This window comes from Chitinophaga filiformis (assembly GCF_900102545.1).
GTDB classification, from domain to species: Bacteria; Bacteroidota; Bacteroidia; order Chitinophagales; family Chitinophagaceae; genus Chitinophaga; species Chitinophaga filiformis.
Genome location: NZ_FNBN01000002.1, coordinates 630,293 through 687,963 on the forward strand (window position 1 = coordinate 630,293; position 57,671 = coordinate 687,963).

At 43.4% G+C, this 57,671-nt stretch carries 45 protein-coding genes and 1 tRNA gene (2 of these 46 running past the window's edge); 17 read left to right on the forward strand and 29 right to left on the reverse strand.

The window, feature by feature from the left end:
* The 4 genes from BLR32_RS09055 to BLR32_RS09070 all read right to left on the reverse strand — a co-directional run.
* Positions 1-626, reverse strand: the 5' end (the start) of a protein-coding gene (locus BLR32_RS09055; protein WP_089830822.1) for a RagB/SusD family nutrient uptake outer membrane protein. The gene continues 754 nt to the left of window position 1, outside the view; the window shows 626 of its 1,380 coding nt (coding positions 1-626); its start codon is at positions 624-626; the stop codon falls past the left edge of the window.
* A 19-nt stretch (positions 627-645) separates the two neighbouring features.
* Complete coding sequence (locus tag BLR32_RS09060; RefSeq protein ID WP_089830825.1) at positions 646-4,155, reverse strand: SusC/RagA family TonB-linked outer membrane protein; 3,510 nt, start codon at positions 4,153-4,155, stop codon at positions 646-648.
* Positions 4,156-4,286: 131 nt separating this feature from the next.
* On the reverse strand, positions 4,287-5,459 hold the full coding sequence (locus tag BLR32_RS09065) for a FecR family protein (RefSeq protein WP_089830827.1): 1,173 nt from the start codon (positions 5,457-5,459) through the stop codon (positions 4,287-4,289).
* 104 nt (positions 5,460-5,563) lie between these two features.
* On the reverse strand, positions 5,564-6,163 hold the full coding sequence (locus tag BLR32_RS09070) for an RNA polymerase sigma factor (protein ID WP_089830829.1): 600 nt from the start codon (positions 6,161-6,163) through the stop codon (positions 5,564-5,566).
* A gap of 360 nt (positions 6,164-6,523) precedes the next feature.
* On the opposite strand from BLR32_RS09070, the gene BLR32_RS09075 reads away from it, so the two are divergent.
* Both BLR32_RS09075 and BLR32_RS09080 read left to right on the forward strand, forming a co-directional pair.
* Positions 6,524-7,285 carry a LytR/AlgR family response regulator transcription factor gene (locus tag BLR32_RS09075; RefSeq protein WP_089830831.1) on the forward strand — a complete coding sequence of 254 codons (762 nt, stop codon included), beginning with the start codon at positions 6,524-6,526 and terminating at the stop codon, positions 7,283-7,285.
* 207 nt (positions 7,286-7,492) lie between these two features.
* On the forward strand, positions 7,493-8,563 hold the full coding sequence (locus tag BLR32_RS09080; RefSeq protein ID WP_089830833.1) for a histidine kinase: 1,071 nt from the start codon (positions 7,493-7,495) through the stop codon (positions 8,561-8,563).
* A 34-nt stretch (positions 8,564-8,597) separates the two neighbouring features.
* On the opposite strand, the gene BLR32_RS09085 is transcribed toward BLR32_RS09080, so the two are convergent.
* On the reverse strand, positions 8,598-8,909 hold the full coding sequence (locus BLR32_RS09085; RefSeq protein WP_089830835.1) for a DUF3892 domain-containing protein: 312 nt from the start codon (positions 8,907-8,909) through the stop codon (positions 8,598-8,600).
* Positions 8,910-9,139: 230 nt separating this feature from the next.
* A complete protein-coding gene (locus tag BLR32_RS09090) occupies positions 9,140-9,580 on the reverse strand; it encodes a hypothetical protein (RefSeq protein WP_089830837.1) in 441 nt (146 codons plus the stop codon).
* 459 nt (positions 9,581-10,039) lie between these two features.
* Here BLR32_RS09090 and BLR32_RS09095 point away from each other — a divergent pair, with 459 nt between their 5' ends.
* From BLR32_RS09095 to BLR32_RS09105, 3 genes are read left to right on the forward strand one after another with little or no spacing between them, the layout of a single operon-like run.
* Complete coding sequence (locus BLR32_RS09095) at positions 10,040-10,903, forward strand: hypothetical protein (RefSeq protein ID WP_089830839.1); 864 nt, start codon at positions 10,040-10,042, stop codon at positions 10,901-10,903.
* Positions 10,904-10,951: 48 nt separating this feature from the next.
* Positions 10,952-11,767 carry a competence protein CoiA gene (locus BLR32_RS09100; protein ID WP_089830841.1) on the forward strand — a complete coding sequence of 272 codons (816 nt, stop codon included), beginning with the start codon at positions 10,952-10,954 and terminating at the stop codon, positions 11,765-11,767.
* Positions 11,768-11,780: 13 nt separating this feature from the next.
* On the forward strand, positions 11,781-12,197 hold the full coding sequence (locus BLR32_RS09105) for a hypothetical protein (RefSeq protein WP_089830843.1): 417 nt from the start codon (positions 11,781-11,783) through the stop codon (positions 12,195-12,197).
* Between the two features lie 29 nt (positions 12,198-12,226).
* Here the strand turns inward: BLR32_RS09105 and BLR32_RS09110 are convergent, their stop codons facing one another.
* From BLR32_RS09110 to BLR32_RS09120, 3 genes are all read right to left on the reverse strand, one after another.
* Entirely contained in the window at positions 12,227-13,222 is a 996-nt protein-coding gene (locus tag BLR32_RS09110) for a hypothetical protein (RefSeq protein WP_089830845.1), read from the reverse strand.
* A gap of 49 nt (positions 13,223-13,271) precedes the next feature.
* A complete protein-coding gene (locus BLR32_RS09115; protein WP_176842215.1) occupies positions 13,272-13,595 on the reverse strand; it encodes a helix-turn-helix domain-containing protein in 324 nt (107 codons plus the stop codon).
* 145 nt (positions 13,596-13,740) lie between these two features.
* Positions 13,741-14,679: a hypothetical protein gene (locus BLR32_RS09120; RefSeq protein WP_143011410.1), complete on the reverse strand. Its 939-nt coding sequence runs from the start codon at positions 14,677-14,679 to the stop codon at positions 13,741-13,743.
* 681 nt (positions 14,680-15,360) lie between these two features.
* Between BLR32_RS09120 and BLR32_RS09125 the strand changes: the two genes are divergently transcribed.
* Positions 15,361-16,008 carry a zinc metalloprotease gene (locus BLR32_RS09125; protein WP_143011411.1) on the forward strand — a complete coding sequence of 216 codons (648 nt, stop codon included), beginning with the start codon at positions 15,361-15,363 and terminating at the stop codon, positions 16,006-16,008.
* Positions 16,009-16,020: 12 nt separating this feature from the next.
* Complete coding sequence (locus BLR32_RS09130) at positions 16,021-17,571, forward strand: hypothetical protein (RefSeq protein ID WP_089830854.1); 1,551 nt, start codon at positions 16,021-16,023, stop codon at positions 17,569-17,571.
* 61 nt (positions 17,572-17,632) lie between these two features.
* Here BLR32_RS09130 and BLR32_RS09135 read toward each other — a convergent pair whose 3' ends face one another.
* A complete protein-coding gene (locus BLR32_RS09135) occupies positions 17,633-18,421 on the reverse strand; it encodes a competence protein CoiA (protein WP_089830856.1) in 789 nt (262 codons plus the stop codon).
* A gap of 360 nt (positions 18,422-18,781) precedes the next feature.
* Between BLR32_RS09135 and BLR32_RS33990 the strand changes: the two genes are divergently transcribed.
* The gene (locus BLR32_RS33990; protein WP_089830858.1) at positions 18,782-19,975 is read left to right on the forward strand and encodes a hypothetical protein; all 1,194 of its coding nucleotides are present in this window, start codon (positions 18,782-18,784) and stop codon (positions 19,973-19,975) included.
* A 94-nt stretch (positions 19,976-20,069) separates the two neighbouring features.
* On the opposite strand, the gene BLR32_RS09145 is transcribed toward BLR32_RS33990, so the two are convergent.
* Positions 20,070-21,470: a site-specific integrase gene (locus tag BLR32_RS09145; RefSeq protein ID WP_089830860.1), complete on the reverse strand. Its 1,401-nt coding sequence runs from the start codon at positions 21,468-21,470 to the stop codon at positions 20,070-20,072.
* Between the two features lie 254 nt (positions 21,471-21,724).
* A tRNA-Lys gene (locus BLR32_RS09150) sits at positions 21,725-21,797 on the reverse strand.
* A gap of 158 nt (positions 21,798-21,955) precedes the next feature.
* Here BLR32_RS09150 and BLR32_RS09155 point away from each other — a divergent pair.
* From BLR32_RS09155 to BLR32_RS09165, 3 genes are all read left to right on the forward strand, one after another.
* Positions 21,956-22,756 carry an SDR family oxidoreductase gene (locus BLR32_RS09155; protein ID WP_176842216.1) on the forward strand — a complete coding sequence of 267 codons (801 nt, stop codon included), beginning with the start codon at positions 21,956-21,958 and terminating at the stop codon, positions 22,754-22,756.
* Between the two features lie 266 nt (positions 22,757-23,022).
* Complete coding sequence (locus tag BLR32_RS09160) at positions 23,023-23,844, forward strand: SAM hydrolase/SAM-dependent halogenase family protein (protein WP_089830864.1); 822 nt, start codon at positions 23,023-23,025, stop codon at positions 23,842-23,844.
* 187 nt (positions 23,845-24,031) lie between these two features.
* Complete coding sequence (locus tag BLR32_RS09165; protein WP_089830866.1) at positions 24,032-27,259, forward strand: glycosyltransferase family 117 protein; 3,228 nt, start codon at positions 24,032-24,034, stop codon at positions 27,257-27,259.
* 351 nt (positions 27,260-27,610) lie between these two features.
* Here BLR32_RS09165 and BLR32_RS09170 read toward each other — a convergent pair whose 3' ends face one another.
* A complete protein-coding gene (locus BLR32_RS09170; RefSeq protein WP_089830868.1) occupies positions 27,611-28,366 on the reverse strand; it encodes a DUF2310 family Zn-ribbon-containing protein in 756 nt (251 codons plus the stop codon).
* A gap of 520 nt (positions 28,367-28,886) precedes the next feature.
* Positions 28,887-29,738, reverse strand: coding sequence for a sugar phosphate isomerase/epimerase family protein (locus BLR32_RS09175; RefSeq protein WP_089830870.1), 852 nt, complete (start codon positions 29,736-29,738; stop codon positions 28,887-28,889).
* 297 nt (positions 29,739-30,035) lie between these two features.
* Here BLR32_RS09175 and BLR32_RS09180 point away from each other — a divergent pair, with 297 nt between their 5' ends.
* The 3 genes from BLR32_RS09180 to BLR32_RS09190 all read left to right on the forward strand — a co-directional run bounded on the left by BLR32_RS09180 (position 30,036) and on the right by BLR32_RS09190 (position 34,131).
* Positions 30,036-31,136 carry a vWA domain-containing protein gene (locus BLR32_RS09180; protein ID WP_089830872.1) on the forward strand — a complete coding sequence of 367 codons (1,101 nt, stop codon included), beginning with the start codon at positions 30,036-30,038 and terminating at the stop codon, positions 31,134-31,136.
* A 40-nt stretch (positions 31,137-31,176) separates the two neighbouring features.
* Positions 31,177-32,676, forward strand: coding sequence for a MoxR family ATPase (locus tag BLR32_RS09185; RefSeq protein ID WP_089830874.1), 1,500 nt, complete (start codon positions 31,177-31,179; stop codon positions 32,674-32,676).
* Between the two features lie 153 nt (positions 32,677-32,829).
* The gene (locus tag BLR32_RS09190; RefSeq protein WP_089830876.1) at positions 32,830-34,131 is read left to right on the forward strand and encodes a Gfo/Idh/MocA family protein; all 1,302 of its coding nucleotides are present in this window, start codon (positions 32,830-32,832) and stop codon (positions 34,129-34,131) included.
* 90 nt (positions 34,132-34,221) lie between these two features.
* Here the strand turns inward: BLR32_RS09190 and BLR32_RS09195 are convergent, their stop codons facing one another.
* The 10 genes from BLR32_RS09195 to BLR32_RS09240 form a co-directional block, all read right to left on the reverse strand.
* Complete coding sequence (locus BLR32_RS09195) at positions 34,222-34,710, reverse strand: ankyrin repeat domain-containing protein (protein ID WP_089830878.1); 489 nt, start codon at positions 34,708-34,710, stop codon at positions 34,222-34,224.
* A 158-nt stretch (positions 34,711-34,868) separates the two neighbouring features.
* The gene (locus BLR32_RS09200) at positions 34,869-35,786 is read right to left on the reverse strand and encodes a metallophosphoesterase family protein (RefSeq protein ID WP_089832107.1); all 918 of its coding nucleotides are present in this window, start codon (positions 35,784-35,786) and stop codon (positions 34,869-34,871) included.
* A gap of 146 nt (positions 35,787-35,932) precedes the next feature.
* Complete coding sequence (locus tag BLR32_RS09205) at positions 35,933-37,693, reverse strand: RagB/SusD family nutrient uptake outer membrane protein (protein ID WP_089830880.1); 1,761 nt, start codon at positions 37,691-37,693, stop codon at positions 35,933-35,935.
* A 20-nt stretch (positions 37,694-37,713) separates the two neighbouring features.
* Positions 37,714-40,971 carry a SusC/RagA family TonB-linked outer membrane protein gene (locus tag BLR32_RS09210; protein WP_089830882.1) on the reverse strand — a complete coding sequence of 1,086 codons (3,258 nt, stop codon included), beginning with the start codon at positions 40,969-40,971 and terminating at the stop codon, positions 37,714-37,716.
* 115 nt (positions 40,972-41,086) lie between these two features.
* Positions 41,087-42,130: a FecR family protein gene (locus BLR32_RS09215; RefSeq protein ID WP_089830883.1), complete on the reverse strand. Its 1,044-nt coding sequence runs from the start codon at positions 42,128-42,130 to the stop codon at positions 41,087-41,089.
* An 89-nt stretch (positions 42,131-42,219) separates the two neighbouring features.
* Positions 42,220-42,786, reverse strand: coding sequence for an RNA polymerase sigma factor (locus BLR32_RS09220; protein ID WP_089830885.1), 567 nt, complete (start codon positions 42,784-42,786; stop codon positions 42,220-42,222).
* A 385-nt stretch (positions 42,787-43,171) separates the two neighbouring features.
* On the reverse strand, positions 43,172-43,678 hold the full coding sequence (locus BLR32_RS09225) for a GNAT family N-acetyltransferase (RefSeq protein ID WP_089830887.1): 507 nt from the start codon (positions 43,676-43,678) through the stop codon (positions 43,172-43,174).
* Positions 43,679-43,949: 271 nt separating this feature from the next.
* A complete protein-coding gene (locus BLR32_RS09230; protein WP_089830889.1) occupies positions 43,950-44,384 on the reverse strand; it encodes an ester cyclase in 435 nt (144 codons plus the stop codon).
* 48 nt (positions 44,385-44,432) lie between these two features.
* Complete coding sequence (locus BLR32_RS09235; RefSeq protein WP_143011412.1) at positions 44,433-45,335, reverse strand: helix-turn-helix transcriptional regulator; 903 nt, start codon at positions 45,333-45,335, stop codon at positions 44,433-44,435.
* 25 nt (positions 45,336-45,360) lie between these two features.
* Positions 45,361-46,419 carry an SDR family oxidoreductase gene (locus tag BLR32_RS09240; RefSeq protein WP_089830893.1) on the reverse strand — a complete coding sequence of 353 codons (1,059 nt, stop codon included), beginning with the start codon at positions 46,417-46,419 and terminating at the stop codon, positions 45,361-45,363.
* Positions 46,420-46,504: 85 nt separating this feature from the next.
* On the opposite strand from BLR32_RS09240, the gene BLR32_RS09245 reads away from it, so the two are divergent.
* From BLR32_RS09245 to BLR32_RS09255, 3 genes are all read left to right on the forward strand, one after another.
* Positions 46,505-47,338: an AraC family transcriptional regulator gene (locus BLR32_RS09245; protein WP_089830895.1), complete on the forward strand. Its 834-nt coding sequence runs from the start codon at positions 46,505-46,507 to the stop codon at positions 47,336-47,338.
* Between the two features lie 103 nt (positions 47,339-47,441).
* Entirely contained in the window at positions 47,442-48,122 is a 681-nt protein-coding gene (locus BLR32_RS09250) for an enhanced serine sensitivity protein SseB C-terminal domain-containing protein (protein WP_089830897.1), read from the forward strand.
* An 83-nt stretch (positions 48,123-48,205) separates the two neighbouring features.
* The gene (locus BLR32_RS09255) at positions 48,206-48,814 is read left to right on the forward strand and encodes a DUF416 family protein (protein ID WP_089830899.1); all 609 of its coding nucleotides are present in this window, start codon (positions 48,206-48,208) and stop codon (positions 48,812-48,814) included.
* 137 nt (positions 48,815-48,951) lie between these two features.
* On the opposite strand, the gene BLR32_RS09260 is transcribed toward BLR32_RS09255, so the two are convergent.
* The 5 genes from BLR32_RS09260 to BLR32_RS09280 all read right to left on the reverse strand — a co-directional run.
* Complete coding sequence (locus BLR32_RS09260; RefSeq protein ID WP_089830901.1) at positions 48,952-49,830, reverse strand: SDR family NAD(P)-dependent oxidoreductase; 879 nt, start codon at positions 49,828-49,830, stop codon at positions 48,952-48,954.
* Positions 49,831-49,982: 152 nt separating this feature from the next.
* Complete coding sequence (locus BLR32_RS09265) at positions 49,983-50,552, reverse strand: TetR/AcrR family transcriptional regulator (protein WP_089830903.1); 570 nt, start codon at positions 50,550-50,552, stop codon at positions 49,983-49,985.
* A gap of 312 nt (positions 50,553-50,864) precedes the next feature.
* Entirely contained in the window at positions 50,865-51,386 is a 522-nt protein-coding gene (locus BLR32_RS09270; protein WP_089830905.1) for a hypothetical protein, read from the reverse strand.
* Between the two features lie 6 nt (positions 51,387-51,392).
* Complete coding sequence (locus tag BLR32_RS09275) at positions 51,393-55,838, reverse strand: DUF6443 domain-containing protein (protein WP_089830907.1); 4,446 nt, start codon at positions 55,836-55,838, stop codon at positions 51,393-51,395.
* A gap of 10 nt (positions 55,839-55,848) precedes the next feature.
* Positions 55,849-57,671 carry the 3' portion of an RHS repeat domain-containing protein gene (locus tag BLR32_RS09280; RefSeq protein ID WP_176842217.1) on the reverse strand. Its footprint extends 1,576 nt past the window's final position, so only the last 1,823 of its 3,399 coding nucleotides appear in the window; its start codon lies beyond the right edge, outside the window; the stop codon is at positions 55,849-55,851.

The following is a 57,671-nucleotide window of genomic DNA, read 5'->3' on the forward strand; positions in this document are numbered from 1 at the left end:
GCTGTATAGGAGTCCATTACAACAGGAACCAAGTTCCTAGCATTTTTCAGATCTGCCAGGATCTGATCATAGGTCTGCTGTAATGTAGCGCGTCTGGAAATATCTTCCAGGTTGGGGCTAAGCCGTAAGGGTATTCCTAAATCCGCACCTGCCGTTTGTGAGTAGGGCTTACCAAAGAGCTCGACCAGATTATAAAAGGCATGCGCACGAAAAAATAGTGCTGCGCCCTTGATGTTGTTCCATTCTGACTGGTTGGTTGCTGTTCTATCGATTTTTTCAAGGCCTTCCAATACACAATTTGCATAGAAGACCTGGTTGTAGCCCCTGGTCCAGTCGTTTCCGGGATCAGCGGTGTCGTAGATTTCTCGGTTCCAGGTATATATATTCCGCGTAGATTGTGGTTGGGTCTGGAAGTAAGTATAGGGAAGATACTGATCATCACTGGAGAGCTGGCTCATAGTTGTAGTCCTGTTCATGATTTCCCTGTTGTCCAATAAGGTCCAGTAGTCGGCCAGTGTTGAAGGTGTGACCAAACTTCTATCAGGTTTTTTCTCCAAAAATTCTTTTGTGCATGAGGCCATTGCGATTAGCAAAATAGCCAGCATGAAGTGAATAAGGTTTTTCATCTTAATATCATAAACTGTTCTACATTCCTATTTTTAATCCGAAAGCGTAACTGCGGGGTTTAGGCAAGCCACTGGCATCGGGATCAATTCCATATTTGTTTGCTTTCCAGAGCAGGGCTACATTATTCATGTACCCATAAATTTCAATGCTGCTTACCGGTAATTTCCTAAGCACATCTTTACCGATGCGGTAATTTAGCTGCAGGTCTTGAAACCGAATGTGATCCCCTTTTTCTACAACGATCTCTGTATTTTGGTAAAAATCATCTCGGGTTTGGTTGGTTGGATAAAGAAGTGCGGGTACATTTGTACTCTTTTCATCTCCGGGTTTCTGCCACCGTTGTGTATATTCAATATCTCCCAAAGAGAACAACCCGTTAATCAGTGCATAACTATTAAGGGAAGGCCGTTTGAAATAATAGCCGAATTTGTAAATCAGATTGAAAGATAGGGAAAGTTGCTTCCAGCTAATCGTATTCATCAGGCTGCCAAATGTAGTTGGGTTTGCTGGGCCATGGTAAACCATATTGTCTAAATTGGTTGAATTGGCAATATTGCTGTAAGCTGTACTAGTAATACCATCCAGATAGCCTTGTGGTTCACCCGTGTTGCTCAATCCAGCCCATCGGTAACTGTAAACAGCAAAAAGTGGCCTGCCCTCTATAGGGTTTCTTATTCCGCCTGTAACATAATCACTTACTACAGTTATCTTTTTTAGGTATTTTGAAACAGAGGTTTTTGCATTGCTGAATAACAACATGGTACCCCATTTCACTATTCCGGTTGTGTTTAGGCTGTTCAATGTTATATCCCAACCATTTCCTTTGATATTGGCCGTATTCCCCCGAAAGGTTGGTAACCCCGCAGATGGCGCCAGACTGGCATCACCCATAATGTCTGTTCCTTTTTTGTTGTAAAATTCAATACTGGTGCTCACCCTTTCCTTTAACAAGGCGAAGTCAATTCCAAGGTTCATTACTCTTATTTTCTCCCAACGCAGATTAATATTTGGAGGGTTTGTAATGGTGGTGTAAGGCTTTCCCATTCCATTGTCTGGCAAGGAAGAACCGGTAAGATATGCGGTTACGCTCTGGTCAACGTTGCCATTATATCCATAAGTAACTCGTAATTGCAGCTGCGACATCCATGGGGCTTCAAAGAATTTTTCCTTTTTTATATCCCATTTCAACCCAGTTGACCATAGCGGCACGCCTTTTTGATTGGTGTTCACTCCAAAGAGGTTACTTTCGTCTTTACGCGCGCTTGCACTCAGCGTATATTTCTGAAGATAGCTATAGGAGGCATTGGCATAATAGGAAATATTTCGGTTGGATGCAGCTGACAAAAACCTGTTAGCAGGTATTCTCCTGGTTGTAGTCCCATAAATGGTTGGAAAGAAGGTCAGATAGTCTACATCTGTTTGAGTGGCAAATTCGTCGTTATATCCGTAAAAGCGATTGTAATTACGATCTGTTGCATAATCACGGATTTCATAACCTGCTATTGCGTTTAACTCGTGTCGGTTTGCCCAGTTGTTAACATAGTCTGCCTGGAATCTGATATTGTTAGTAGTTGCGGTTGCATTGCTCAGATCAAGAATACTGCCCAAGGGTACCCTTCGGGTAACTGCACCTGTTGCCTGGTTGATCGTGCTGAATGAATTGATCAGGTCACGAGTAAAGTAGGTCTCTTGACTGCGCAGATTTCTATCCAGGATGACAGTTCTGCCATACTGGTATTTAACCTCAGCCGAAAGGCCTTTCAAGATTTTATAACGTGCATCGATGTTCAGCAAATAGTTGGTTTGATTTGAAGTATTATCTGCCAGTCTAATCTCATCTATAGGCCGGTATAACCAATCCAGAAGCCGTCCTTTGCCTACTGTGTCGGTAAATAAGGTTCTAAGTTTGGGGATTGGCAAAGCATTTCCTTGTTCGTCTGCAAGTCGTGCGTATGGATATAAAATTTGCTTATCTGAAAAATAAACATAGGCATTGCCATCTGCTGTGTTTTTTGTACCGGTGTATATAACTGAAGTAGTCAAACTAAGCCGGTCTTTGAGAAAGTTATAGGTGTTGCTGGCATTAAGGGTTATGCGTTCATATTTGTCACCTTTCAGGTTAGAGATGTTGCGGTCATAGCCACCAGAAACAAAATAACGCTGCTGGTTGGTACCACCACTTAGGTTCAAGGCGTACTGTTGATTAACATTATTCTGGTATATGTATTTCAACATGTCGTTTCTTACATCATGGACTTTCAAAGCATCAAGCTGCGTTTCCAGGTCGGCATTAGAAAGCTTCCCTGATCGGTTTAACAACATCAGCTCCACGGCAGGTGTAAGTGCAGGCATTTGAGCATTGCTTAACGAACTATCGTAATAATTTTTGGAAAATAGAAAGCGTTCAAGTTCGATGTAGTCCGCCGGGCCTAGCCCTCGGGAATAAAAAAGATCTGGTTTTTCACCTATAGTTACGTTGGCATTTGCATTGAAGGTAGGAGCGGTACGGAGCGTGCCTTTTTTTGTGGTGATAACAATAACCCCGTTACCCGACCTGGCCCCCCAGATGGAAGCTGCGGCTGCATCTTTAAGTACGGTAATGCTTTCAATATCATTGGGGTTGATGTTGTTGATGTCTCCATTGTACTCAAAGTTATCCAGCACAATCAGCGGCTTGTCATTTGCAAAGATAGTACTGGTCCCTCTTATGGAGATGTTAGAGCGTGTACCATTTCCTCCAACCGGATTGCCATTAAACAGCATTCCTGTTGTGATGCCTTCTAATCGTTCTATGATGCTGGTTGAGACTCTTCTGTTTAACTGTCGGTTGTCTATCAGGGCGAAGGAACCGGTCGCCCTTTCTTTAGGAATCTTTTGATATCCGGTACTTACATTGATGTTTACTTCTGCAAGTGTTTCAGTTCGCTGATGAAGTGCTACTATCATTTCATTGGAAGTTGCTGGTGCCTCTGAGAAACCATAGCCTACAAGGCTGAACTGAAGTCGAGCGCCTTCAGCAACATCTGAAAAAGAAAATGCGCCTTGTTTGTCTGTTGATGTTTGCTGGTTTGTTCCTTTTATGTGCACCGAAACATTCTGAATTGGTTTGCCCAGGGAATCCACTACATAACCTTTTATAGGATGCTGTTTGTCTTTTGCCCTGTCTTTTTTGGCCATTACTGAGATTACTTTTCCGTTCATTTTATATTCCAGTGGCTGGTCCTTGAAAAGCACGGGAAGCACTTCTGTGATATCTTTCTGGTTTACATTAAGGGTAACCGGATGTGCCTTTGACATTACGTCGGTGTCATAAATAAAGGCATAACCCGCCTGTTTACGAATCTCACGCAAAACATTGGTTATTGGTTCAGCCTTTGCTGCAATCGTAATTTTTTGAGCACTTGCAGAAAGGGTCGAACAGAAGGTAAGCAGCAGCGCAACCAGGATACAGGAGAACGTTCTATTACCAGCGCTGCAGTTCCTCTGAAATAATTGGAACGGGATGCCGGTATGAACTTTAGAATTCATATTTTTGTTGGGTTAGGTGGTTTAAATAAATATGCTTTGATCGTTTATTATTGATAAGCCTAGCTATTGCCGGAAGTGTTGCCACGCCTCCGGCTTTTTATTTTTTGCCAAAGCCAAGACTTTCAAATGGATTATTTTTTTACCATTATCCTCCTTCCTTCTATCCGGAATGTGATGCCGGTATGTGTGCTTAATGCCGCCAAAAGCTCAGTAAGGCGTGTATTGATAGGGAGTTCTCCTGATAGTTGCACTTTTGATAGTCCAGGTTCAATTACAAACTGGACATCATACCAACGTTCAATTTGCGGAATGGCCACATCTAACGTAGCATCGTTTAATACAATGATGCCATCCCTCCAGCTGCTAAAAGCTAATGCATCAACTTTTACTGATTCCAGTTTACCCTGACCTGATACGGCCTGTTGTCCTGGTGCTATTTTGAGGGATGTTTGGGTTTGTATATTGGTTACTAGTAAGCTTCCTTCCTGAAGTGTGGTAAAGGTAAAAGGGGAATCCATATAGGTATTGAGGTTGAATTGCGTGCCCAGTACTTTTACTTCCTGCCCATTGCTTTTTACAATAAAGGGCTTGGCTTTATTGGGAGAAACCTGGAAAAAGGCTTCACCAGTTAATTCTACAGTCCGGGTTTCTGTATTGAACTGCTGGGGGTATTTGAGTGTTGAGGCTGCATTGAGCCAAACCCGAGTCCCATCGGGAAGGATGACCTGAAATCGCCCTCCATTAGGGGTATGGATGCTGTTGAAGGCCAGTTCGTTGTTGACTGACTTGGAATCACCCCTTACATATTTGATGGTTCCTGTCTGCTCTTTTTCGATGTGTACATCTTGATCCTGAAAGAGCGTTCCGTGCTTAACTTTTGCCAGGTCAATTACAACGCCATTGGCCAGAGTAAGGGTAGCCTTGTTGCCACCGGGCATAATATCTGTAGCCGTAGTTTCAGGGCGTGGTATGTTTACAGTTGGAGTTCTTGTGAGGTAAACCAAGGTGGTTACTGCCAGTAATATTGATGCAGCGATAGCTGCAGGGTACCATTTGAGTAGCTTTCTTCTTGGCGGAAGTATTTGATAGCGCAGGTTAAGTTTGACCTGGTGTAGCAGTTTGTCCATGTCTGGGTCTGCTTCATTTGAATGTTCATCGTTGAGAACTTCCCGGATCAGCCGCCTGGGAATAGACTGATTTTCTTTTGTATCGAAATAAGAAAGCAGTTCATCCAGTTCATCCTGGCGGATGCTTCCGGCGCTGAACTTTTGAAAAAGTGTTTTGAGGTATGGGTATGATTTCACGGTCCTTTTTAACTGCAATACGTGCTAAGCGGAGAAACCAATAGCTGTAGCTGAAGAAAAAAAGACGTGATTCTGTTAAGTGATTGATATTTAGGTTTATAAAATTAAATTGCTTGCAGCATAAAACCTAAAATGAGGGGGACGGCGAGGTTAGGATATGCTGCCAGGTATCTTTTGAGGAATGCATTGGCCTTTGTGATATGATCGTTTACTGCTGCTATAGAGATACCCAGGGATTCACTGATTTCCCGATAGCTTTTTTCTTCCAGCTTGCAAAGCATAAAAACCTTTTTCCGTTGTGGGGGGAGCTGATCAATGATGCGGTATAAAAGATCCCTGCTTTCTTTTTCATACAATAGTTTTTCTATGCTATCGTAGGCACTACCTGCACGGCGCAACAGTTGCGTTTTCATTTTGCTGTCATTTGCCGCCTTACGGAAAAAGTCGTAAACCATGTTCTCAGCAATGCGGAAGAGGTAACCTTTAATGGGCCTTTGTGGATCAATGCTCGATCTGTTTTCCCATAGCCGCAAAAACAGTTCCTGCATCGTTTCCGCTACTTGTTCCTTTGATTTTAACAATTTAAGCAGTCTGGCAGCAAGTGGCCGTTTATAAAGATCATAAATTGCCTCGAATGCCGGATAGTCACCGTCACGTAGACTTTGTGAGAGCGCTTGTTCATCGGGGTGGATCGGGCGCTGCATATATATGAATTGTATCAACAAATCTCTGTATTAATTCAGGCATGTGCAAATCCAAATGGACTAAAAAATAGTGAACAGTTTGTTACTATTTAAAAAATAGCCATATCTTTATTTTGCCAAAGCTTCAGACAAAGAACCACATGCATCTGATTTAATTACAAACAGTTAGAGTCAACAGACAGGTTTATATACATTGTTTGCAATCTGAAACACTAATTCCACTATTTTCCAGTCAGGCAAAAAAGTCCAACAACTAGGTAAAAAAATCCAATAAATAATTACAGCTGGGTTTGTACCAGAATTTATGTTTTACCCATTTTTGAAGTGACAATTTTTTGCTATTAACCCTCAGAATAAAACATGTCAAATGCAAACACCCAGAGGCAGCCCGAAAGGACTTTGTTGAGCTGTTTCGTTATAGATGACGAGCAAGCTGCAATAAACAAACTGGAGTACTTCATTAAGATTACCCAAGGGCTAGATTTTATAGGAGCCGAAAAAGACCCACTGAAAGCGCATGCTATGCTTTCAAAAGAAAAGGGACTTCCGGATGTTGTATTTCTGGATATCGAGATGAAGGGCCCATTGGGGCTCAAACTGGCCAGACTAGTTATGAACAAGGTGCTTGTGGTGTTTACAACCGGTCATAGTCAATTTGCGGTGGAGGCCTATAGATTAAACGCCATAGACTATTTAATGAAACCAATTACCTATCCTCATTTTTTAGAAGCAGTTGCAAAATGCCGCTTAAAGAAAGAAACCGCTGATCATATTGCAAAAGATGAAGCAAGTTTGTTATTCCTAAAAGATTCCTTATCAGGTCAGACCACAAAAGTAAACCATGATGATATCCTTTATATACAAAGCATCGGAAATTACTGTAAGATTTACTTTACCAATAAGAGCCAGATTATGCCGCACATGGCGCTGAAACAGATACTTTCACAACTCCGCAGTGATCGTTTCATCAGAATTCATAAATCTTATGTGATCAATATGAAGCACATCCAATTTTATGAAGGAAATGGAACTATAAAAATAGTAAATGATATAAAATTGGAGGTAGGTAGAACTTTCAAAAAAGACTTGAAGGAAAAAATCAAAGAAGCACATGGCAAGTAACCTGCCATGTGCTCTGCGCTGCTATTTTACGCAGATCATTGTGGGAATTGTAGTCACTGTCGTTGTTGGACTTAGCGCTAGATTTGTTCCATTTGATGTTTTAAAAGAGAACAATGTTTTTCTTGTTGTTTTTTTTGTTTTCATTTTTCAATTCGCTTTGATCGGTTAACAATTTTGTTATTTACAACCTAATCTAAACACAACTTAATGAATTTCAAAAGCAAAATACATATCCCGCAGTTTTTAAGTGATAACCGTAGATCTACTACCCCAACCAATCCCTTGCTCAAGAGATTTGCATCTTGGATAACCACGGTAAAATTTCAAATTTTCTTGATGGTTCTGCTGGCCTCGATTGATTATTTCGTTATCATGATAAATGGGGTAGCGGATAAGGTTCCCGAATTTCTGATTCTCATGAGTATTGAAACTGCCTTCTTTTTTGCCTATGTTCATTTTATTTTTCCGAAACTGGCAGCGAGTAGCTCTTCACTGTTGATCATACTTGCTACTCTATTGATATGTCTAATATTATTTTCGCTGTCATACCTCCTAACTTATACGTTATTTGCAGCAGACCCCAAACTGTTCATAAGTAAGCTGACGCTAAAGTTTGTTGTTAATTCCCTTTATCGTGGGTGGAAAATGATGGTTTTTTCACTGTTCCTGTGGAGTGCTTATATTATAAAAGCTTCCGCAAAACGTGAACAGGTACTGGAGAATAGTGCTTTGTACACTCGTCTAAGTCCCCATTTGTTTTTCAATGCGCTGAATATGCTACCCACTGAAGGCAGTATTCCTCTTAAAAACGAAAAAATAATCGATTTGCTATCACGCTACACGCGAAATGCCTTGGTTGAACTAGGAGAAGACGGAAAGGGCTTATTGATCCAAGAGCTGGATCAGCTGGACACCCTGCTGCAGCTTAATGAACTTCGTTTTGGCAAGATTTACGTTCAGTTTAGCAAAAATATACCTGGTGATATAACGGGCTACCGGATTCCGCCGCAGAGCATAGTAACACTCACTGAAAATATCTTTAAATATGGAATTGTAGATGACCCGCTAAAACCTGCAGCCATTTCAATTGATGCATCCAACCACTATCTAACCGTTACGGTTACCAATTACAAATATCCACTACCAGAACATCCATCTGGTAAAATAGGCATCAATAGTGTGCAAAAGCGCTTGACCAATATATATGGAAAGAGCCATCATTTTAAGATTAATGAAACGCCGGAAGTGTTCAGCATTGAAATAGGCTTTCCTGTTTGATTCTCGGCAAGGAGATTGCGAAGGGCGGCTAGTGTTACTTGATTTCGTCGATCAATAGAAGATTACCTAAATTATCTCGAGCAGTTGAGTCTCGATCTGTTCTTAAGTAATCAATACTGCCAACACGTACAACTCCTACATCAGCACCTTCATTCCAATCGCCGTTTGTATAATTATATATAGCGGTCTTAAAGGAGTGTTGCTTCATATGGGTTATAATGTCTGCTTTAGTATGGACAGCTCCTTTACTTAATCTGCCTCTGTCGGTAGGTGAGTGAACCAATACATGTGTGATATGTGAATCGTTATTACTTTTCCTGATAGCTGTGATGTAGTAGGTGCTCATAACATTGGTTTAAAATCCTGACCTTTTTCATTCAGGCCGGGTCGATGTTTGATACGCCGGGCGGGTGGTAAAAATGAATTTGATAAAGCTTACACCAAGATAGATCATATTCCCTTATCTCTATGCCGATCATTATAAAAAGGGGATTTTTCCGGTAGAATAAGGTGCTCCTACATTTATAGGAACACCTTAGAAACAGGGTATTCGATTGGCTACATTTCGCTTATCTGCTATGAAAAACCATAGAAATCTGAGCGTAACCAAATTTCACGTTCATAGATCAATACTTCTGAACTTACGTCACACATCATTAACATGTTGTGAGATATCTCAAGCGAATCCGCTAAGACATGCGTCAAATCTTGCATCAACTTTTCATTTTTATAATACGGCGTGATACTTAATTTGAGAAGGTAACTTTTGTTTCTTCTTGCATGCGTCGATTCCCACCATTGAATATCCGGTAGATTAGTATTAGCAAACTTTTCTCCTATTTTTCGGCTAAGTTCTGCGTCGCTTGGGCCATAGTGGATGTTCGGATTTATGCACCTTGTTCCAGTCCCCAAAATATTCCGTACTTTAGATTTCAATCTATCAAGCAGGTGAGGCCAAATATTGGCCAGATATACGGCTATTTCAATTTCAATAGCCACTGGTTTATGATATGTCATAATTTTCTGTTTTAATGTTTTAGAAAAGTCTTAACCGTGAAGGACATTAAAGTCCTTATGTGTCTCTTATATTTTTTGTATTCATGATATAAATTTATTGTCCCTATTATTGCAGGACGGTTATGTGAGTTTTTACATACTTTACTTCTATACTACTCAACTGACAGGAAATGTTTCACTGTTAGAGAATTTCCGGTAAATATTTATAGCTATTTTATTTGTGAATTGTAGGCTAGCGGTTATGGAGTTCCAGGATTATTTTTATTTATATTACTCCACAAAATGAATTTTGTATCACATTAACCGGCCTTTTTTACTTTAATATTCTCTTTTAATTAAAACCGGCTGTTTTTAAATAAAAAAAAGAGCGGGGTGAGTGGTGTAGTGGTGAGCAATTGAAAAATTAGGATACATTTATCATATCACTTTACACAATTAACAATTTCAATTATCGGTTTTATGAAGATTTTCAAGGCGAAAATCAATTACTCCTGGTTTAAGGAAAACATCGGCATGATTGTCCTAATCCCCACAATACTGGGTGGTATCTGGCAATTAGCTGAATTACTGGCCTTGGGTACGCCTTACATTAGATTTTTTTCTATTTCTCAGTTGGTATCTGACGGGCTGCTAGTGTTGTCTATCTTGTCTTTTTGTATTTTTGGCGTCTTGCTTGTGGCTCGTACTGAAATCTTTCGTTTTGGCAGATTACTTTTCATAAACGAAGAGAGTCCTGAAAATTCTGGCAATACTGTGAATGATGAACATTTCTTTATAAAGGATGACAAAATTGATAAGCATGAGAAGATATTTAATTACATTTTATTCGCAGTGATGCTGGTTGCAGTCTTTTATTGGATATATATAGGCTTCTTCCGCCAACAGCTCAAGTATTCTGTTAATTGGAATAAAATCACACCTTCTGGCATTATCAGTTTTTTCATGTACTTAGGTAGCGCATTTATTGTCTTAGGCAGCCTCGTTATTAGTATATTGGCAATAGCCGAAAAGAAAGTGAATTTTAGAAATAAATACATTAGGCGAAGTGGTCCGCTGTTAGTCAGTCTAGTACTTATACCTGTGTTCTTTTTCGGTGGAAAGTCCTTACGTTTTTTTCACAATTCGTTTTTAATGCCTGATAACCTTAAAAACAGAGATTACATAGAACAGCAAATCAAGACTAATAATCCACGCCTTGAAGGCTGGAACATAGCTTACTACAATGATAAGTTTGTTTTTGTAGCAATTGAGGATTCCAGCTGTAAACAGCTGATTGAAGTTTTGGAGTTTGATGCGATGTTTTCTCCATTAACATCGCATTAACTAAATAGAGGTTGTGATTGCATAACTTAACTATACAATCACATCTCTATGCTTACAGCAAATACACAGCTCAGTGACGGCACCGCCAGTGTTACTGCTGAACATGCGACCTTCTTAGGCGGCTGTTATTATTGCCCTAACTGCAAGGGTGAGGTGACCTTAAAAAATGGGCTGGTGAAGATTCCTCATTTTGCACATAAAGCCGCCGCTTCGTGTGAGTATGCAGGTGAAAGTATGCTGCATATAAAAATGAAATTTCAGATATTTCAAACGCTGAATGCTACAATAAAATATAAGGTACGGGCCATTGAACTGGAAAAACCGTTGGGCATCATCAGACCTGATGTTTACATAGAAGGAAATAAGCGTAGGATTGGTATTGAGGTGCAGGCTTCAGTGCTTACTCCCTCGCAGATCCTGGAGCGTACAAGAAGGTATCACAAACTGGGGGTATATGTGCTATGGGTGGTGCCTTTTGAGAAAAAGCGCTTGATAACTTTTGACCCTAAAATTATAAGGGGACCAAGCCCGCTCTCCATCAGGCTTAAGGAGTACGAACGTGTCATATCTTACATGTATTATAAGACGCTTATTTTATGGAATGTTGAGCGCGATCCGGCAATGGGCTTTATGGCTTTCAAGCTAGAGGACAGTTATACTGATGCATGTGAGTACTATAACAGTGATCGTGAGTATCAGTACCATGCGCCCAGGCCACATAAGATGTTACGGATTATTGGTGATAAGGTGGATAGCCTACAATTGCCGGAGTTTGAGCCTACTGTTGGCAAGGAGTTTTCCATGCCGAAGGCAGGGTATACTTTGCCGCAGAGGTCTATATTGACTTATAGGTGGGAGGATTAAATCTGTATTCAATATGGGAATTAGTCTCGAATTCGCTGTAAATCGCATACGTTCTCTTTTGGAACAACCGGAAATTAAGAAACTCTATTATCCATTCAATAATTTTCCTGTCGTAGCATGCGATGATGCCTCTAGAATATTGAGTTATGTTCTTCGAGAAAAAGAGCTAGGTGACTGGGATGTTATATTTGGGGAGCAAAAGATTCCCTACGAAACACATGTATGGTTACAAAGAGGCGAGGTAATTATTGACATCACTGCAGATCAGCTCGATCCTACAATCAAGAAATGGATTGACACTACGGCCAATCCAGATTCCCCGATTAAGAAGTTCAATTATAAAGGATGCATTGCTTCGAAAGATGTTAAACAATCTTTAGGCGGATTGGGTACTGCCCGTGTTTTAAGAGAGATTATGGAAAGACTTTAAACAGGAAAGCATGGCTATACGGCCCTTCGTCATAACACCAACGGTTTTATAATGAAAGGTTGTATGGCTCGACTCGCGACGGGGTCAAAGCTGTGAAGGTGGTCTCTGTGAGTTGGAGATAACATAACGTTATGCGTGTAGAAGCTCGTTACATCTGGATTGTTTAGCTTACCGTCAAAATGCTGCTTATATAAGACAGAGAATCTATTGCCCTGATCGGTTAGTGGATGGGGGCTAAACCGTACGCTGTACATAACTAAATTAGCCACTACAGCCTGAATACAATTCCACAAAGTTGCTTCATTGAAATGGGCATCTCTGTCATGCTTGGTTTTATTGTAGGCATCGTACCAGTCAAGAGATGTTGTAGGATTTGACCTGTTCCAATTGAGAAATGGGGAAACTGGCGCTACTGTTGAATATGTTTTGAGCGTAAATTCAAATTCTTTTAAATAAAGCGGAGCTAAGAGTTTTACATAATCATTTGTATTGTATCTACCAGTTGGATTTGTTACGCCTCCCTTTCTCAAAAAATGTTTCCAGAAATTTTCCACTTCTGTACAAGCCAAAATTAATAGTTCCCGAGATTTATGCCCGTAGGTTTGAAGACCATTGGCGTCTGGATGAATATAACTGAATAGTTCCTCTAAACGTTCTATAAGAAGCAGAATAGCTAATTCAGAGCTCCTCTTCTCGCTTTCAATTACTTGTAAGGCTTGAAATGCGTCGGTGTTATAATATAGCCCTGGCCTCCAAACTCCATCAACTACATCGCCGGGAAGTTGGCTCAACGATTGGATATTTACAGCGCCAAAAGCTTTAGTCACCCAATCGACCAATGTTCCTGTACTCTTTTCTGTTGCTGAGATTCTAATCGATGCGGGATAAAACCAGCCGTCCTTTCCAAAAATGTGGATAAAGTGAGTCGGCGTTTCATAGGCATATCCACGAGGATTGTTCTGATGCATTAAAGGATCCCAACCCGGTAGTGTCGTTTTGGTAGTAGTATACGTTATTACTGACATGGTTTACTTAACAAAAAGGTTATTTAATTTTTGTAAACTTAACGCGTATTTAAAAAGAAGCTTTTTTTTTCGGATCATTATTAACAGCAATCATGGCTGCTACCTTCTCTGCAAAATTGGGAAAAAGCTCGTTGAATAAAGCTTGCTTGTCCGAAGGTATATCATTTTCTACTTCCAGCCCCGCCAACTTGATCACATCTGCTGTTGTTTCAAATCGGTTCGCAATCCTCTCCAATGTTTTGTCTGATGGCTGTGCTATGCCGCTTTCTATCTGCGAGAGCGCAGTCTGTGATATTTCTATCACAGCTGCGAAGTCTCGCTGGTTCATTTTAGTCTTTGTGCGTATATCTTTGATGGCTTTCGCTAAGTTCATGGGCTGATACATTTAAAGATATCTCCGACAATTTCCAGTAGAATACCTAATCCTTTCTTTCCTTTCGTTTGTTTTGCTTTTTCCCTCGCCACAAGCAGCTTCTGGTAAACGTCCTGTTCTGTCGTGGTCTTTCTCCTTTTATTTTCTATTGTAGTGATTGCACTTTCAATAAGTAGTAATAACTCATGTTGGTTTTGATCCATAACGATTTGTTTGAAAAGGTCAATGTGATGAATGTTGTTAATTTTTGGAAAAGCTGCGTGTAGCTATAGCTGTCACTGTCTTTTCCATCATTTGGGGTCACCTTAACTGAAGAAATCATTAGGGGTTTTAAAATATTAACCTCTGGACCACGCGGTAGGCTGGCTAAGTCTTTAAATAGCAGGGCAAGTTTATGTGCCTTTTTTTTGATGTATCTACTTATTCTGGAAAATAAAAGTTTTGCCAACTTATTCGAGCTGCTATGGGTTTGGGCCAATTCCTCTAGCAGTAAAGCATTTTGAAATATTAGAAAATCTCGATAAACGGACCGGGCAAAACGACAGGTTAAGACCATCTCAACTGAAACGCCGTTGGCTAAGTACTTTTTTAAAGTAAACCCTGGATCGGCGTCTTTTTCAAATGGGTTATTAACATTATCGGGCAGTGAATGTGGATGGACCGATTCAAGATCCTCCTCAACCTCCATCTTTGACAGAAGGATTGCCCGCAATTCTTCTGGTGGCATGATAGTTCTTTTGCCATCTCCGGTCATTCCTTTCAGGAATGCATAATGCTGTTTTAGATACTCGTAGTAGTCAAGTTGAAGGGTTTCTTCTGATAACGCGAGTTCCTTTATAAACTCAGGGAATAAATCCGGGAAGTCGTTGTGATTAAAGGATTGAGACAACAAAGCCGTTATTTCATCTACAAACGAGCCACCAGTTAAGGGTAAGGCCACATTCGCGATACCGGATTCCGTTGGCTCGGGCACTGATGTCATTTCAGGAAAGTGATCAGATGTAAGCTCAATATCTCCAGTGCAGCTAATCATTCTACATTCCGGAGCCTTTTTGCGTTTCCTATGAAAATGTCCCTTTGCCATGATTTGAAGTCGTAGAATCGTTGATTAAGTACTCCTTAATCAAAATATTTGTTTTTTTGAATGCAATGAGGGTAATTGTCAGGTGACTGTATGAAATATAAGCACGGTTTAAACAGCCTGCCTCCTGGAGGGATCTTAAAGACATCACCTCAAGGGATACTCTTATATTCTATAAAATACAAACTAGTTGGTATTTCCCAGCCTGTTAAAGTTCTATAATTTTGCCTTAAGATTGCACTAGGCAGGTAAGTCAAGTTATCTCCTGATAGCATATATTTTTCGCTCAAAATCCCCTAACCAAAACATAACCTCACTCTACTTATGCTACCAGTTTCTAGACATGCTATAAACTTGTTCAATGGAACCTACGTTCGATACGGAGTTATTGGCAGCATTTTTATTTGCCTATTTTCTATACTTTCAGCTTGCCGGAATCGTCCCAAAAGCCCTGAGCATTCTGATGAGAAGAGTTTATTATTTGATACGGTCCGAAGCGAAATAAGTTCCGATACATTCCTAATAATGCCACCGTCACAGCCTCAATCCCCCATTTTCTATATCTCGCTTGATACACTCTATAAATATTTCGATACGATTAGAATAAATAATAAAACATATTTCCTTGTAGAAGGTGATATACTTATGGACGAGCTGGAATTCCAGAGGCAAATGACCAGGAGAATGAGAGAATACTTACCGGAAGCCTTTCAGGTGTATCACGAAAAGGTGCAAAGGGTAATCATCGGGTATGATGAGCGGAATGCCGATACAATAAAGTGGAAGAAATTTCCAATACGATTCTGTATTGATAAGAAGTCGTTCTTGCCGGTTTCAAATGGATATGAAATTATAAAGAATGCAATAACAGTTGCTTCACGAGATTGGGGCAACCTATGCAAGGTTAAGTTTGACTATCTACCGGCATTTGATGAAAGGCCAGCTACGGGTGAAAATATTGACTTTGTTATTGAATATCAACCTAGCGGGTCCTCACGTTTTGTAGCCTCGGCTTTTTATCCCGACAGCCCTAAAAGCAATCGTCTATTGCGGATATACAGTGGATATTGGAATGGATTGCATGATAAAGCAGGAGTGCTAAGGCATGAGCTAGGGCATATATTAGGGTTTAAGCATGAACATTCTTCAAAAATGAACCTGGTGCCTTTACAATGTCGACTGAAATATGGTGAAGAATATTTTCCAGCATTGCCAATTACAGTTTATGATAGCTTTTCTGTTATGCATTATTTCTGTGGGGGAGCTGGCACTCATTCTATGTTATTCTCTAAAAGAGACACTGCGGGTTTCAGATTAGTTTACGGCTATTAAAAAATCTACATTATGAAAAAAATTAAAATGCTGTTTCTTGTTACATCAATACTATGTAACGTAACTTTCGCTCAGACTAGGATTGACACTAATCAGACATTATCATTCGATTTATTAGACCCTAATGGAAAGTTTCCTAGTGATTTTACCATAAAGAAGAATGTACGTCTGCGATATTTTATTGACAACATAAATAGAAATGTGTATGCAATATCAACAAATTATGAAGCCAAGTCTCTTTTCGCTGAAAAGCCCCCAATATTTGGTATGATATCGGACATTGATCTTACAAAAATAACCGCTGCTGTGAGTAATTCGGCGGGACTGACTGGCGATGCTTTGAGCACTTTAACGGAGCAAAGTAACGATGCAGAGAAGCTGGTATTAAAAAAATATGCCAATACTCAGGAAAGGGTTTCGGCATTGATAGATGCCTTTGTAGCAAAGAATACAAACCTGAAGAAGTTGAATGCACTATATCAATCATTAACAAGTATGCTACAAGATGGACAAAGTAAGTTTAAAACGCTTTATAATGAAAAGCTGAATGCCACTTACGCTGTATTGTCTACATCTTTTAACTATGTTAGTTCTTCTACAGATGAAGCTGCTCTGCTGGCAGCCCTTCGAAAAGCCAGTAGTGACCTCTTTGTTGACATAACTAAGGATTATAATGACCTTATAAGGAAGTATGGCGACTACAAAAATCAGCTTGCAGTTGTTGAAGTATTGGGAGCAGCAAAAATTAAGATGCTCACAGAATACAAGGCTAAAAAGAAAAAGTCAGAAAGCACTGAAAAGGAAGAAAAGGAAATAAAAGGTATTACTGAAGAATTAAGTTTTGAGAAGTCTGTATCGGAAGTTCTTAGTGAATTGGTTGGTGACATAAAGCTTAGCTATGCAAAAGTATCTGAAATGGAGCAGAAAGGTTTTACTGAAAATCTGACACTTGTATATCGAAGGATCAATCAGGCGAATTGGCAATATATATCCCCCTCTATAAAAGGACAGAAAGACGAGATAGTGGTAAAATTAAGTATAGAGCCTAAAGAGGGAAGTATTCATTCTCCAAATTACGCCCAGTTCAATGGGGAGTATACCGGAGATGTCTATGGCTTTAAAGTAAATTTTAGTACTGGTTTATTCGTCCTGATTGGGAAAGATCTATTTAATAGGTTTTACAGGATAGACACCATTGCTGGCGAACTGGAGAATAATATTATTGTTGAAAACGACAGAAAACAAACTGTGCAACCTGCTGTAGGAGCACTTATGCATTTCTATAATAAAAGACCCGGTATGTTTAGCTGGGGTGGTAACTTCGGTTTTAGTGTGAGCGACGAAACTAGACTGAATTATCATGGTGGCCTTTCTTTCTTATTTGGTCAAGAACAGAGAATTATTGCCAATATAGGAGTAACGCTAACTCGCGTAGAGGAAATAAACAGTGCCTATAAAGTAGGGCAACATGTTTCTAGAAGTTCGGGAATTAGTACAGTACCTGTTGAAAAATTTTACAAAGCCGGAGGTTTCTTTGCTATCACTTACAATTTATCTAACTAAGCCGCTGCAGGTTCGTTTTATGTACTCAGCGAAGCGGGGTATGAGAACAGCGCATTCATTTTCATTCTGTCGCTGGCCGCTTCGTATACTTAGCTAAAAATTCCTCCTTCGGGATAAGCTGCATATAATAAAGCGGCCTGCTTTCCTGTTCTCGTTTCCTGATCCAGTATAGTATGCCCTCGCCATAGTCAAGAAAAACCGGTGCAGTTGAACTAAGCCAAGCCAAACGCTTATGTTGCCAGGTGAAGTTTTTATACTGGTGTGTGGTTTGTTCTGCAAATGCTCGTTTGATGATTTCGTCTCTTTCCGAATAGGATCTGGTGAACGCTGGGCCATACTGACGATAATCTACTTTCTTGTAAAAGAGCGGATCTGATGCAAAGCCCTCTAAATCTACCTGGAAATCAAAATCATTGAGCAGCGGTGAGTTAGGGTTGGGTATATCTTGCAGTTTAATGTTGTGCTTGAATTGCTTAGCATTTACCACCCATATCAGCTTTTCATAGAAATTGTTACGACTTTCTATATCGACCAGCGATAGGTTGGAGTGCTGGAATTTAATAATAATCCCGTCTGGAGTTTGAATATCTGCCTGGTGATAATCTTCGGTCTCTTTCTTTGTTATGATGTTTTCCCGCCACCCTTGCGGGAACTGGTTTTGCCAGTCGAGGTGCCACTCGGTCATTTGTTCCCACCAAAGGTCACAGTCTTTGCGGCTTTCATGTGCCCAATGGTGTATCCTGATCTCTCCACATTTTGCGTTAAGCCCTTTGCCGCACCCTGGGCAGGTGCCTTTCAGACCTTTTTCCGGTTCTCTGCGTTGTCCGTTGACGTTGGCATAGCGTATCATTTGAGCAATTTACTGATGTAAAGGTACTCCGCAAAGCGGGTAATAGAAAGTGAGTGTTTTGATTTGATGGTTGTTCTAGAGGTAGAGTTTCTGATTTGGTGTACTGCAGTGACCTCCATCCCGCGTATGCGGAGAAGTTATTATTGGAGTGCCTCGCCGCCGGTGGCATCCCTATAAAAATTCGATGGGGATAATTTTTTTTAATATCCTGATTATCAGAAAAAATGCCATTTGGGTAATGCTTTGGCCTTTTTGGTGGTAAGGGTTCTTTGGCTTGCCCTGGATGTGCAATAAATGTTGTAACAATTATTGCTCGCTATGCGTTTATAGGTGGTGTAAATCCCTAATTGTTAACCTGATATGAAAACTAAAAATGCTTATGTTTTTGAAACGCTCGACAATTTGATATCTTTTGAACTTAACCCATCCCTGCATACGCTGCCTATTGAGCATGATGCTGCCCGGCAAAAGGTAGAGCGTGTTGCCGCCGAAGTGAAACGCTTACAGCTGGAGTTCAGGAAACAGTTTTTTAACCTGCCTGGCGAAAGCAAAAGCGCCGCCATGATTTCAAAAAGCTACGATGCCGTAGTGCTGCTCATTAACCGGGCCTATTCGTATACTCAGCATAAGGATATTGCAGCCAGCAAATTGCTGCCCGTTTTGGAAACTGCGCTGGCAGGCTTACAGGAACTGCGCCTTTTTTTGGAACAAAACTATGCTAAGTACTTAACTCCTGACAGGCTGGTGGGCATTATTGAACTGATGGATCTTAGGGACCTGATAATGAGCAAACGCCAGGCATTGTATGACATTATGATTGCGCAGAACAACCCCGATGAGCCTTGCCAGATTGTACTTTCGGCTTTAGACGATTTTTGTTTGAAGATAGCCAGCGGAGAAACCATTCAGCTGAAAGAGGCTGATTACTACAAAATGATTATCGGTAATATTGAAAATTATGCCGGGCAGGAAACGGCTTTATCTGATTGTCCATCTCTACACGAATTGTTGTTGTTCTGGAATCTGAACAGCAAGTTATGCATAAGGTACTTTTCTTACGGTATGGAGGCTTTTATGAAAGAAAAAGCGACTATTGAAGGGCAGTTGGACTACCTGCGGGATCAGCTGAAAAAAGTAAACGTGCTGCCGCAAAATCCGGGCTTTATTTATAATGCTGATTATCCCTCAATAAAAACTTATTTCACCGATTTTATTACTAACGAGATCACGTACTTGGAGAATAAAAACGTGGGCTTTTTGCCTAATGAAAAGTATAAGGCAGAAAAAGATAAGGTTACACCGTTTAAGGTAATGTGCAACTTGTCTGGTGATCAGATTAGCCTTTTACTGCGTGCCGCTGCTGAATTGAAGATGATTGTAGCCCGTTCTGTTACCGCTGTTTTTAATGCTATAGTGCCATTTCTGTCTACGGAACATCAGGCTGATTTGAGTACAGGCAATATGCGGGTGAAGAGTTACCAGGGTGAGGACCGGGATAAGGATGTGGTAATTGGAAAGCTTCAACAGATGATTGAACTGATTAAAGGATTTTAAAAGTGTCCGGCTTTGGTGCCGGACACTTTTTTTTATACTGTGATGCCGTAAGGTTCCGCAACAGGCTTCTTTGCTGGTGATCACCGCTGATCTACTATGCGGCAATTCCGTAACGGCGGTAACATGTTTCAATACTGATGATTACGGCCGGTTTTTCTCTTTCTTTAATTAAGTGAGGTGCAAAGGCTTCGGCTATGCGTTTCATACTGATCTTGCAGTATTTCTGCGTGCTTCTGATTGTTTTATGGCCTAACATTCGGCTCACGATCTCTAAAGAGAACCCGTAATGGTTTAGCATAATGTGCGCAAAAGTATGCCGGGCTAGGTGAGTATGCAGCTTATTTTCAATTTTACAGTGCAGCTGAAGGATTTTTAAATATCCGTTATAATTCTGATTGCTGGGCACCGGGAACAGCTGCCCGCTGGCCTGACATTCCGGATCATTTTTGTAGATATCCATGATTTCTTTGACAATCGGCGTGATCGGCACCATTTCATCAATTCCTGTTTTGCCACGCTCACGGCATAGGAAAAATACACCGGTGGATGGTTCCTGATAAATATTGTCTTTATTCATTGCTTCCAGATCTTGAAAGGCAAATCCTGTATAGATTTGAGCCACAAAGCAATCTCTTATTCTTGCTACAGGTTTAATAAGATCGGTAGCGTTGATGATGGCCTGAATTTCATGATCTTCCAGTGGTTCTATATCGCTATCCTCATCCGCAGTGCGATAATAGGCTATAGGGTTAACTGTGAGTATGCCTTTAGCAACAGCATGGGTAAAAATCTGCTTGGTGTTTTTTACCTGCTTGTTTGCCGCTCTGTGCTCTAACTTTTCTCCGTTTCTATCAACGGTAAGATACAGGTAAAATTCCTCTGCAAAAGCGGGCTCAAAATGGCGGAGGTCCATATCATACTGTTTCCCTTGCTGGATGTATTGTTCTTGCTCTGCTGTGTTGCGCTGTTTTTTACGACTGGTAAAGGGCTTTTGTCCCGTCTTTTTGTAGGTTAAATATTCTATGAGTTTATTGCGGGTGGCCTTCCATTGTTTCAATGTTTCTGCTGAGCGGTGTTCTACATTTGCTTTTGGCAGCTTGGTTTTTTTCTCAAATTCCAGGATAAATTCATCTATAAGGTTGAGTAATGTGTATTTTGATGGCCTGCTGCTGGTCGTTTCTTTTGTGTAATATTCTGCTTTCAACTGCTCCGGTGTAATGGTAAGGGATCGCTGTTGGAGTACTTTGAAATGTGCTTTCAGTATTTCCTTAAAATCGTTGAGTTCTTTTTGTTTGAGGTCGTAATCCGGGCAGTTTGCTTTCAGGGTGTTTGTTGTGCGATCCCAGTAATCGGGATGCACTTTAATGCCTGCGCCCATATCTTTCTCCTTACCGTTAATGTTTATGCGGCATTGCAACGGAATATAGCCAGACTTTTTACTTGCTTTACCCTGACGGCAGATGAACATCAGATTTAATTCTTGTTTGCTGTTCATATTAATACGTTTGAGCGTTAAAAATGATCAGCTACCGAAATGAAAAATCTTTGTAGAAAGCGGCTGTAGTGGCGAGGTGGCCGTATTTTGCGCCTCTTTTTTGGGCCACCATATAGGCCACCGTTTTGGATGGTTTTTAGGCCGTTTTGCCGTTTTTTTGCTTGATGATGGAAAAGTGGAGTTTGAGTAGAATAGCCACCAGAGCGGGTTGGAATAAAAAAAAGGCGTTCGTAGTGAACGCCTATCAGAAGTTGTGATCCCGCTGGGACTCGAACCCAGGACCCATACATTAAAAGTGTATTGCTCTACCAACTGAGCTACGGAATCATTCCCTTTTTGTGATTGGGATTGCAAAGGTATAAAATATTTCATTCCTTCCAACTTTTTGACAACTTTTTTTCAAACAATTTCACAAAACCCGCCACAGACAAAATAAACCATCATATCTCATTTCCCCCTATTTTTGCATTTGAAAAAAAATCATAATGCAAGATAAAGTCGTGGTTATCACAGGAGGTACCTCCGGAATAGGAAAAGCGCTGACGATAGCATCTCTCCATTCAGGCGCCAAAGTAGCCGTTTGTGGCAGAAAGCCCGAAACACTGCAGACATTAGAGAAAGAACTGGCATCCGGCAACCTCTATACCTATACTGCCGATGTAAGTAAAGAAGAGGATTGTAAAAACTTCATTGAACAGGTCATCGCCCGCTTAGGTAAAATAGATATCCTGATCAATAATGCCGGGATCTCTATGCGCGCATTATTTGACGATGTAGACCTCAAAGTGCTGAAACAGGTGATGGATATTAACTTCTGGGGTACTGTTTACTGTACAAAATATGCGTTACCGTCTATATTAGCGAACAAAGGAACCGTTGTAGGTGTATCTTCTATAGCAGGTTACAGAGGTTTACCTGGCCGTACAGGATACTCCTCTTCCAAGTTCGCCATGCAGGGCTTCCTGGAATCACTACGTACCGAACATCTGCATACAGGCGTCAACGTAATGTGGGTATGCCCGGGCTTCACCAGTTCTAATATACGTAACACAGCATTGAACGAAGAAGGACGCAGCCAGGCAGAAACACCACTGGATGAATCAAAGCTGATGAGTGCAGAAACAGTAGCTGCAGCTATACTGAAAGCAGTATCCAAACGCAAACGCACACTTGTTCTTACAGGTCAGGGAAAGATGACAGTGCTGCTAAGCAAACTGTTTCCAGGACTGCTGGATGGTATAGTATATAATCATTTTAAAAAAGAACCGGGTTCGCCGCTTAAATAATGATGTTAAGCTGTTCAGCGCCAATAGCTGATTACAAGGCAATTAGCATGAACAGCTTAACTTTAATCTTTTACTTTTTATTCTATTATTTTTTGCTTATAAGCGCCCCAAACCCCCGACCCCGGCCCTTTTATAGTTATTCACATCTGAACAAGTAATTGGCTGTTTAGTCGCAGCAACATGCAGATTTTATATTTCTTTGCATTACTAAACAACGCCAATGCCCCAATGGCATTCTTTTTGGGTAATTGGTATTCATTGAAAACATGTCCATAATAACACTAACATCAGATATAGGCTTACAGGACTACCTGGTAGGCGCCATCAAAGGGCAGCTGTGGCAACACTGTCCAGGCGCTCCTGTTATGGACATTACTCATCAGATATCTCCTTTTAACCTGCCACAGGCCACTTACATCTGTAAGAGCTCCTTTGCTTATTATCCACCACGTACATTCCATATTGTACTGATTAATCTGTTCGACCGTAAAGCAGATCACGTGCTGCTTGCAGAACATAACGGACAATATATAGCCTGCGCGGATAACGGACTGATAACTATGATTGCGGGAGGAGCTCCCACAAAGGTGATCAAACTGCCTTTATATAAAACACAGGCCAGGGATACATTCTCTATTCTCCAACGCTTCGCCGAAGCCTACAGGGAATTGCAGAACGGTAAACCATTGGCTGAACTGGGCGAATCAGCTACCGGGTATATCATCAAAAACAACCTCCAGCCGATGACCGGCCAGGATTATATCGACGGACAGATCATTCATATCGACAACTTCGAAAACGTAGTCGTGAATATCACCCGCCAGCAGTTTGATGACCATCGCCAGAACAGGCCATTCTCCATCTACTTCCGCCGTGATGAGGTGATTACACAACTTTGTGAAACCTATGCGGATGTACCGGAAGGGCATAAACTGGCACTCTTCAACGCCGCCGGCTATCTGGAAATCGCCATTAACAAAGGAAACGCTGCCGGCCTCTTTGGTTTACAGGGCTTTACCCGCGACCAGCTGACCTCCGGCTACCAGAAACTGTCCTTCTACCAGACCGTTCGTATCATCTTCGGCTAAACCAGCCGAAGTCCCCCTCCTATTGCCCCAACTTCTCCTGCCCACTGTTAATCAAGCACTTTCCAGTACTATATTTTCCCCCTCCACCCAGAATAAATTTTTCTTATTAAAGAAAAAGTTAAAACTGTTATCGCTAATTATCATAATTTGCCACTTTTTCTATTTTTGTCGGACCTAAAACATCCTTATGAATTTTAAAAGGACCAACAACATTGTAGGTTGGGTTATCTGTATCATTGCCTGCACTGTCTACATTATGACTATGGAGGCCACCGGCAGCCTGTGGGACTGCGGCGAATTCATTTCCAGTGCCTACAAGGTACAGGTTCCGCACCCTCCTGGAGCTCCTTTATTTGTGCTGTTAGGTAGATTGTTCACTATCCCGCTGTCTCCATCAAATGCAGCTTTAGGTGTGAACCTTATGTCCGCACTGTCCAGTGGTTTTACTATTTTATTCCTCTTCTGGACCATTACCCACTTCGCCCGCCGCGTGATCGTAAAAAACGGAGCGCCTATCACTCGCGAACAGATGATCGCTATCATGGGCGCCGGTGCGGTAGGTGCGCTGGCTTATACTTTCTCTGACTCTTTCTGGTTCTCTGCTGTGGAAGGTGAAGTATACGCGATGTCTTCTCTCTTCACCGCTATCGTTTTCTGGGCTATCCTGAAATGGGAACACGAAGCAGATGAAGCATATGCTGACCGCTGGATCGTATTCATCGCTTTTACGATGGGTCTCTCTATCGGTGTCCACCTGCTGAACCTCCTGACTATCCCGGCTATCGTAATGGTCTACTACTTCAAACGCTATAAAGTAACCCCAGTGGGTACTTTCTGGGCGTTTATCGTTGGTTGTGCCCTTACCGGTATGGTACAGAAATTCGTTATACAGGATACTATCAAGGCTTCCGGTCTGATGGATGTTTTCTTCGTAAACTCCCTCGGCCTTCCTTTCTATACCGGTTTTGCCTTCTATTTCCTGGTGCTGGCCGGCCTGCTGCTGTACGGTCTGAAAAATCCAAAATTCGGATTCTATGCACCGCTGATCCTGGTAGCTTCCGTTATTGTGATCCCTGCTTTTAACGACTCAACTGGCGCAGGACTTAAAGCATTAAAATTCGTCATCGCGGCTATCTTCGTATCCATTCCTTACTTGCTCAAACAATTTGGCACCAACGTAAACTCTGGCAACTTCCAGCATTTTACCAAAGTGACCATCTACTCTATACTCTTCCTGTTATTAGGCTATTCCACCTACATCACTACCATGGTTCGCTCTACCGCTAATCCATCCGTAGATATGTACAATGTGGACAACCCGATCTCCCTTGTAGGTTACCTGGGCCGTGAACAGTATGGCGACTTCCCACTGATCTACGGACAGGTATTCACCGCACGTCCTACCAGCTACGAAGATGCCGGCAATATCTACGCCCGCGGTAAAGACCAATATCTGATCGCTGGCAAGAAACAGGTGCCTGTCTATGCTGCGGAAGATAAAATGCTGTTCCCTCGTGTATGGGATGCCAGCAATGACCAGGGACACGCTGACTACTACCGTGACTTCCTCGGTCTTAACGAAGGAGAGAAACCATCCTTTGCCGATAACGTAAAGTTCTTCGTAAAATACCAGGTAGGTTTCATGTACCTGCGTTACTTTATGTGGAACTTCTCCGGCAGACAAAACGATACACAGGGTTATGGCAACGTCCGCGACGGTAACTTCATCACAGGTATCTCTTTCCTTGATAACCTGATGTATGGTGATCAGTCTACCATGCCGGACAGCCTGAAAAACAACAAGGCACATAACACCCTCTTCCTCCTGCCCTTCATCCTGGGCCTGATCGGATTCATCTATCACTACAATAACCACCGCCGGGATGCGCTGGTAGCCGGTCTGTTGTTCTTCTTCACCGGTTTTGCTATCGTACTGTATCTCAACCAGGCCGGTAACCAGCCACGTGAACGTGACTATGCATACGTTGGTTCCTTCTACGCTTTCGCGATCTGGATAGGTTTAGGTGTACTGTCTGTCTACGAATTCCTGAAAACCAAAACCAAAGCAGCTATCTCTGCTCCGGTGGCAACCGTTGTCTGCCTGCTGGCAGTTCCGGTACTGATGGGCTTCCAGGAATGGGATGACCATGACCGTTCTACCAAAACTATCGCCCGCGACGTAGCATCTGACTATCTGCAGTCCTGCGCTCCGAACGCCATCCTCTTCACTGTAGGTGATAATGATACGTACCCGCTGTGGTACGCACAGGAAGTAGAAGGTATCCGTCCTGATATCCGTGTGATCAACCTCAGCCTCCTGGGAGTGGATTGGTACATTGATCAGCAACGCCATATGGTGAACCAAAGTCCTGCTGTTCCTATGAACTGGACGCCTGACAAATACCAGGGTGAAAACCGTAACTACATCCAGTATTACGACGGAGGTAACTTCCCACAGGACAAATTCTATAACCTGAAAGAAGTAATGAACTTTATGGGCTCGGATGATCCACGTGCGAAACTGTCTACTACAGATGGTTCCCAGATCAACTACCTCCCTGCTAAAAAGCTCTTTATACCAGTAAATGTGGCTGAAGCCATTAAAAGCGGTACTGTTGATATCCATGACAGCGCCAGGATCATGCCTCAGCTGCCTTTCCAGATAAACAAAAATTACCTGCTGAAAAACGATCTGGCTGTATATGATATCATCGCTGCCAATGACTGGAAACGTCCGATCTACTTTACAAGCCCTACCGACCTTGGTCTGAATGACTACCTCCGTATGGATGGTCTGACCTACCGCCTGGTACCGCTGAAGAAAGAAGAAAGTAACGATCCGATGGGTGCAGAGAAGAATGTGAACATCCCTGCGATGTATAACAACCTGATGAACAAATTCGCCTTCGGTGGTGCAAATGTGAACGGTACTTACTTCGATGAGCCTAACCGTAAACTGCTGCAATACATCAGGAACTCCTACACCAGACTGGGTACCGCCCTCGCACTGGAAGGAAATAAAGATTCTGCACTGGCAGTACTCAACAAGGCTGACAAGAACCTGTTTGAAAGCAATTTCCCGTACGCCATGACCACTCCGGGTCAGATGCATAACTACAGCTCTATGCAGACCGTATATGCTTACTACCTGGCAGGTGATATGAAGAAAGCGGATGAGATCTCCCAGAAGATCATCAAGGATTGTACACAACAGATACAATACTACCGCAGTCTGCCTGAGTCCAAACAGGGTCCTCTCAAACGTGATACAGACATGTCTGAACAGTTCATCTCCCTGCTGCAGCGTATGAAGGAAGATTTCGCCCATCCTGAACGCCGTCAGCCAGGACTGGAAGGCAATCGATCTATAGAAGTTGATTCCCAGGGCCAGACTACTGATTCGCCACAAAACTGATAGTTAAATACCTTAAATAAAAAACGGGGTGTCTCTTCACATGAGACACCCCGTTTTTTTATACCACCCGGCGAATTGACGCTATATGGAGTCGTTCATTATGATGGTATGTTATTGCCATTTCCCCCTGTCAGGCAACAGAAGGCCTCCCAGGGGAATATATCCGGTATGTATTCGGTACTTATTCGGTAGAGATTCGGTGCGACTATAGCAGGACCTATAACCTATAGGCTCCGTACTATAGCATTATAGTCACTGTTCTATAGCGATGGCTATAGAACGGTAGGCCTAATGCAGGACTACAGGGCCTATAGGTTAAGGTTCGTAGTATAGTCGGAGTATAGTCGTATGCTAATCCCTCACCTTCTCAGAGACCAGCCGGCAATGATCACATTTCAGATCAAATTTCTCCAACAGCCTGCTTTCCAACTGCCAATGTCCCCCACAGGAAGGACAACTCTGCTCCATTTTCTTGCTGTCATAATTAAACAGGTAATAATAACTGGGTTTGCCCGTCAGCTCCTCCAGCCTGTTACAAATACCCCTTCCCTGTGTTGTCAATGGACTTTTAATATCTGACAAATAGGTATGAAACTTTTTTTCTCCCATCGCCCCTCTGAACCAAAGTCCGTCAATCTCCTCATAACTCCTTGACCATGAGTGAATATCCTCATAGTTCCTGTGCCGTGTATGCGTATAAGGAACGTTATACAAGGGAATCGGGTCAAAGCTGTCACCCGACCTGATAGGCGAAGCTCCTCCCCAGTATAATATCAGCGAATTGGAAGACGCGATATCCGCTGTGGAGATGGATACCAGGTGTTCTCCCACATATTTATAGGAAATACTGACGTCATACCGTTCCATGAGAATGGAAGTCCACTGGTTGACATAATCGCTATTATAACGCTCGTCCAGCGAGTCCTTTTTGAGGCACTGCACATGCAGCCATACAGCGTTTTCCTGGAAGAGGAATACCTCATGCTGAGATACCAGCTGGCCGTTGGAACGTAAAGATCTGATGAAAAAATCGGCGTCATGCAGGAAGGATTCCATCTCTGACTTAGACCAGTCGGCCTTTTGAAACAGGATTTGATAGATGAACATAGGGATAGAATTATGAATGATAGTCAATGAGATGACTACGGCAATAGGATTATATTAAATATAACGAAATATTTCAATTATAAAAAATCTCCGTTCCTCATTCACCTATCCACCAGGATCAGAATATTCGGCAATAAAAAGGTGCTAATCAACATAATTTGGTACTACCTCAGCTCCAACTCCTTTCGCCTGATAAGTCAGCCGCTTAACCATTAATAGGAGCGCGCAAGTAGCACACGGTTTCAGATGGGAATGGCGGGCCTTCGGCTCTCCGGCATACGACTGATGCTGTCCAATCCTTATTCAAACCCCTATTCGCTTGACAACGCCCAATAATGTTCCAGAGAGAGGAGAGGCGCCGACCGCCATCCCATACTGAAACCGAAGCTACTTAGCGTAAATATGGAAGTATCACGCGACTTCAGATGGGAATAGGCTTCAGCTCTCCGGCGCTACTAAGCCTAAAAAAAAGAGGCTATATCAAAAGATATAACCTCTCTATCAAACATCAATTATCCTATTACAATTTACCCACTTCCTGCCACCAGAACTTCACACACTCCTTCACATCAGGCACACTGTTATCCCAGTTATACTCATACTCCACGGAGAACATACCCTTGAAATTCTGCGCCTTCAGCTCAGCCAGTACAGCCGGCATGTTACAAACACCATTACCCCAGATAACATCATGCGCATCGGGTGATTTTTCATTCAGGTCTTTAAAGTGCAGGTGCAAAACATGACCTTTCAGCTGCTTGATACACTCCACTGGTTCCATACCGGAACGTACCCAGTGACCGATATCAGCACAGGCGCCAAATAGCTTGCTGCGGCCTTTGATAGCTACCAGTACGCTATCCGGATGCCAGTAATGGCTTGGCTTCGGATGATCGTGGATAGCCACTTTGATCTGATATTTATCGCACAGACGGGAAACCGCATCCCAATGTTCACGTTTAGGCTCGGCAGTGATCACCTGAATACCCATTGCCTTTGCGAATTTGAACACTTCCTCCCATTCCTGCTCGCTTGCCGGCGATACCACGCCATAAGCCACCAGTTTCTTCTTCTTTGCTTTCAGCAGCGCTTTCACCTGTGCCTGCTTTGCAGCATCCATTCTCCAGTCAAACTTGCCTTCAATGCCATTGCCAATGGTCTGGCCGTTATAGCACTCAACATATTGGACACCAACACTATCCATTTTGTCCAGCGCCTGCGCCAGCGTAAAACGGTTAAAGGTATATGCCTGTGCTCCTAATTTCCAGCCCAGCTTATCCGCTTTCCCCTGCGCAAAACTTAACGTGGATGTCATCGTCGTACCAGCCAGCATACCAGCCAGTAACAGCACGCTGCTCAATTTTTTAATCATCTGCTATAGTTTTAATTTGATAATCAGTAAAGACCTTCGCGAAAAATAACAGCTTTCCCTGAAGAAAGCAAACGATACATGGTTAACCGGTCAGATACTCCCCTCTTTCCCGATAAATAATGGGATCAAAACAAATTATGCCATGTTAAAAATTTAATAATCGCACTCACATTAAAATATGACACATACATAAAAGTCTATATTCTATCGATATTTTTCGTTCTATTTTGTATAGATTGCCGCCTATGGACTATGTACTCACATCATCCAACTAAATTCGCTAATTTTAGAATTATTATGAGAGGCATACATTTTTCCAAATTTGAACCCGATGAGCAGCAGGGAAAATCGCCCTTTGAGAAGCTACTGGATGTATTCACTCAACTGCTGACTTATACCAGCGGAGATGTTAGTGAAGCACTGCAATGGCTGACCGAACTGGACAAAGAGTACCAACTTACGAATGAGGATTACGGCATCGGAGATTTTATACAGGAGCTGAGGGATAAAGGATACATCCGCGAAAATGAAGAGAACGGAACCATCCAGATAACCGGCAAGACCGAACAGAACATCCGCAAACGCGCACTGGAAGAGATCTTCGGTAAACTAAAAAAATCCAGCCAGGTTGGTAATCACAATACCCGCAAATCAGGCCAGGGAGACGAACTAAACGCCGACAGCCGTCCATTTCAATTCGGGGATGCACTGGAGCAGATCGATATGACCGCTTCCATCCGCAACGCCCAGATCAATCACGGTATCGACAGCTTTTCCATCCAGCAGGATGACCTTGAGATCCAGGAAACAGACTTCAAAACCCAGACGTCTACCGCCCTGATGATCGATATCTCCCACTCTATGGTATTGTATGGTGAAGACCGTATCACACCGGCCAAAAAAGTGGCCATGGCGCTCAGTGAACTGATCACCACCCGCTATCCGAAAGATACGCTCGACATTATTGTGTTTGGCAATGATGCCTGGCAGATAGAGATCAAAGATCTTCCGTATCTCCAGGTAGGTCCGTTCCACACCAATACTGTAGCAGGACTGGAACTGGCCATGGATATTCTCCGCCGCAGGCGCAACCCGAACAAACAGATCTTTATGATCACTGACGGTAAGCCCACATGCCTGAAGAACGGGAAAGAGTACTATAAGAACAGTTTCGGCCTGGACCGCAAAATCCTCAACCGCACACTCAATCTCGCTGCTCAGTGTAAGAAACTAAAGATTCCAATCACTACATTTATGGTAGCTACCGACCCGTGGTTGCAAAAATTCGTAACAGAGTTTACGGAAACAAACAACGGGAAAGCCTTCTTCTCCGGTCTGGATAAACTGGGACAATTCCTGTTTTTCGACTTCGAGAATGGAAAAAGAAAAATGCTTTAAAAAGCATCGCATCATATCATCGATAATCCATTAATACAACATGAATATTAACATAAGTACGTTAGGTGAATTAAAGAAGAGTGGATATAAACCCAAATCTGTTAAAGAAGAGATCAGACAAAACCTGATCCGCAAACTTCAGAATAAAGAGAATGCATTTCCAGGTATCATCGGCTATGAAGATACCGTTATTCCAGATACAGAAAGAGCCCTGCTCTCCCGTCATAATATCCTGTTCCTCGGTCTCCGCGGACAGGCAAAAACACGTATGGCCCGGCAGATGATCTCCCTGCTGGACGAATACATTCCCATCGTGGAAGGCTCCGAAGTGAACGACAGTCCGTTTGAACCGCTGTCCCGCTATGCCCGTGATATCGTGGCTGAACTGGGCGACGCTACGCCTATCTCCTGGGTTTCCCGCGAGCAGCGCTACAGTGAGAAACTGGCTACACCGGATGTTTCCGTTGCCGACCTGGTAGGTGATATCGACCCTATCAAAGCGGCCAATATGAAGCTGAACTATGCAGACGAAAGAGTGATCCACTTCGGTATCATTCCCCGTTCCAACAGGGGCATCTTCGTGATCAACGAACTGCCCGACCTGCAGGCTCGTATCCAGGTGTCACTGTTTAACATCCTGCAGGAAGGCGACATCCAGATCCGTGGTTTCAAAGTACGTATGCCACTGGATATCCTGTTTGTGTTCACCGCCAACCCGGAAGACTATACCAACCGTGGTTCTATCGTTACGCCACTGAAAGACCGTATCGAAAGCCAGATCATCACCCACTACCCTAAGAACGTGGAAAACTCCCTGCTCATTACCGAACAGGAAGCCAATGTGCATGAAGAACAGCAGCATGTACACATCAGTGATATGATCAAACGCCTGATCGAACAGGTGGCTTTTGAAGCGCGTAACAGCGAATACGTAGACAAGAAAAGCGGTGTTTCTGCCCGTCTCACCATCGCTGCTTACGAAAACGCAGTGAGTGCAGGCGAACGCAGGGCTATCATCAATAAAGAAAAAAGTACTTACGTCCGCATAGCAGACCTGCAGGGTATCATTCCCGCCATCACCGGTAAGATCGAACTGGTATATGAAGGCGAACAGGAAGGACCTTTACAGGTAGCCGTTAACCTGCTGGATAAATCTATCCGCAGTGTCTTCTCCCAGTATTTCCCTAACCCCGATTCCTTCAAAAAGCGTAAACAATCCGCCACCATGGAGAATCCTTACAGGGCGGTGATACAGTGGTTCGATAAAGGCAATGCGGTGCAGTTATTACAGGATGTGAACGATAAGCAATACGAGACCTCACTTTTGAAAGTTGAGGGCCTTAAAGAGCTTATAAAGGGCAAATTCCCGCATGCCAATGCCAAGGAGCAATTACTGCTGATGGAATTTGTACTGCATGGCCTCGCTTCCTACTCCCTGATCAGTAAAAAGGTAGTGGAAAATGAGACCCGTTTCAGTGATCTGCTGGGTACCATGATGAACTTCGGTACCGGCACTGAGGAAGAGAACGAAGAATTCTAAAACATACCTTTTCCGTAAAAATAACGCGGAATACCGGGGGATATCTGCTCAATTGGGGTTGCATCTTACAATTGAAGTATATATCTTTCAGTATTCCGCGTTCTGCATATTATGCTCCGCGCTCATTGAAAAACACTCTATTAACTCACAGTTATGAACAATTCAAGAAGACACTTCATCCGCTCTGCCTCCACATTGATGGCAGGAGCCGGATTAGTCAGTGCGTTACCGGCTTCTTTACGCGCTGTGGCCCCCAGTGACAAGATCAATGTTGCAGCCATCGGTATCAATGGTATGGGATGGGCAGATCTTACCGCCATCCTGAAAAACCCTTATGCGCAATGCGTCGCCCTCTGCGATGTCGATAAGAACGTGCTGGATAAAAGGGCCGGCGAACTGGCTCAGAAAGGCCAGAACGTCAAAACTTATAGTGACTACCGCAAGCTGCTGGAAGATAAAACAATTGATGCGGTGATCATCGGTACACCGGATCACTGGCATTGCCTCCAGATGACCGACGCCGTATCTGCCGGAAAAGACGTGTATGTGGAAAAACCCATCGGAAACTCCATTGCTGAGATCAACGCCATGGTAGCCGCCCAGGAACGCACCAAACGCGTAGTACAGGTAGGTCAGTGGCAACGTAGCCAGCAACACTTCAAAGATGCGGTGGCCTTCGTACACTCCGGCAAACTGGGCCAGGTACGCCTGGTAAAAGCCTGGGCCTATATGGGCTGGATGCATTCCATTCCGAAACAACCAGACGGCAATCCGCCTGCTGGCGTGGACTATGCTTCCTGGCTGGGCCCTGCTGAAAAGCGACCTTTCAATCCTAACCGCTTTCACTTCAACTTCCGCTGGTACTGGGATTATGCAGGCGGCCTGATGACCGACTGGGGCGTACACCTGCTGGATTATGCCCTGCTGGGTATGAAAGCGCAGCACCCGGTGTCTGTGATGGCAGCAGGCGGCAAATTCGCCTATCCTGATGATGCAGCTGAAACACCTGATACCCTCACCACTGTATACCAGTTCGACGGTTTCAATATTCAATGGGAACATGCTATCGGCATCGATGGTGGTCCTTATGGCCGTGATCATGGTATTGCGTTCATTGGCAACAACGGTACACTGGTATTAGACCGCGGCGGCTGGGAAGTGATCCCTGAAAAAGGAAAGATGGAAGCAGTACCCCGTACTAAATCCGTAGACAATGGCCTGGACAAGCACGCCATTAATTTCCTGGATGTGATCAAGTCCCGGAAACTGGAAGACCTGAATACACCTATCCAGGCCGGTGCGCATGTAGCAACCGTAGCACAGCTGGGGAATATCGCTTATAAAACAGGCAGGAAACTGAACTGGAATGGCGCTAAAGAGCAATTCGATGATGCCTCTGCCAATAAGTTCCTCGCTGCAGAATACCACAATGGTTACAAGCTGCCGAAAGCTTAATGTATAAAAGTAAAAGGGGTGTTCAGCAAAACTGAATACCCCTTTTCTCAATGATAAACCTCACTACGTAAAACTATCCCGGATTACTGCTCACCTTTCTGCATCTACTGCTTCCAACATCTCTACAGCCTCCACATTGCCTTGCTGAGCCGCCAGATCTGCAGCAGTTAAACCACGGTTCTCCCGGATGGATTTATCTGCTCCGTGGTCCAGTAACAGCTTTACCATGTTATTACGTCCGAACATAGCTGCAAACATCAGGGCAGTTCCACCATTCCCATGTTGCAGGTTCAGATCCGCACCATAACGTATCAGTAAGGTCGCGATCTCAGGATAACCTTTAAAACTCACACCCATTAGAGAAGTATTTCCACCGGAATCTGTTGCGTTCACATCCGCACCTGCTTCCAGCAATATTTCTGCTGCATCGTACTGACCGTTATAAGTTGCAATGATCAACGGCGTATATCCACGAACATCGCGAATATTGAGATCCTGTATCTGATCAATATGCTCACGTAGAAAATCCGTATCTCCGTTACGGGCTGCATAAAAGAATTCACTGGTTAAAGTCTGCATAGCTTGCTGCTTATTTAAGATGAAACATGGTCTGCTTCCTTCAATACTTTCTCAGCACATTTCTACGATCTCAAATATTACGCCTGAAAGAATATTCACAGCTGTTGCACGCTGCAATAAACGCAAGCTCTTCTTTCATTCAGCAGCAGACTGCTCCTCTAAACCTGGTAATTAATATACTTTTCTGTGAAGTCGCCGTTGGCGAACAGTTCTATCAGCCCATAACCCGGTGCAGTTTCCCTGTTGTTGCCATTCCACCACGCCCCACTCACAGCACCGTTGCACAGATAGGTTACATTATTATACACTACTTTATCTTTCAGGTGAATATGCCCGCTTAAACATAACTTTACATTTGGATGCTGATAGAACAAACGGATAATTTTCGCCACATCCGTATGCATGTCGCCTCCCAGCATCTGCCAGCGGTTCACCACGTTGTCTTCCACCATCAGTGTTGCTGTCAGAATAGGAATATGCGATAGCACACATACCGGCATCCTCGGATCAGTTGATTTCAACTCCGTTTCCAGCCAGTGCATCTGCTCGTCTCCCAGTTTACCAATATACCAGGTATCGTCAATATCCAGGTGAACACTATCCAGGATGATAAATTTCCATCCCCCTTTCACAAAGCTGTAATAAGGCAACGACAACTGCAGCTGTCCCATGGAATATTGCTTACCGTATGCTGCCTGTCCACGGCTGTTCTCATGCCACCAGATATCATGGTTACCCAGTGTATAGTATACCGGCAGACTACATTCCTTCTTCATAATATCATGCAACAGTTTCCACTGCGCATCAATAGTGGACAGGTTCTCCTTGTTCATATCAAATACAATATCTCCGCCGTTCAGGATCATATCTACCTTAGCTTCCTGCGATTGCACGTGATGCAGACATTTCCTGAAATGCTCAGGAGCGTCCAGCTTATCGTACAGATGCACATCCGTAAGATGGGCGATCCGCAATACAGGCTTGTCATTGCGGGGAGCCGCTGCAACTGTGCCAAATGGAATAGCCGGGGCCAGCAATAATCCGCCGAGCTTTTTGAATAATGATCTTCTTTGCATAAACATTCTTTCGTTGACAATAAAAAACTATCCGTACCTATAAGCAGGTACGGATAGCAGCGGTTAAAATAATATATTACGCTTGTGAATGCCAGCACCCGCAACAGATTTAACAATATGTTCGTCTGGCGGTACTGCAGGATAAATTACCAGTTAGGATTTTGTTTCAATGCCGGATTTAACAGCAGCTCCTGTGCCGGTATAGGGAACAGGTAATCCCTGTCTTCACGGAACGTTTTCGGAATAGTACCATTGATGATAATATTACCACCAGATGCACCGTTCTCCAGCACTACATCTGTTCCCAGTTTCAGCAACTGGATATTCGGAATAGCAGGTGGCGTGGCGGTATAAATAGCCAGATCTGGTGTACCATCACCATCCAGGTCATAGTTACCCGCTCCGGGGAAATAAGCACCCTTGAATTGTACTGCCAGCAGATGCCCTTCTTTCCAGCGCATCAGGTCATTCCACATAAATCCTTCCATCACCAGCTCTACCCTTCTTTCCCTGCGTATTTCGAGTATGATACCCCTATTGGCGCCGCTTACATGCGCATACTGACCAGCAAGGTAATTATCCGGAGCTGCATTGGCAGCTGCCAGATCCATCGCAGGCATACCTGTTCTGTCTCTCAGCAGTTTGACAGATTGATCCAGATCTGCCTGTGTGATTGTACCCAGTTCTGCTTTTGCCTCCGCATAGTTCAGCAGTACTTCTGCATAGCGGAAGATGGACAGTGGATTAGGAGACTTGGCCAATGCATCATTCGCCGCTGCAGTAACATACTTCGTCAGCTGATAACCCGTTACTGTGCCTGCATAAGAAGGAGGCAACACCGTGTTACCATCAATACGTTTATATCCCGGTGCACGTACAGTCTGTGCCAGACGCGGGTCTCTGTTCTGCATCTCATCAAAGAACTGCAGCTTGTCGTATCCGGGTTTGTCGGTAAACCTGGAACCATCTTTCATCAGATAACTGTTCACCAGGCTTTTCTCCAGTCCCGGTTTACCAAAGGAAGGCGCAGTGGTGTAATAGTTCACATTATGGAAGATCTGCAGATTAGCACTGTATTGCCTTGCGAGGATGACCTCATCCTGGACAACACTCAGCGAAGAGAACAAATCCCTGTAAGCTTTGTCAGGTGCACTTTTATAGATCGTGTACGCACCCCCTTTGATCACTTCTCCGGCAGCATCAGCAGCCATTTGCAGGAAGCGGTCGGCCTCTTTCAGTTCAAACTCATCATGATATTTTCTAAAAGTCCCTTCAAACAAACAGATACGGGACTTTAATGCCAATGCCGTCCACTTCGTCACTTCGGCGACGTCTTTTCCTGTACCCAGATGTGCGATAGCGAAATCAATATCATTCACTACAGAATCCATCACCAGCGTACGCGGATCTCTTTTCTTATTCAGACTCGCGGTATCATTGGCTTCAATAGGCTTTGAATACCAGGGCACATCACCAAAGTGCGATACCATACCGAAATAGAAATAGGCACGGAAGAACTTTGCAACAGCCACATACTTATAAGTGATCGTAGTGTCAAGATTACCACGCATATAGTTCTGCAGGAAATAATTCACATTCCGCAGATCTGTCCAATCCCATCCACCACCGGCAACAGGTACAGTACGGTTACCTGCTATCTGTGGCGACAAACTATTCACCACGATGCTATTGGCTGTCTCCGTATACAGGCTGGTAAAACCATTATCTTCATTGTCTGCATTAGGCAGCATCTTGTCATAGAAAGAACGCACATACAATCTCAACTCGCTTTCCGAATTGAACCCGTTCACCGGAGAGATCTGGGAAAGCGGCTCCCTGTCCAGGAAATCCGAACACCCTGATAATACTATCAGACCAGCTGCTACAAACCCTAATATTCTTTTCATTTCATTAAACAGTTTAGCATTTAGAAAGTGGTGTCAAAACCGAAAGTGTATTGTCTGAAGAATGGATAGTTCCGTCCGCCGATATCACTGCTGTAAGGCCCTACCTGCTCAGGATCTATATACTTGTTGTGCATCTTCGTAAAAGTAAAGAGGTTCTGTCCTGTAAAGTATACACGCAGGCGCTGCATCTTCCAGCGCTTTACGAGAGTGGCAGGCAGGTTATAACCAATTGTCAGGTTCTTTAAACGGACATAAGCCAGATCCTGCAGATACTTGTCATTCTTCACGGCCAGCTCCCCACCGGGATAGGCAGCATATCCTCTCAGCAATGGGAAATAAGCATTGGGATTTTCAGGGCTCCATACTTTGCTCACGAAGTCTTTCGGCAGGAAAGAGGTATAAGGTCTGCCGTACACACCCCAGAATTTGGCAGCTTCCACATCAGGATACCAGTTCTGTTTACCAATACCCTGGAAGAAGGCTGACAGGTCGAAATTGTTCCAGTTAAATCCGGCAGTGATACCAAAAGAGTAACGCGGCAATGAGTTACCTATCTTCCGCAGGTCGCCATGCTCAGACAAAGTATTTTTGCCGTCATTGATCACCTTATCTCCATTGAGGTCGATGAACTTCATATCGCCCGCATGCAGTTTACTCCATTCACCGGGAGAGGTCACACGCTGGTCCCTGTCTACATAGTCCTGGTTTACAGCCCAGTTCTTTGCCTCATCTTCCGACTTGAAATATCCGTCAATACTATATCCCCACATCTCGCCCAGTTCCTGTCCTTCGTAGTAGTTGCTCAGTAATTTATTGGGGTTATCAAAGCGGGTGATCTTTGCTTTATAATCAGAAAGGACAAAACCTACGTTATACGTGAACGGCTTACCCGCCAGCTTGCCATTATCCTGCCATCTCACGGAGAGATCAAAACCTTTGGTCACGAGGTCGCCGGCATTCTGTGTAGGTGAAGGAGCGCCAAATACACCGGGCATTGTTTTACCGGGGATCAGCATATCCTTAGTAGTACGACGATACCAGTCATAGCTGATCTGTAATTTATTCCTGAAGAATCCTGCATCAATACCGCCATCCAGTGAAGCGGATTTCTCCCAGGTAAAATCAGGAGTAATCGGATCAGGAGCACTTAAATACTGTGCCTGGTTACCTCCTACGATCCACTTGGACAAGCCACTGCTCATAACCGGGATGTACGGATATAGGTTCCCACTGCCCACATCCTGGTTACCCAGTGAGCCATAAGATGCCCTTAATTTCAGCTCAGGCAGGATATTCTTAGCAGGTTCAAAAAACGGCTCCTCACTCACTCTCCATCCACCCGAAACGGAAGGAAAGAACCCGAAACGCTCTTCTTTCGGAAAGCGGGAACTACCATCATAGCGGCCATTCACTTCCAGCAGGTATTTGCTTTTATAATCGTAGTTTACACGGGCGAAATACCCCAACAAAGCCCATTCACGCGCATTACCCCCTGACTGCTGTGCACCGGTACCCAGGTCTATCTGGTTCAGGTCTTCCGAGAGCAGGTTGGTACGCATGCCCATATTGGCTTTATACTTCTGTAACTCCTGGTTGTAACCTGCCGTCACCTTCAGGTTGTGTTTACCGATACTTTTCTCATAAGTACCATATAGGTTTACCGAATGATGCTGATCGAGATAAGTATTCTCATTATACTGATCGTAACCCGCAGTATTGATGATACCTGGATTTACTGACCAGGGAATAAGCGTGTTACGCTGATAATCGGAATAAGGCGCCAGCTCATAGGTATAGTTACCAGCCAGCGACAATCCACCACCGAAATGTGTTTCAAAACCTACCATGTTGGTCAGGTTGCATTTCTTATTACCACCGTGCGACTTCCTATGTTGCAGGTCCGCATACTCGTAAGCACCGTAGTTATTGAGGTTGGTTCGGAAAGTAAAAGTACCATCCGGGTTTTGAGGAACATAAGATGCCATAGCATGATTGTACAGACCTGTCAGATTAGCGCCATAGCCCGGCCAGGTATAGTCGTTCGCGCCGAACTGGGTATTACTGTAGATGGTCAGCCAGTCTGTTACATGTGCATTGATCTTTGCACGGAAGTTATACGCATTATAGACATCCTGTCGCAGATACGTCTGGTACATTCCTTTCTGCTGATAATATCGTCCGGACATCATAAAGTCTACCTTCTCATTACCACCCGTCATATTGAAGTGATGCTCCATACCTGGCTGTGTTTTCCTGAACAGGAAATGCCACCAGTCGGTACTGCCATAATACACATATTGCGGCTGTCCGTTACGGTTCTGTAATACTACAGACGGTAATGATTTGTCCGTCTGCCGGCGTTTCAGTTCAGCATAATCGTCTGCATTAAAGCCGGTATAGCTGTTGCCCACGTTGCGGGAGAATGCAGCATCTACCAGGGAATCCTGTGTAAAACCATCCGTGATAAAATCTGTGCGCGTGGTCATTTTCTGTATACCATAACTGGCGCCGTAGTTCACACTCAGGGCTCCCTTCTTCGCTTTCTTTGTTGTGATAAGGATTACCCCGAAAGCCGCCCTGGAACCATAGATGGCGGAAGATGCCGCATCTTTCAATACAGAGAGACTTTCAATATCCTGCGGATTGAGCATATCAATATTACCGGTAGCACCGTCTATGAGGATCAGCGGGGAACCAGTAGTATTCTGGATAGACGCAAACCCACGTATATTGAAGGTACCGGTGCTGCCGGGGTGCCCATCGCCAAAATTGATGTTGAGGTTAGGCACTGCACCCTGCAGGGCCTGCGCCGGACTGCTAACAGGTCTGTCGGCAAATACATCGCTGCCTACCTGGCTCACTGCTCCTGTAAGGTTTACTTTCTTCTGGGTACCATATCCTACTACCACAACATCACCCAGACCTATACTTTTCTCATTCAGACGGATCAGCAACAGATTCTTGCCATTATTCTTTACCGTAAATCCGGGATATTCTCCTTTCTCATACCCCATCATGGTAAACTGGAAATCATATTGACTACCTACTTTAAATCTTTTGAATACAAAGTCGCCATTGGCATCGGTAAGGGTATTGAACTTTGTGCCGGCGCTCTTTTCCACTGCCTGTACGGTCACGCCGGGCAATGCAGTTCCTTTCGTGCTGACTACAGTACCGTGTACGTCTGAGCTGCCCTCCTGTGCCCGGATCTCCTGTTTCATCAACATCATGAGCAGCAGGCATGAGATGCCCCTGAACAGCGTTTTTGCTTTTCCCATTTTTGATTAAGATTTAATTATTTTACTACAGATATAGCTTCCCCGTATCTGCATATTTGCGATGCAGATAACATGTGTTCTCCTGTGAAGAACCCCTGGAATAAATGTTTTGAAATTACCGGATGATGAACACTCCTTCGTCGGCAGTCAGCGTCAGTTCATTTATCCTTGCAATGTTGCCCAGTACCATTTTCAAGGAATCTCCCGGGAATATTTTTCCTGAGAAATAAACGTCTTTAAAATCTTTCTGCTGATATTGTATAGTTACATGATACCGCCGTTGCAGAAAATCGAATACCTCATTTAAAGGTGCATTCCCGAACACAATATTGTCTTCATTCTCTTGTATAGTTGGTGAACTGACAGGCTCCCGCGGAATGGTACTACTTCCTGCTGCATGGCTCAGCAGATGCTTATGTGTATCCCTGTAGTACCGCCATTCATCTCCGGGCGACAGGTATACATCGTTCATTGCATACAGCTGATTGTCCGTTTTCTTTACGACCACTTTACCTGAGTATAATCTCACCAGCAGTTGTTTGTTTTTACCTTCCGCTACCATAAATCTTGTGCCGAGTGCAATAGTTGTAAATCCTCCCGACGCCACACTGAACGGCTTTCCAGCTACTGCTGCCACATCAAATTCAGCTGTTCCTTTCAGATAGATGGCACGACTGTTTACATTATAGGCAGATGAATCGAAACGAATATCCGTGCCTGGGAACAACCTCGCTACAGAACCATCCGGCAGTTTAAAATAAGCTGGTTGCGTCACTGCACTATATACCATCCATGGTGTATCCCTTTGATGCTCCTCCTGCTGTAATGCAATACCCGCGGCTCTTTTACCTGATTCCGGCAACAGATACTGCCAGAGGAACAACCCTGTTATCAATAATACACTTGCAGCAACCGCCAGACTGCGCCATGGCAATCTTCTTACACGCGTCTTTTCTCCGAATGCATTTGCCTGGATATAAGACAACATTTCTTCGCTATATTCCTCAGGATAAGTTCCTTTCCACGAGGCGCTTTCCCATTCTGCTATCTCTTCGTTATCTTCTTCATTTTCCAGCTGCCAGTTCATGACCACCTTTACCTCTTCCGGTGTACAGTCGCCGTTATTAAATTTTTCTATCAATGCTTTATCAGGCTTCATGCGCTGCACTTATTTTCTTGGTATCGTATATATGTACACCATGAAGGTATTGATGCCCCTACCGGTAACAATTTCTTAACAAAGGCCGCTTACAGGCGAAGCAGCAGTAATAATAAAAGGAAATGACTGGCAGCGATCTCCCGCAGGTGGTGATGTGCCTTTGTGATGTGATTTTCAACCGTCTTGACGGAGATAGACAGTTCTTCTGCAATTTCTTTGTTAGATAGTCCTCTGTGTAGTTTCAGCAGTACCACCTGTTTACGGATGGGAGATAAATGCAGGACTACTTTTTCCAGGAAATCATTTGTCTCAAAGTTGTTTGTTCCAATGGCTGTTGTGGATACCCCTTCGGGGAATTGTTCCTGCGTATACCTAAGCTCCCGTTCTTTTTTCCTGTCTTCCGTCCTGATATGGTTAAGTAATACTGACTTAGCGGTAATAAATACCTGCTTCTCCAGCGGGTGCTCGTCTGACAGGCTTTCGCGGTATTGGTAGATACGGATAAAACATTGTTGTGTAAGCTCCCTGGCAACTTCATAGTCGCGGACTTTCTTCACTAAAAAGTTGAAGACCTTACCGTTAAAATAATGGTACATTTCAACAAAGGCCTTCTCGTTACCCTGTCTGAGACGCTGTACTTCAATTGTATGGTTCATGACCTATCCCTTACATGATGGGACCAGGCAAAGTTATAAATATGTAGATGCGGGATATATTACCTTCTTATTAATTCTCAGGCGCTTCATGTAATTACGACATGAGTAATATTCTAAATCGTGTAGACGGTCATAAATAGGGGCAAATTGCACGGGAAAAGTTGTTTAGATCAATCTGGCCTCAGGCGGATTGTATTGTTTGTAGCGCGGCTATACTCGCGGGGGAAAACGGTACCATGCTGATTTTACATTAACGAACGGCAACGAGATGTGTTCCCGCCATAAATTGTACATAGGATGTTTCACTCATCCTTCAGTACAAATCATCAATATTCGGGGCTGCCAGCCTTCAGCCGCGATACAAACAATGTTCAAACGGCAGAGATCAGATAGCCGTACCTGCGCTTTCATTTTCCTGTTCCAGCATCATAGACAGGTATACGGCATCACTGATAGGGTTGTCGTAATACGCTGCAATGGGATGGAACCCAAGACTTGTATACAATTCAATTGCCGGACGCATATGAGCAAGGGTATCAAGCAACATACGTTTATAACCCAGCTTTCTGCCTGCTTCTATAGCTCTTGTGGCAAGCGCTCTGCCAACACCATGACCTTTAAAGCTGTCACGTACAAAAAGCCTTTTCATTTCACAGGTGGAGTTCTCGAAACTCCTCACTCCTACGCAACCTGCCGGTTGTCCGTCTACCAAAGCGAGAAACAAAGCGCCTTCAGGGGCTACATAATAGGGATGAGGTAAACTGCTTAGTTCTTCTTCGAACCGTTGAAAACTAAGGTCTACACTTAACCAGTTGGCATACTCGCGGAAGAGGCCTTTCACCTGTTCCAGCGACTTCAGATCATCTTTTTTTACTTCTACAATTTCTAACATACCGCATCTTTTTAGTACATAAAACGCAAAAGCCTCCTGAGCATCAGAAGGCTTTTTCCGGTTCCGGATTGGAAATATGTTTGTTAGTTCACATAGTACCTGTCCTGAACTCTTACTGTAAACGATATAATTTTAAAATTAACTCATTGTCAGCATTCAAAACTTCACTTAATTCAGCCTTACTGCTCACCTCCCTACTCTTTTTAGGGGGGAGACAAATATAAGGAATTTTACTTAAAAAGCACAGCCGTTGAAAGAAATACTTTACCTCCTATTTGTTATCTGTATGTAATGTTTTTAGTTCCGCCGCGAGGGCCATCATTGTGTTAACACCCCAGTGTTCATAGTACTTTCCGTCTTTTATGGTCACCATATCCATCACATGAATAGCTACAGGCTGATGTGTAGCCGGTACTCCCATAAAGGTGCCTGTATGTATACCGCTGATCGTCTTCCGGGTAGTGACCTTATCCCCCTCTCCTACCTGTTCATAAATCGTTACTTTCAGATCTGAGAATGCTGGCCGCAATATGTTCTCAAACGTGTAGATCAAACCCGCAGGGCCTTTATCCATACCCTTTGCGGCAGTATGATTGACGAATGCGGGATCTACTATTTCCTGAAAGCTTTGCGGATTCCCTTCTTCAATGATCTCTTTGTTGAAACGTCTTACGATGGCTTTGTTCTGTTCAATTGTTGCTGTCATGATGGGTGATTTTATACAGCAAAATTAGGTTGCATGGGACCAGGCATGTTAGTCCTGCGCGTTCAGCCTTTGTGCCTGGACGTTCATATTTTGTTCCTGGTAAGCCGAAGGCGTAACACCAAACATTTGACGGAATGATTTCGAGAAGCTGGAGTGACTTTCATATCCTACCTTATCGTACACATCTCCCGGTTTGGTCTGCCGGTCTCTCAGCAGTCTTGCGGCCACCTGCATCTTCTGTTCCAGTAGCCATCGCTGGGGAGATGTGCCATAGATCTTTGTAAAGCGGCGTTTAAAAGTAGACAGGCTCATACTGCACAGGAACGCCAGTTCTTCTACTGTTACAGGGCGGGTAATATTGCCTTCCACCGCTTTCCGGATCTCAAAATCCTGCATGCTGCCGGCATTGTTGACTTTAAACTGCAGCAGGGTATCCGGCGCTGTCCGTAACAGGTAGAACAACAGTTCTTCGAACTTCAGTAAGCAAACCTCCTGTGGCAATGGCTGATCCATTTGCAGCATCAGTCGCAGGGATTCTATATAGTTACGAAGGAAAATATCTTTCTCGAAAGTGATGAACGATGCTTCGGGTAATTGTTTTCCCTGCCGGTATTGCTGTACCAGGCGATCGTACTTCATATAGAAATCCAGTAATGCATGATCGCTGAAATAAAGCAGGATTGCCTGGTAGTCGCCCTTATCAGACAATACGCTGGTGGTCAGGCAGCTCCCTGCTGCCAGGAACAGGAAAGCGTCGTCATTGACAGTAGTGGATTGTCCACCGTAGATCACTGTCTTACGGCCCTCAATCAACAGGTGGATCATATTCCTGTGCAGGATGACCCTGTTCTTTTTCGTTTTACAAAGGGAAGTAAAAGGTCTGATGAGGAAATGGTCCTCTTCGCGGTATTGTGCCGGATTCAGGTCCTGAGGAAGATTGATGACTTGCATTCCTGCAAAGATCACAAAAAAACGTTTACGGGATAATACCACGTTTCCTGAAATCGTCAAAGATCCGGAAAAACATTTCCTTTGTCTCTACATACTCATGAAAACCGGCCCTGCGTGCTTTGGATCCATCTCCAAACATATCATAATCCCAGCTGAATACGAAGTCGGCAAAGCGCCAGGAAGACAGTTCGTCATAACTGACATCCGCCAGCCCGTATTTCTGCTTTATTTTCTCCCATAAGGGGGCTTTATCCGCCATGATCACTTCCAGGGACATCGGCAACGGCGGGGCCACCTCCAAATCGAAATAGGAGGCGATTTCCGGCCACATCTCATTCCAGCGGAATAAGTCTCCATTTACGATATTAAACGCCTCATTTGCCGCCTTTTCTGCCGTTGCAGCCCAGGTAGTCGCCCTTGCCAGCAGACCGGCATCTGTCATCTCCACCAATTTATCATAAGCGCCGGGTTTACCGGGGAATCGTAATGGCAGACCCAGCTCCTTCGAAATAACCGCATACAGGGCAATGGCCAGGGCCAGGTTCATCGGATTGCCCAGTGCAAATCCACCTACTACCGAAGGACGCAACGCTGACCATGTCCATTGTTTACCAGCTTGTTGTTGTTCCAGGAATTCCTGCTGGTCTACATTGAATTCAGGGGGCATATGTCCTGCGTCTGATTCTCTTGCCGGGGTTTTGAAAGGTCCCAGGTGAGCGCCGTATACCTTATATCCCTGCATCAGGCTGATATGTTGGAGACCCTTTGCAACCGGTTCCACCACGTGCACCAGGTTTTTCAACATGGCAAGATTAGGCGGTACCAACTCCGCCCAGGTGGGGGCGTCTACATATGCCGCATAGAAAATGTGGGTGATTTCCGTGAGATGATTTAGCTTGTTAAAAGCGTCTTCTTTGTCCTGCAGGTCCACCGCGATATATCGTATGTTCCCTTCCGTATCTCCTCCTCTTCTTGACAATCCGATAATGTCCCAATCTCCCAATGCGGCCAGATGTGCTGCCAGGTTCCTTCCGATTACGCCATGTGTGCCGGCGATGAGTGCCACTTTTCTTTGTCCGTTCATACAGTCGATTTTATACCTCAAAATTACCTGCTACGCATAGCCTGATATTTGTACATTGGCAGGGATTATTTGTATTTTGCGTCGCATGCAGCGGTATGTTCAACATGAGTTTTTAAAAGTCTCCCATTTCACCTGTGCAGAATGGCCACATCCACTGCATAACCATAATCATTTTGAGCTGATATTCATTCACCAGGGCAGCGGCTTTCATTGTCTGTCAGGCATGAAATATCCTTATACAGCCGGCGCGGTGTTCTTACTTCATCCTGCGGATTACCACAGTTTTGAAATTGAGGCACCTACTACCTTCACTTTTATCAAGTTTACGAGTGCTTATATCACACAGGTAGGACATCTTCCCCCGGAGCATCACTGGAACCGGCATATGGATGAATTGCTGGTTTGCAGTCGCCGGCAACAGTTGCCTATTCTCAAATCTTCCGCGGATGCGCGTAAGATTGATTCCCTGCTCCGCCTGCTGGTAGCCGAGTGGCAGGAAACGGCCAATGAGACGAATGAAACTATTTTCTTCCTGCTGCAGTCTGTTATGTCCATCATCAGGCGTAACCTGCATGAACAGACTGCCGCGCCAGTCAAACAACAGGAAAAGATCACGCATATACTCCATTATATTCACCAGCATATTTACGATGCGGACGATATCAGGCAGGAACACCTGGCTACACTATTTGGTTTTTCCGGAAGACATTTAGGCGCTTTTTTTAAGGAGCAGATGCAGGTCTCACTGCGTGATTACATCCAGCAATACAAGCTGCATATTATTGAGAACCGGCTGAAGTACAGTTCTTTATCTTTAAAAGAGATCAGTGAGGAATTGGGCTTTACCGATCTCAGTCATTTCAATAAGTTTTTTAAGAGTTATCACGGAATAAATCCATCTGCATTCAGGGAGAAATAACCGGCTTTGTCAATGCATATAAAAATATTATATTTGTCTGACAAGTGTTCGATCCTATGACTGCTGGCCTGCTAACGCCAGCAAACTATCCTAATTACGTCCTATGAAACTTTTCGATCGTTTCAGCAAGAAAAACACAGCGTCTTCGCTACAGCCTACGGGCGACAGGAACTTCGTAGATGACCTGGTAAGTTATTTCAGTTCCAAACCGGAAGTGACTGCTGCTTATTTTGGGTTTGCTTACAACAGTGCTGTTAAGCAATATCACCTGTGTCTGGCGGTAGATCATGATGGAGAGGCTGAGGCTATTTCCAACCCCACCCTGATGATCAAATCCGCGCATATGAGCGATACGGAGATTCAGTATGCATCTCCGGCAAACAGCAGTGACATGTTGGAATATATCAGTCAGCACAATCCGCCCTTTTATCATAAAGACCATTCAGCATTATTGCAGCAGAAGGTCATGAAGCAATGGTTTAATGTAACGAAATATAAACAGGAGCTGATTGATACGCTTAAAGCGTCTAAAGTCTTCACATTGGCGCATGAATATGAACAGCCCACTGATCGTTTCAGCTTTACAACCTACGTAAGGGATACGGGTGAATTCATTCCATTGTTCAGTCACCAGGATATGATCGCGAAAAGTGGTATAAGCGAAATACCAGGCGGCCGGCTGGCGGTGCAGCTTCCTTTTGAGATGATTTCAAAAATGCTGGGCCGGGAGCAATTCTTTATACTGAACCCGGGCACTCCATTCGAAGTGGAACTGCGTGTATAAAAGTGCTATCTTGCGGCCGTTACCATCTTTTCTGTTATGTTTAATGCAAACAGTAAAGTTATAAACCGGTAGCAGACAACCGTATGATAGAAAATCTGGAAGAACTTCTTTCCGAACTAAATCCAAATGATATATCCAGGTTTAGCCTGGCAGGTGCTGAGACATTGTGGTTAACCTTCAGAAATACTTACACCAATGAATTTAAGGGAGACGTTAATATTACTGCAGACCTTTTCGATAAAGCCTGGTTACTGGTATCAGGTCAACTCAAAGATACAACTGTCGAACAGCTGGAAACTACAGCTAAAGAACAGATCCCTGATCTCGACAATTTCATGGATATCTTCGAATCTGCCTGGCGCACTACATTGGCTTCTGCTACGCAGAATGCGGCTACGGGCGTATGGCTGGCCATCTGCGGATTAGCAACAGAACCTATAGGCTCCGCGATGGACACTGCTGATATCATCGCGAATACACTGGATATCCTGATCAGTACACAGTATAGTGTCGAGCATGGTAATGATGAGTATCCGTCTGAGGAAGATGTAACAGGACATCCATTATATCAGCATGAAAAGACGCGACAGCTGGAAGCTATTCAGGCATTGAAGAACGGTAAGGCAGCGACTTTCAGAGCTGAGTTTGTAACATTAATGAACCTGGAAACGCTGGGAATTCCTCCGCAGTAAATTATCTGATAATAAAAAGAGCCCTTTCCTATTGCGGGAAAGGGTTTCTTTTTTGTTCTTGCTTTAAAATCCCTGCTTATCTGGTTTTGAAGATTTAGTAATTGCACACCTGATCATCATTCTTCTGAAAAGCGTATTTACTTAGCAGGAAAAAGTTGTGGCAAAATGCTAAGGTTAAACTCAACTATATCTTTTGTAGACTGATTGATCGCCTCGAATTTTTCTGCCAATGGTCCACCGCCAACGATCGTCCAAAGTGGTCTTTCTCCCTTAGGCTGTTCTACCAGTTTCAACATAGCATCAGCTACTTCCTGTGGATCACCGCTTTCAGGAGTTGGTACGAAGTATTGTAATAATGCACGTTTGAAGTCCAATGCATCGGCGCCGTATTTTGCTTCTACAGCGTTGTTTTTTCCCACTATGCTCTTGTTCGTAATATCAGTAGTCTGGTAAGCACCTGGCTGGATAGTCACTACATCAATACCAGAAGATTTCAGTTCATAGTGATATCCTACTGATGCCGCATCCAACGCTGCTTTCGTACCATTATAGGTACTAAGGCTTGGCACATGGTTCCTGCTTTGCACACTGGTTACATTGATGATAAGCCCTTCTTTCTGCGTATGCATGTAAGGCAGCACGGCCTTCATCGTACGTTCGGGTCCGAGTGTGTTTACCTGGTACATTTGCTCCGTCTGTTCAATAGTCAGCGCTTCACCTAACCCATAATAACTAACACCGGCGTTGTTGATCAGTACATCAATCCTTCCGCCGGACTTCTTTACTATTTCAGCAATGGCATTGTTTACAGAAATGGTGTTTGTTACATCCATTTCCACTACTTCTACTTTTACATTTTGTGCCTTGGCCCAATCTTTTAATTCCTGTGCGGCCGCAGCATTGGCACTGTTTACGTTACGCATGGTAGCGTATACGGTGTGTCCTTTTAATGCAAGGGTTTTAACGGCCTTTAATCCGAATCCGCTGGCACTTCCTGTGAGAATGATCTGTTTCATTGTTTGATAATTGTTAGTTTGAATAATTGGTTTTATAACTTCAATATCTACCTACATACAGGTAGGTATCATATTCTAAAAAAAGGCCTTGTTAAAGGCATACTTTCGGCTTACCTATATACAGGTAGGCATTATGGCTAAAAAAAATTCCTTTATGAGGATTTAACTGTTTGTCTGAGTGAACTGATTGTCTTGTCAAAAGCTGCCTTCCCTCCCGTACGACCTACCAGCAGGGCTCCCGGCATCATGGCCATCCATACATTGGCCAGTTCTTCTACCGGTTCTTTGAAGGAGAATTCCCCTGATTCGAGTCCTTCTTTCAGTGTCGCCGCCAACCAGGCCGTTACCAGCTCCGCATATTGCGATGCCGCCAGCTGCATTCTTTCTGTGATCTCGTTGTAAGAAGTACTGAAAGTACTGATCACACAAAGCTTTTTGCCTTCTTTATAATAGTATTCGTAACTGGCTATTAAGGCCTCCAGCTTGTCCATAGCCTTCGCCTTCTTCACCTTTTGAGTGAGATAAATGAAATCCTGGCGGTCTTTTTCTATTACAGCCAGGCCGAGGTCTTCCTTGGACGGGAAGTAGTGGTGGATAGAGGCGTTTTTGATGTTCAGCTCCAAAGCGATCTGCTTATAATTAAAGGAATGGTAGCCAATCCTTTGCATATAGTCTCTGCCAAGTTCTATTATTCTGTCTTTGGTGTTTTGTGCCGTGTTCATCGTAAAGTTGGGCTTTGATGAGGCAAATGTACCTACTTGTAGGTAGGTAAACAAATTTATTTTCTGAAAGGTCTTTATTATAGTCAATTGGAGACCCTCTCACAAAAAAAGAGGATGCCTCAAGTACCTTTGAGACATCCTTCAATCGGTTCTATAATATCTGGGACCAGTCTTATAGTCCAGGTATTTCCAGCTGCTCAATAAATCTTGATAGAAAGAACAAAACCAAAATTATGAGCAAATTTATGTGTGTTGCTGTTTAAACTTATCCATCGGCGGGCCAGACCATTGGAAAACGTTATAAACATACAATTAATATCTAAGATGGTCCCTTATCAAATTTGTCAGGTGTCTAAATGCCTTTTCATCTCCCTTTGATGAAATCTCGATATTGAAAATACGTTTACTTTTTTGGAACACAATGTTCTCTGAATAGTAGGTATAATCATCTCCTTTGGTATAATAGTCAAAAAATGCTAATTGATATGGCTGTGTCGAATCGATTACTTTTAACTCCATTAAATGAACACCTGTATCAGCCGACTTAATATCCGCTAATTTATTCTCAATCAAGCTCTTTAAATTTTGCGTCTCAATAGATTTATGCACGTCAACAACGAGTTGTTGACTGCTATCTTTGCTACCATAGGCAAAAAGTGACGGAATGTTATCCTCATTGAAATTCGGCACATCATATTTTTTCCATTCGTTAGGCATTATAGTTTCTACTTTTACGTCTGGCGTGTCGGAATATAAAATAACCTTATTCCCGAGTTCTGTTGATCCGGTACAGGAGACAGAAAAGACTATCAAAACTAATGTAGTTCTAATCATATACTATTACTTTGGTAAAGCAAATACTGGCAATTTGGGTGAAGGGGTCCTCTGTCCAAATCTGTCGATATATTTCTGATGAATAATACCCTGCTTATTATCAGGGCTATTGGCAAAATCCTGCAGCTTCTTAAAACTTCTCGTGGGACTTCCGCTAAGCCGAATTTTATGGTACAAATCGCCTGCCCCTGTCATAATGCTATTTTCCGGGATTGGAATATACTCCATTGCGGCCACTCTGTAGACATCTCCGCCATGGTTGAGACCCGCATTATGCCCAGCTCCGTGAACAATAGAAATCGCGGCGGCCTCCTCCATATCACTGGCTTTCATAGTTTCACCAAAGTCGGCAACGCCCTTTGACTCAATTGCAATCACATTATTATTGAGATCAACAGAAGGATTTTCACTAGTCTCTGGTTTTTCTCCTGTACCCCATTTTTTATCTTGTTCTAATTCGTCTCCGAATTGCTTGTCCAATTGCTTAACTGTCTTTATCACATCATTCCTTAAACCAATAACAGCTACAGCGTCAGTCGCATCCAATTTTTTCATGTCAATTTTGCTTCCAGCGAAGAGACGTACCTGCGTGTTTAAATTCATTTTCGCAAAGGTTTCATTAGCCTTTTTAACAATTGCTTGTTTTTGCTCAAAGGTTAGATTGGCGCTATTTAGTACCTGTAAATAAATTACATTATCACGCCCATCTGCATCTAAGACTAAAACCGGATTGTCAAAAGCATACTTATATGGACTATGTGAACTATATTTGTCCGCATAGGGATCTACTACCTGCCATCTCCCGATCTGATGATCGTACATCCTAGCCCCATAGTCATACAAATCTAATCCGCTCCCGTCACCAAACTCTTTACTTTGTTGTTCTTTCCCATTATACTTAACTCTATTCGCCATATAATTTGTTCCTTTCAGTGCATTAGTAGAAATTCCCTCCATCGTTACCCCATACGGATAATAATGTGTCTCTTCCAGCAATGGTCCACTATTCACCACCAAAGCAACATTATCAAAGAACACATCCTGCTGGCTTTCATTACTTGTATAAACATACAAAAAACCACTCTTCTCCACTGCCATCTTCTCCACTCCCAATTCCTGCAGCTCATCCGGATTCTCTTTCACCTGCCTCACCCCACTATTATCCTCCACTAATTTAAAATCATCATCGAATAAAACAAAGTTTAAATATGCTTTCGGCCGATTTGACTGCCCATTGTCTTGATTCTTCTCCTTTAAACGCTGATAACTATTGTTATAGAAGTCTGCATTAAAAGGCGTATTGTTGGAAACCACTTCAGACGCATGTGATCCATTGTTGCTTTCAGCACCTCCGAACGCCTGAACTAGTCCAGCTACCATATCCTCCACAGGTGCTTTTTCGTTATTATCTTTCGGCCCCTGTGATTTATAAAACGCCTTTGCTTTTATTTGAACCGTATCGCCCGCCATTACTCGCAACACCAATGACGGCCCAATCTTCTTACCTCCCGCCTTAGCATTCAATTTCGCGGCAAACTCATTCTTTTCAGTAGTCTGATCGGCAGGATAACCAGAAGGTACCTCTGCGCGGGTCTCTTCCACATTACTAAACAATGCCACTTCCTGAGCTGCTACCTCTGTTTCCATAGTAGCAGCATACATCGTAAAATCTGTCTGATCTGTTAAAACTGTTCTTACATTCCCTAGGTGATCTTTCTCGAAATAATCATATGCATATTGCACCGGTTGCCCGCTCTTATAAACAGGACGGATACGGCCCTCTTCATGACTAATCAACTCAAGGCTGTCTTGTTTATATACAAATGCCCCTACATAATCGGTCACAGTTATCTTAGAAGGACTGCTGGTATTATCTACTACAGTCTTGCTCAGCTTATTCCCAGCCGCATCATACTGATAAGTAATAGTACCTTTACCTGCGATTGTGATTACCGAAGGAAGATTCAAATGATTGTATCCAATTGAACTGATATGCTTATTGGAATCAGCCACCATGTTACCATTTCCATCATAGAAATAGTCATTACCGGTATTGGTACCATCAATGAAGTCTCCCAGTTTCGCAGACGCAGTCTTAGCAGGATTCGGGTCAGCAACGGCCGCAAGCTTGTTACTATTAGCTAAATAAGTATAGTTTAAACGATCTATTGTGTCAATTTTTGTTCCGATCATTCCCTTCTGCCACATGGATTTGATATTGCCATTAGCATCATAAGTCAGATTACTAACCGTAAAATCCTTTTTATCCTGCGCCCAGCTACCTCCATTTTTCTGAGTAAAGTACGCACCTGTTAACCGATTTGCCTTATCGTAGTTGTAACCATACGCCCAGGTACTATCTGCACGTGTTTTCCATTTAACACCTGATATATTACCATTATATTGGCTGGAATCAAATCCATAGTCATAGCTCAACTCCTGACCAAACCAGTTTGATGTGCTGGTTCCGCTGTTTACAAAGTTCCTATTAATACCCTGCAACCAACCGCGGATATTATAAGTATAGTTCAAACTATCCAACACACTTCCGGAAGAACTCACTCCCAGAAGTTTCAGCCGCAGTTGCCCTAGTTCATCGTAATTGTTTGATGCTATCAATCTCTCCTGGCTTACATCATCATTTAACCGTTTCCTGACTGTAAGTAGTCGACCAGCTTGATCATAGGTCATACTTGTAAGCAAGGTACTTTGCAGAGTAGCACTTTGGGGATTCTGATGACGAAGATAACTCGCCAGTACAGCTCCTTTGAAATTGTATAACGTCGAGAGAACATCCTTCCCTCCCAGATTATTTTCACTCACCACCTGAATAGCACGCCCCTTGTCATTGTAATAAGTAGTTGTCGTCAACCATGTATTAGTCCCCAGCACTCTTACCTTAGTACCCGTCACCAATCCCGTAGTCATATTACTTAGGGGCAGTTTCTCCGGGTATAACGTATCCGCAGCCAATAATTTGCCAGTATCGGTACCAACAAAAGCCAGCTTACCGGAATAGTTATAGTTATCGTAAAATGTATAGGTCAATGGTGTTAAGGCAGATGCTGATATATTAGGTAATGGATTCGTTGCTGTAATTATTGTCGTATCTCCCACTGCAGCAGGATCAACTTTCGCTTCAGTTTCGCCCCCGGTATTGGAGTCAAATCCCTCTAGAATGGTGATACTGTTAGTAGCTGTATACAAAGGACTTCCGTCGTGAGTATACAGACTCAGATCCGCTGTTGCAGGCGCCACATAAGAAATAGATTGAGACGTCGGAGCAGCGTTCATGCTCGTCTGCAAAGCCTCCCTGGTAGATGTCCCCTTATAAATAGCCGTCATAGCAGGACGATTCAACTCATCATAGAAAGTCACCAGCCATTCCATAGGCGATTTCGTCCGTTGAACGGAGTCTTGTGTAAATACGAGCCTATCCCGTACATCATACACCATAAATACCCTACCGGCACCGGGCACCTTTTTCACCACCAGGCGTTGCCTTGCATCGTATTGATACTGGAAGCACAACTCATCTGCTATGGCGGTACTTATTGTCCAGGAACCTTTTATCGCATCCACAGCCAGTGGGGGTATCACAAAGCGGAGACTTCCCAAATCATCATATATATAATAAGTACATAGCCAGCCTATATGCGCAGTTCCGGGGCCATTCACAATCTGCACCTTTTTTAATATTACTAGGCCTTGCTTGTCCTTATATTCAACTACCTGATTTCCTTGTTCGTCAATAGTCACATTCTTTTGTAGCTGTCCGACGGCATAATTACCGGTACTTGTAGGTAATCCCACCCCCACATTCCACAACCTAACAGAATCAGATGCTGAATTGACCATATATTGCATTTCTACAGGCCTATTAGCCCAACTATTGCCAGGTGCGTAACTCTTAAGCGGTCTGTTAAGAGGCGATTGTTCAAACGCTTCCAGACTGTAGTAAATATTCTCGCCAGTAACTCCCGGATTAAGAACTCCATTTTGATAGAATGCCTTCTGGGAATTAAAAGGATCTGTCTTAAACCTCCCATCGTTCAGATTCCCTGACTGCTGTACATAGGGAAGATACTTGTACTGTTCTCGCCCATAAGCATCATATACCACCGGCGCCACCAAATCCTTCCCACCGCTACTAAGTCCCTTGGAAACCGTTTGTATTGGCCGGCCAAGACCATCAAGATACTGAGTAGTCTGTTTCACTTCCCTTACCAACCTGCTAGGCGATGTAACTGCTGCTGTATCCGTCAAAGGCTTATCTGGCTCCCACGTTCTGACATAGTTAATCGAAGTAACATTGTACGCTGCCGGAACTGTTACCGCCGTTGCCGTGCTGCGCGTTCCACCCGGTTTATTACTTTGGCCAAAGGCTCTATCAGCAATAAATGAGGTTACTGCTAATGCTCCTGTATATATTGCATATTTTATAAGATTCATAGGTACTCTGTTATTTAGTGAGAGGAGCCTGATACTGGTAATCGACTTGTTTCAGGATATTTCCTTCCTGGTCTCTGATTACTTTAAGACGGCCCATGCTATCATACTCATAAAAATAAATTAATGCGCGATTGTCCGTTTTACTTGTGATATGGTAAGCGTCGTCATACACATTTCCTTCGAAAACAGATTTTTCCGGAACAATCGTTAAATGATCTACCAACCCGGATCCACTGATTACACACTGACTTTTTGATGTTAGTGTACCGCTCATAAGCCTCCATCCATTAAAGCTTCTTCCACTATAATTGAGACTCACCCCATCAACAGTACAGCTGGCACCATTTTCTATCCAGATATAGATAAAGTACCTCGACGCCGCATCTAATCCAGTAATCGATATACTCGCACCTGAAAGCTGATAAGCCATTTTTCCAGTGAAGGACTTACTTGAGGTACGTGAGGCCTCATTCCATGATAATTCGCCCGGATATTCAAATGAGGTAAATACAACGTTTGCATTGACAGGGGATATACAGCTAGCCTGTACTATGCCACGGTCCTTAGCCCAAATGTATTTCCTGAAAAGCCCATCCCGTTGTTTAATAGTTATAGGATTGCCATAAGTGTCATATTGTAGAATTGCCATATCCAATGCTGGCACCGCCGAATAAAACGAAGATTGTAAACTGTCTAATGCAAGTATTTTCCCCTGATAATTATAAAATAACAACTCCTTTTTCAATTCAGCAGTATTAACACTAATACTGCTTACCAAGGGTGTAGTTAATCTATTCTCAGAAATCATTTTATTTTGAACCGTTGAGGATATATGGGATGTAGACAATTCGCCATCAGTAGGATATGAATATTTTGTCGTCCTCACCTGCCCTTTGCTATCTGTAGATTTTTGCTCAATTAGTTGCTGACCTGTATCTCCATATTTATATGAATTAACCAGCGTTAATTTATTAACCATGGGATCTATTGTCATTGTTGTATCAGACTGCTTATAAAATCTTCCGGTTGGCACCATATACTGGCTAACTATAGGCACGAGCTCAGGTTCGAGCATTCCAGTATTAAATTCGTCATTAGCATCCTTAATAACATAAAAGTTCTTATTACCTGTTAAAATTGCCAACAGGTCCTTGTAAAAAGGCTGATTTGATGACGACACGGGATAATAATTAAAATTTGTAGCCGTTACCTGCTGCGGAGAATATATGGTGTCCTGAAGCCTGTAAACTGTCGTCATTTCATTATTTCCACGCTGCCAGTCGGGATCATACGAAGGGGTAAATGGATAATTTTCATCTATCTCTGCTGGTACAAAACTAAATTGATAATCTGTCCGCTGATTACCGGCAGTTCCTAAAATATACTCCGTGACTTTGGGATAAAAAACATATCCTCCCTGGGTAGTAACAAAGGGAACCATCGAATTTCCTGCGCGTACAAGATAATTTACTTTGAAGGCCCAACCACCACCTTGCGGAAGAGTCTCTGTCACATCGACCGTCTCGTAATGGTTAAAAACCGGAATATTAAGGAGGCGACCGTATGACGAGTCATTTACGGGATTATGATATCTAAATTCTCTGATATTATTTGTCTGTGGCTTAACAGAATCCGAATTGATAATTCGCTTTATTCGTAATCCCCCAGCTACATAGTTGCCCAAAAAACCGTTAGACTGCGAACTATCGAGTACAGGATAAGTAACAGAACAGGAAAAATATCTGAACCCAGACTCCGGTTCAGTATCATTTATACGAGATACCATTGCCCGCAATGTATACGTTCCATTAGGCAGATAAACGTTATCAAAAG

What these genes read in the sequence shown, in the direction of transcription:
- BLR32_RS09100 (WP_089830841.1), top strand. Translation starts at nt 10,952, where the DNA reads ATGCTTACAGCAAATACACAGCTCAGTGACGGCACCGCCAGTGTTACT.
- BLR32_RS09240 (WP_089830893.1), bottom strand. Translation starts at nt 46,419, where the DNA reads ATGAACGGACAAAGAAAAGTGGCACTCATCGCCGGCACACATGGCGTA.
- BLR32_RS09170 (WP_089830868.1), bottom strand. Translation starts at nt 28,366, where the DNA reads ATGTTCATCTATCAAATCCTGTTTCAAAAGGCCGACTGGTCTAAGTCA.
- BLR32_RS09190 (WP_089830876.1), top strand. Translation starts at nt 32,830, where the DNA reads ATGAACAATTCAAGAAGACACTTCATCCGCTCTGCCTCCACATTGATG.
- BLR32_RS09235 (WP_143011412.1), bottom strand. Translation starts at nt 45,335, where the DNA reads ATGCAAGTCATCAATCTTCCTCAGGACCTGAATCCGGCACAATACCGC.
- BLR32_RS09120 (WP_143011410.1), bottom strand. Translation starts at nt 14,679, where the DNA reads ATGGCAAAGGGACATTTTCATAGGAAACGCAAAAAGGCTCCGGAATGT.
- BLR32_RS09200 (WP_089832107.1), bottom strand. Translation starts at nt 35,786, where the DNA reads ATGCAAAGAAGATCATTATTCAAAAAGCTCGGCGGATTATTGCTGGCC.
- BLR32_RS09275 (WP_089830907.1), bottom strand. Translation starts at nt 55,838, where the DNA reads ATGAATCTTATAAAATATGCAATATATACAGGAGCATTAGCAGTAACC.
- BLR32_RS09265 (WP_089830903.1), bottom strand. Translation starts at nt 50,552, where the DNA reads ATGAACACGGCACAAAACACCAAAGACAGAATAATAGAACTTGGCAGA.
- BLR32_RS09075 (WP_089830831.1), top strand. Translation starts at nt 6,524, where the DNA reads ATGTCAAATGCAAACACCCAGAGGCAGCCCGAAAGGACTTTGTTGAGC.
- BLR32_RS09080 (WP_089830833.1), top strand. Translation starts at nt 7,493, where the DNA reads ATGAATTTCAAAAGCAAAATACATATCCCGCAGTTTTTAAGTGATAAC.
- BLR32_RS09225 (WP_089830887.1), bottom strand. Translation starts at nt 43,678, where the DNA reads ATGTTAGAAATTGTAGAAGTAAAAAAAGATGATCTGAAGTCGCTGGAA.
- BLR32_RS09090 (WP_089830837.1), bottom strand. Translation starts at nt 9,580, where the DNA reads ATGACATATCATAAACCAGTGGCTATTGAAATTGAAATAGCCGTATAT.
- BLR32_RS09145 (WP_089830860.1), bottom strand. Translation starts at nt 21,470, where the DNA reads ATGAACAGCAAACAAGAATTAAATCTGATGTTCATCTGCCGTCAGGGT.
- BLR32_RS09260 (WP_089830901.1), bottom strand. Translation starts at nt 49,830, where the DNA reads ATGAAACAGATCATTCTCACAGGAAGTGCCAGCGGATTCGGATTAAAG.
- BLR32_RS09070 (WP_089830829.1), bottom strand. Translation starts at nt 6,163, where the DNA reads ATGCAGCGCCCGATCCACCCCGATGAACAAGCGCTCTCACAAAGTCTA.
- BLR32_RS09195 (WP_089830878.1), bottom strand. Translation starts at nt 34,710, where the DNA reads ATGCAGACTTTAACCAGTGAATTCTTTTATGCAGCCCGTAACGGAGAT.
- BLR32_RS09270 (WP_089830905.1), bottom strand. Translation starts at nt 51,386, where the DNA reads ATGATTAGAACTACATTAGTTTTGATAGTCTTTTCTGTCTCCTGTACC.
- BLR32_RS09155 (WP_176842216.1), top strand. Translation starts at nt 21,956, where the DNA reads ATGCAAGATAAAGTCGTGGTTATCACAGGAGGTACCTCCGGAATAGGA.
- BLR32_RS09185 (WP_089830874.1), top strand. Translation starts at nt 31,177, where the DNA reads ATGAATATTAACATAAGTACGTTAGGTGAATTAAAGAAGAGTGGATAT.
- BLR32_RS09165 (WP_089830866.1), top strand. Translation starts at nt 24,032, where the DNA reads ATGAATTTTAAAAGGACCAACAACATTGTAGGTTGGGTTATCTGTATC.
- BLR32_RS09245 (WP_089830895.1), top strand. Translation starts at nt 46,505, where the DNA reads ATGCAGCGGTATGTTCAACATGAGTTTTTAAAAGTCTCCCATTTCACC.
- BLR32_RS09095 (WP_089830839.1), top strand. Translation starts at nt 10,040, where the DNA reads ATGAAGATTTTCAAGGCGAAAATCAATTACTCCTGGTTTAAGGAAAAC.
- BLR32_RS09220 (WP_089830885.1), bottom strand. Translation starts at nt 42,786, where the DNA reads ATGAACCATACAATTGAAGTACAGCGTCTCAGACAGGGTAACGAGAAG.
- BLR32_RS09250 (WP_089830897.1), top strand. Translation starts at nt 47,442, where the DNA reads ATGAAACTTTTCGATCGTTTCAGCAAGAAAAACACAGCGTCTTCGCTA.
- BLR32_RS09210 (WP_089830882.1), bottom strand. Translation starts at nt 40,971, where the DNA reads ATGGGAAAAGCAAAAACGCTGTTCAGGGGCATCTCATGCCTGCTGCTC.
- BLR32_RS09115 (WP_176842215.1), bottom strand. Translation starts at nt 13,595, where the DNA reads ATGAACTTAGCGAAAGCCATCAAAGATATACGCACAAAGACTAAAATG.
- BLR32_RS09175 (WP_089830870.1), bottom strand. Translation starts at nt 29,738, where the DNA reads ATGATTAAAAAATTGAGCAGCGTGCTGTTACTGGCTGGTATGCTGGCT.
- BLR32_RS09205 (WP_089830880.1), bottom strand. Translation starts at nt 37,693, where the DNA reads ATGAAAAGAATATTAGGGTTTGTAGCAGCTGGTCTGATAGTATTATCA.
- BLR32_RS09160 (WP_089830864.1), top strand. Translation starts at nt 23,023, where the DNA reads ATGTCCATAATAACACTAACATCAGATATAGGCTTACAGGACTACCTG.
- BLR32_RS09110 (WP_089830845.1), bottom strand. Translation starts at nt 13,222, where the DNA reads ATGTCAGTAATAACGTATACTACTACCAAAACGACACTACCGGGTTGG.
- BLR32_RS09135 (WP_089830856.1), bottom strand. Translation starts at nt 18,421, where the DNA reads ATGATACGCTATGCCAACGTCAACGGACAACGCAGAGAACCGGAAAAA.
- BLR32_RS09060 (WP_089830825.1), bottom strand. Translation starts at nt 4,155, where the DNA reads ATGAATTCTAAAGTTCATACCGGCATCCCGTTCCAATTATTTCAGAGG.
- BLR32_RS09230 (WP_089830889.1), bottom strand. Translation starts at nt 44,384, where the DNA reads ATGACAGCAACAATTGAACAGAACAAAGCCATCGTAAGACGTTTCAAC.
- BLR32_RS09125 (WP_143011411.1), top strand. Translation starts at nt 15,361, where the DNA reads ATGAGAGAATACTTACCGGAAGCCTTTCAGGTGTATCACGAAAAGGTG.
- BLR32_RS09180 (WP_089830872.1), top strand. Translation starts at nt 30,036, where the DNA reads ATGAGAGGCATACATTTTTCCAAATTTGAACCCGATGAGCAGCAGGGA.
- BLR32_RS09255 (WP_089830899.1), top strand. Translation starts at nt 48,206, where the DNA reads ATGATAGAAAATCTGGAAGAACTTCTTTCCGAACTAAATCCAAATGAT.
- BLR32_RS33990 (WP_089830858.1), top strand. Translation starts at nt 18,782, where the DNA reads ATGAAAACTAAAAATGCTTATGTTTTTGAAACGCTCGACAATTTGATA.
- BLR32_RS09105 (WP_089830843.1), top strand. Translation starts at nt 11,781, where the DNA reads ATGGGAATTAGTCTCGAATTCGCTGTAAATCGCATACGTTCTCTTTTG.
- BLR32_RS09130 (WP_089830854.1), top strand. Translation starts at nt 16,021, where the DNA reads ATGAAAAAAATTAAAATGCTGTTTCTTGTTACATCAATACTATGTAAC.
- BLR32_RS09085 (WP_089830835.1), bottom strand. Translation starts at nt 8,909, where the DNA reads ATGAGCACCTACTACATCACAGCTATCAGGAAAAGTAATAACGATTCA.
- BLR32_RS09215 (WP_089830883.1), bottom strand. Translation starts at nt 42,130, where the DNA reads ATGAAGCCTGATAAAGCATTGATAGAAAAATTTAATAACGGCGACTGT.